Origin of the sequence: uncultured Psychroserpens sp. (assembly GCF_947503375.1) — a bacterium.
In the GTDB taxonomy this organism is placed as follows: domain Bacteria; phylum Bacteroidota; class Bacteroidia; order Flavobacteriales; family Flavobacteriaceae; genus Psychroserpens.
Window position 1 is genome coordinate 57,672 of the sequence record NZ_CANNDQ010000008.1, and the last position, 57,671, is coordinate 115,342.

Consider the following 57,671-nt stretch of genomic DNA (forward strand, 5'->3'; position numbering starts at 1 on the left):
TTTATGATCTCTATACTGGTACAGGAACCATAGCACAATTTATTGCTAAACAAGCAAAACATGTTGTTGGAGTTGAAGCAGTGCCAGATGCTATTGCTGCCGCAAAAGAGAATGCACAATTAAATGGTATAGAAAACGTTGACTTTTATGTTGGTGATATGAAAAATGTATTCAGCATCGATTTTATATCAAAAAACGGGAAACCTGATGTGATCATTACAGATCCACCACGTGACGGCATGCATAAAGATGTAGTACAGCAAATATTAAATATTGCACCAAAAAAAGTGGTATATGTAAGCTGTAATAGTGCCACTCAAGCACGAGATCTAGCACTGATGAAAGATGAATATAGGATTTTGAAAACGCAAGCCGTAGATATGTTTCCACAAACACATCATGTAGAAAATGTTGTACTTTTGGAAAAACGATAATAATTAGAAATCAAAACTGAAAAGTAAACTATTAAATTTGAAACTTAATTTCTTAAAAAAACTTAGCCTTTTCTTCTTGTCTGCATGTATATTATGGACATGCGAACGTGACGATATTTGTGCTGAAAGCACAGCGACAACACCTCGTCTAGTTTTAGAATTCTTTGACATATCTAATCAAACCGAATCTAAAAATGTACCAAACCTTAGAGTGCAAGGTGTAGGCAACAATTTTCCGTTAGCAGATGTCAATATTGAAACTACAAACAGGGTATTGTTACCATTAAAAACTAATGAAAATAGCACCAGTTTTCTATTTCATAGAGATTATGGAATCGATGACAATGGTACACCTGATGACACGACTGATGATACAATAACAGGAAATGAAGATGTAATCACTGTGACTTACACCAGAGAAGATGTTTATGTTTCTAGAGCTTGTGGCTATAAAACCATTTTTAGAAATGTAGCAATAACTATTGAAGACGATGGAGATCGTTGGATATCTCTCATACAATCAGCAACTGATAATCAATCCGTAGAAGATGAAACGACAATACATTTTAACTTTTTTCATTAGTAGTTGCCTGTTTCTATGTAATGCACAATCCAGTGCTCAAGATATAGATGATAACTCTACAGAGAATGACACGCTGGTCTATAAGCAAAAATATGGATTGCGTCTTGGAGGTGATATTGGGAAATTAATTCGTACAGCTATTGATGATGAGTATAAAGGATTTGAAATTAATGGCGATTATCGACTTACGCAAAAATTATTTTTAGCTGGAGAAATAGGTACTGAAGAACGAATTACAACAACAGATTTCTTAGAGGTCACTGCAACTGGTAATTACTTCAAAGCTGGAATAGATTACAATTCATACCAAAATTGGTTAGATATGCAAAATATGATATATTTTGGGTTTCGCGGAGGTGTAAGTAGTTTTAGTCAAACTAGAAACAGTTATACCATATACAATACAGATCAGTATTGGAATCCTCAGTTTACTTCTACTGAACCTGAAGAATTCAAAGGGCTTACTGCTATTTGGGCAGAAATTATTATTGGTATTAAAGCTGAACTATTTAGTAATTTATTTTTAGGTCTTAACGTGCAGCTTAAAAGTATGATAAGCCAAGATCAACCTGGTGATTTTGAAAATCTTTATGTGCCTGGCTTTAACAGAACATATGATAGTGGACGTTTTGGTGTGGGTTTTGGATATAATTTATCGTATCTCATTCCTATTTATAAAAAAGATAAAAAAGTTTTAGTGGAAGAAGACGACTAACATTGGCTTAATTCTGCAAATTCATAATTATTTCTTATCTTTTTCCTAAGTAACACTTTTAAATTAAAAGTAAATTAATTTATGGATAAAGAAGCCATCGTAAATCTTATTGAAGAAAAAAACTCAGCTTTAATAGCTTGGCTTGAGCGCCATGATAATGAGAAGTGGTTAGAAGGTCCAAATAATAAATGGACTACCGGACAACATGCTTTACACCTACTACAGAGTATAAAACCACTTAACAACGCTTTGAGTTTACCCAAAGTATTGTTGCGTTACAAATATGGCACCAACAATAGAGAAGTTCGTGATTACGATACTGTAGTGAAACGTTACAAAGAACGTTTGAGTAATGTAAAAGAAGGTGCTACTTTTAAAGCATCAAGAAATATGAAAGTACCAAGCATAAAAGAAAAGGCATACCTGTTAAACCGTTTACAAGTAGAAAGTAAAAAACTACAATATAAAACGCGAAAAATTTCAGACGAGCAATTAGACCATCTTATCCTTCCTCATCCTTTGATGGGCAAGATGCCAGTACGCGAGATCATCATGTGGACGGCTCATCATATCGAACACCATACTAATACATTAAAAGAAAAATACAAATAATATTTAGGCGTTTTGTTTGCTAGCCTTCTTACTACCTTCATACATTACATATTTAACTAAACGTGATTCTAGCTTAGCATTAAACAATTGTATTTTTCTAGAAGGCCTCAGACCTACATGTTTTAAAGCTTCTAAATTTGAAGTTATTAGCCATGCATCTGTTCCAGGATAGCCTTGCTTTAATGTATCGCCAATAGTTTTATAGAAATTTTCCATCTCAATATTCAAACGCTCACCATATGGCGGATTGAATACCATATGCAATTTAGATTCTCCCGCTTTTTTTGTCTTAAAAAAATCTTCGTGCTGTACATGAATAAATTCCTCTAAATGTGCATTTTTTATATTTTCTTTAGCTTTAGCTACTGCACTTGGAGATTTATCATAACCTATTATTTTATGATGAAAATCTCTAGTTTTGTTGAGAAGTGATTCTTCAATTTTTTCAAACAAATCTACATCCCAATCTTGCCAACGCTCAAAAGCAAACTCCTTTCGCATTAAGTTTGGAGGAATATTACAGGCTATCATAGCAGCTTCAGCCAAAATCGTTCCACTACCACACATAGGATCCATAAAATCACTCTGCCCATCCCAGCCTGAGAGCATGACCAATCCTGCTGCTAACACTTCATTAATTGGTGCAATATTAGTGGCAGTCTTGTAGCCTCTTTTATGGAGTGAATCACCAGAGGTATCTAAAGAAATATTACATGTCTCTCTATCAATATGAACATTTATTTTAACATCAGGGAATTTTAAATCTACATTAGGGCGCTGACCATCAGTTTCTCTGAATTTATCAACAATAGCGTCTTTTGTTTTTTGTGAAATATATAATGAGTGTGTAAATATCTTTGAATTAACAGTTGCATCTACAGCAAGAGATCCTGTAGGCTTTAAATACTGTTCCCAAGACATATTATAAATATTATCATAAAGTTCTTGTTCGCTTCTTACTTTAAATGTATGAATGGGCTTCAAAATTTTTATGGCAGTCCGTAACGCAAGATTTGCCTTATACATAAACCCTTTATCACCAATAAAACTAACGTTTCTAACGCCTTTCTTTACATGCATTGCACCAAGCTGTATAAGCTCACGCTCAAGTAACTCTTCAAAACCAAATAAGGTCTTAGCAACCATTTTGAAATTATTCTCCATATAATACGCCTTATAGATGACAAAAATAAATTATTTTTGTGGCTTAGAAGAAGAATTAAAATAGATTCCCACAACTAAGGGAAATAGACATGACAGAAGACACACAACAATGGTATGCCTCTTGGTTTGACACCCCTTTCTATCACATTCTTTATAAAGATAGAGATTATAGTGAGGCACAACTATTCATGGATAATTTAACAGAATATTTAAATATTCCAGAACACGGAAAAATTTTAGACCTCGCTTGCGGAAAAGGTAGACATTCAATGTATTTAAATTCTTTGGGTTATGATGTAACTGGTGTTGATCTTTCTGAAAATAGCATCACTTATGCTAAACAATTTGAAAACAGCAGTTTACATTTTGATGTGCATGACATGTGCAAGCCGTATGGCGAAACCTTTGATGCAGTTTTTAACCTATTTACCAGTTTTGGATATTTTGAAAATGACGAAGACAACCTCAAGACAATTAAAGCCATCAAAGAGAATTTAAATACATATGGCTTTGGTGTTATTGATTTTATGAACAGTGATTTTGTAGTGAATAATCTAGTAGCCAAAGATGTAAAAACAGTTGAAGGTATAGATTTCAATCAAAAGCGACATCTAGAAAATGGCTATATCATTAAAACAATTACATTTACCGTTAATAGCGAAAATTATCGTTTTCAAGAGCGAGTAAAAGCACTAACACTTGATGATTTTAAACTCCTTTTTAATAAAGCTGGTGTACATTTGTTAGATGTTTTTGGTGATTATAAATTGAATACATTCCACAAGGATAACTCAGAACGCTTGGTAATGATTTTCAAATAACTAAATTGATCTTAAATTCGCTCTGTAGAATATAACACAATTCATGAATAAATACTTGTTTCCAGTATACGCCGTTTTGGTTGGCATTTTTATAGTTGTTATTTTTAAGCAACAACGTAATGCCTATACAAAATTACTACTATCTTTTAGTGGTGCGTTTTTATTAGCACTAACCCTTTTTGATTTATTGCCAGAAGTATACCATCATTTAGATGCCAAACAAACCGGTTTATTTATTATGTTTGGTATTTTGTTGCAAATTACGCTTGAGTTCTTTTCAAAAGGTGCCGAACACGGTCACGTACATATCCACAAAAACGAAACAACTTTTCCTTGGCTACTTTTTATTAGTCTTTGTATCCATAGCTTTTTAGAAGGCTTTCCTATTCATGAGCATAATGATATGGTGTATGGTGTACTTATACATAAAATTCCTATAGCTACCTTACTCACCATGTTCTTATTACAATCAAATTATAGTAAACTGCAAATTATTTTATTCTTATCTGTATTTACTGTAATGACGCCTTTAGGCACAATTGCTTCAAATAATATTAGTGGAATTTCAGATTACATATATAGTATTAATGCTATTGTAATAGGTATCTTTTTTCACATATCTACTGTTATTTTATTTGAAAGTGGTGAAGGTCATAAATTCAATTTATCTAAACTTATTGCTATCATTTTTGGTGTTGGTATTGCTTATTTGATCTAATTATGTTTTCTAAAGAAGAATCAAGACAATTGCGTGAACAATTCTGGACTAGTTTTGGTAAATCGTTTCCAAGAAAATGGATCCTATACAATACTAAGATCAAAGGGCTTTCATTTAAATTCCATTTTGACACAAAATCTGCGCTAGTTGCTCTTGATCTAGAAGATGATCTGGAAAACCGAATTAATTCTTGGGAAAAGTTGCTGAGTTTAAAATCTATTCTGGTTGAAGAATATCTTACTGATGCCACCTTTGAAGAGACGTACTACCTAAATAATGGAAAAGAAATCTCGAGAATTTATGTACCCTTAAATCAAAAGGTTTCTATCCATAACAAAGATACATGGCAGGAAGTAATGGTGTTTTTCAATGCTAAGATGCAGAAGTTTGAGAACTTTTTTATTGAATTTGAAGCTATTCTAAAAGGCTAACGTATTTTAAGGTCAGTCTAGTTTTGGCAATTTAAAACTATTAAGAGCGCTTTTTTCTTTCATTAGCGCTTCTATAGCTTCAGATGTTCTTGGAGCTTCATAAGATAAGTTTACTGGTCCTTCATCAGTGATCAAGATATCATCTTCTATACGTACTGCAATGCCATGCCATTTTGGATCGCAATCACTTCCTTCTGGAATATAGATACCAGGCTCTACAGTAATTACCATATTAGCTTCAAGCAAACCTCTCAAACTTGGGTCATGTACATCTAAGCCAATATGATGAGAAGTACCATGTGGAAAATACTGTCGTGCGTCTTTTTCATTTTTAGCGATACCAAGCGCTATCAATTCTTTATTAATAATTTCTCGTGCTGCGTCATCTGGCGATCTCAATGTATTGCCAATAACAGACGCAGCAATACCAGCTTCTTGAGCTTTGTATACAATATCATATATGATTTTCTGCGCTTCAGAAAATTTACCGCTAGCAGGTATGGTTCTAGTAACATCTGCAGTGTAACCATGGTACTCTGCGCCAAGATCCATAAGTACCAAATCATTATCAATTGTCATTTTAGCATTTTCAATGTAATGAAGTACACAACCGTTATTACCAGCACCAACAATACTAGGATAACCTTCATACTCACTACCATATTTTTTGTACACATACTCATGTATGCCTTGTACTTCAGCCTCAGACATATTAGAATGTATCGCTTTCATGACCTCACGCTGTCCAATTGCTGATATACGAACAGCTTTAATTAATAGTTGCAATTCTTCAGGTGTCTTTGTTTGTCGTAAACCTGCTAATAATCTATACAAAATCCTAGTATCTGTACTGATTGCTTTATTTTGAATGACATTGGCTTCTTTATTTTCAAGTTGGTCATTCTTATTTTCAATGGCTAGAATTTCATTATATGAAATTTGAGTTTTGAAAGCAGTAATCAAATCGAATAAATCGGCTTTTTGCCTTGTATTTCTATAATCATCTTCAAACGCTTGAAACAAAACCTTATCAAACTTAGAAAAATCAATTCCAGAATTTAAAAAAGCTTCTCCATTGAAGACCATTTCAAAACCCAATTTATCTTTTGTACCTTCTACACCTAACCTATAGCCTGTCCACTGCTCTGCTCTTTTATTTCGTTTTTGCACATAAATAATTTCATTGTACGAATTACCTTGATCATTAATCTGGTCCTCTGAGAAAATTACCAAAACCGCATGTGGCTCTCTATAACCTGTGAGATAGTAAAAATTTGGGTCTTGATGGTAAACATAATCAACATCATTGGCGCGATTACGAACAGGATTTGCAAAAAAAATAGCAACACTATTTTTAGGCAATTGTTGGCGTAAGGCATCACGTCTGCTCTTATGAAACTCTGAACTTAAATAATCATTTGGAAGGTCTTTTTGTGCCGAAATTAATAGAGATACAAGAAATAAACAAAACGATATAATATTGGTCTTCATTAAAATATAAATTTGGATACGAAAAATAATCATAAAATTTACACTTAAAAAAAGCTACGCTCATATTAACAAATCTTTAATCTATTATAATACTATTATCAGGTAATAAAAACAGATAATTTTCGATACATTTGCTAAAGAATTTTAAGCAAAACAACTAATCCTATTTTCCGCTATTAACGGAATATCAAATTTATAATTTCATGAAAAATACGGCCTTAACAGAAACACATATTGAACTTGGCGCTAAAATGGTATCTTTTGCTGGATATAATATGCCAGTACAATATGAGGGTGTAAATATTGAACATGAAACTGTTAGAAAATCGGTTGGTGTCTTTGATGTATCTCACATGGGAGAGTTTTTAATTGAAGGACCAAATTCACTAGCCTTAATACAAAAAGTAACTAGTAACGATGCCTCAAAATTAACTATAGGAAAAGCACAATACAGCTGCATTCCAAACGATGATGGAGGTATTGTAGATGACTTGATTGTCTATAGAGTTAAAGATGAAACCTATTTGTTAGTTGTAAATGCAAGTAATATTGAAAAAGATTGGAATTGGATCGTTTCTAAGAATGACGTTGGCGCTGAAATGCGTGATTTAAGTAACGATTATTCATTGTTAGCTATACAAGGGCCTAAAGCAGTTGAAGCAATGCAAAGTCTATCTAGTCATGATCTTTCGAGTATAAAATTTTATAATTTTATTGTTGGTGATTTTGCTGGAATAGAACACGTTATTATTTCTGCCACTGGTTACACAGGCAGTGGTGGCTTTGAAATTTACTGCAAAAACTCAGAAGTCAAACAAGTTTGGGATAAAGTTATGGAAGCAGGCGCATCGTATGGCATCAAGCCAATTGGATTAGCTGCTAGAGATACACTTCGATTAGAAATGGGGTATTGCCTTTATGGTAATGATATAGATGATACCACTTCCCCTTTCGAAGCTGGTTTAGGATGGATCACCAAATTCACTAAAGAATTTACAAATTCTGATGCTTTAGAAGAAGAGAAACGTAGAGGGCCAAAACGTAAGCTTGTAGCATTTGAAATGGATGAACGTGGCATTCCTCGCCAAAGTTATGATATTGTTGATAGCAATGGAAAAAAAATTGGCGAAGTGACTTCTGGAACGATGTCTCCAAGCTTAAATAAAGGTATTGGCTTAGGCTATGTCACACCAATTTTTACAGATTTCGGTAGTAAAATTTATATTCAAGTTCGTAAAAAAGCGATACCAGCAACTGTTATCAAGTTACCATTCTATAAAGGCTAAAATTTATTTTCACGTTTGATTCATGAAAGAGAACGAAAGTAAACATCGCATATTAATTTTAGGAGCGAGTGGCTTTATTGGAACTGCTATCTATAAAGAGCTTTGCTCATATTTCAAAACTTTTGGTACTTATCGCATTCAACATAAAGTATATGAAAATAATCATCATTTCATTCAATACAATGTTGAGGAAGACGATATTTATGAAGTCCTTGAAGCTACTAAGCCATCAATAATTATTTCTTCTTTACGTGGTGATTTTAATGCGCAAACTATTGCACATCAACACATTACTGAGTATTTGCTAGAAAACAATTGTAAAATCATCTTTTTATCTTCAGCAAATGTTTTTGATGCCTACAGTAAATATCCAAGCTATGAACTAGATAAAACCTATAGTGAGAGTATTTATGGTCATTTTAAAATAAAAATTGAGAATATGCTGCTTCGGTTGCCTAAGAAAAAAGTTGCTATTGTACGATTACCTATGGTATTAGGGGCACAATCTCCAAGAGTGAAAGAACTTAAACATCACCTGGAAAACAAAACACCTATTGAGATATTCCCAAATATCATAATGAATGTTACAACAGACTCAAAGGTCACGCAACAAATACATTATATTATAAATAGAAATAAATATGGTGTTTTTCATTTGGGAAGTATTGATCTAGTACACCATGATGAGTATGTAAAAGATATCGTAAATCAAATTAACAAAAAAAATGGTGTCGTTTACAAACATGTTTACACCACAAATCAAGATCGATATCTCGCAGTTTTACCAAAGTTCAATAAACTTCCAAAACATTTACAAATAACTAGTCAGGAAGTTTTAGAAGCACTCAACAAATGATAACATAGTTCTTTCATGTAACTATTATTATCTACATAATACGTTTTGAAGTTTTTTTTTTAACTTTATTAGAAACAAATCGTTACTATGAGTTTATTATCTGAAGATATTATTGAAAAAAAGTTACTACGCTTTCCTGATTGGGAATATCACAATAATGCATTACATGCAGAGTTTGAGTTTGATAATTTTAAAGATTGTTTTAGTGCAATGAGCAGAATTGCTTTTGAGTGTGAAGCGCAAAATCATCATCCCAATTGGAGTAATGTATACAATGTATTGAAGATCTCACTATCTACTCATGATGCCAATGGTGTTACTGATAAAGACTTCAAATTAGCAGGAGCAATTGAGGCTATTGTTGAAGTTCAAGAATAAAATTTTTGTCATAAGTTAATAAATCCGATTACTAAAGTAAACTGGCTGTTGGCTATTCAGTATAAATTCAATAATTTTGAATGCTATTGCCTACATCCATTTTGTAGGCTTCATTTTTAAATAAATCAACTACATAATACTGGAACATAATGGGAAGAGCTTTTGAATTCCGTAAAGCAAGAAAAATGAAACGCTGGTCAGCGATGAGTAAGGCCTTTACTCGTATAGGTAAAGATATAGTAATGGCTGTAAAAGAAGGCGGGCCAGATCCAGATGCAAACTCAAGGTTAAGAGCTGTAATACAAAACGCTAAGGCAATTAATATGCCAAAAGATAATATTGAGCGTGCCATAAAACGAGCCTCAGATAAAAATCAAGGTGATTACAAAGAAGTTGTTTTTGAAGGTTATGCACCTCATGGTATTGCAGTACTAGTTGAAACAGCAACAGATAACAACACACGAACCGTAGCTAATGTACGTAGTTATTTTAATAAATGTGATGGTAGCTTAGGTACTTCTGGTTCAGTAGTTTTTATGTTTGATCACACTTGCAATTTTAGAATTAATGCCGAAGGGTTAGATCCAGAAGAAATAGAACTTGAATTTATTGATTTTGGAGCAGAAGAAGTTTTTGTTGATGATGATGGTATTTTAATTTATGCGCCATTTGAAAGCTTTGGAGCCATTCAAGCTGAATTAGAATCAAGAGGTATTGAGATTTTATCTTCTGGATTTGAACGTATTCCACAAGTAACCAAGAAGCTAACACCTGAACAAACTGAAGAGGTTGAAAAACTTCTAGAAAAGTTGGAAGAAGACGATGATGTACAAAACGTATATCACACAATGGAAGAGTCTACTGAAGCATAATATTGTTATAAATAATAAAATCCTGTCTGAATAAACAGACAGGATTTTACCCCTAACTAAACTAAATTTTAAATCCTAATCACATCCGCTTAACTATATAATTAAGATTACCTACTTATGATTATGAAACTTATGTTTAAGTTTCTATCTAATCTATATACGTTTTAAAGTTTAAGTTTGGATTACGAAACTTAAAAAAAATTATATTTTTTTAGCTTCTTCCCAAAACACATCCATTTCTGCAAGTGTCATTTCAGATAATGGCTTGTTTAAATCTTTAGATTTTTCTTCTAAATACTGAAATCGCTTTATAAATTTTTTATTGGTACGCTCTAAGGCACTTTCTGGGTCAATCTTTAAAAAGCGCGCATAATTAATCATAGAAAACAATACATCTCCAAATTCACTTTCAATACGCTCTTGATTACCATTGTTAATTTCAGATTGTAATTCTCCTAACTCTTCCTCTACCTTTTCAAAAACTTGATTAGGTTCTTCCCAGTCAAATCCAACACCAGCCACTTTATCTTGTATTCTATTGGCTTTTACCATAGCTGGTAAACTCTTTGGAACACCTTGAAGCACACTTGTTTTTCCTTCTTTAAGTTTTAACTGTTCCCAATTGCGTTTAACATCTGCTTCATCTTTAACAGTTACGTCACTGTATATATGTGGATGCCTTTCAACTAATTTATCACAAATGGTATGACATACATCTGCAATATCAAAAGCATTCGTTTCACTCCCTATCTTAGAATAAAAAACGATATGAAGTAGCACATCACCAAGTTCTTTCTTTACTTCATCAAGATCGTTATCTAAAATGGCATCGCCTAATTCATACACTTCTTCAATAGTTAAATGACGAAGAGTTTGTATGGTTTGTTTCTTGTCCCAAGGGCATTTTTCACGCAACTCATCCATAATGGTAAGTAAGCGCTCAAATGCATTTAATTGCGAAGTTTTATCTGTCATATTAGGAATGTAAAATTCAAAAATACGACTATCTCCAATTGTAGTATACTTTTAATAATACTTTATATGAACAATATATTAACTGCCAGACAAACTATTCTTCTTCATCTGAAGTTTCAGCTTCAGTAGCTTCATCTAGTGTATGTAAAAGGTCATGCTTTTGAAGTAAATTATACCATTGTACAATTTTTTTGATATCGCTTGCGTAAACGCGATCTTCATCATAATCTGGTAAGACCTCAAAGAAATACTCTTCTAGTGTGTCTTTAGAATCTTTATGGCTAATGGAAGTAGGTGCTCCGTTTTCTTTCTCCCTCACCTTTTTAAGTACATCTCGCAATGGCAATTCTTCAGTCAAGGTATATACAGCAATTTCGCTAAGTATACTTACATTGCTGTGAATGTTAACATTCACTTTTCGTTTATCAATTAAGGATTCTGCAACAAAACCTGTTCTAGTTTGTGCAATAATTTTATATAAGCCTGGTTTTCCAGAAATGGAAAGAATTTTATCTAAACTCATAATTTAAGTCGCAATTTTTATCGTTGCTTTTATAATTTTTATATTATCGTTTTTTCTTTAAAGCAGGAAAACGCATTCTGTAGTCTACCGTTATTTTTCCTTTTGAGATATTAGAAAGTTTTCCTTTTATCAAACGCTTCTTTAATGACGATAGTTTATCGGTAAATAAAACACCTTCAATATGGTCGTATTCATGTTGAATCACTCTAGCTATTAAACCATCAAACGTTTCTGTGCACGTTTTAAATGTTTCGTCTTGATATTGGATGGTAATCTTTGGTTTTCTAAATACATCCTCTCTTACATCTGGTATACTTAAACAGCCTTCATTAAATGCCCACTCATCTCCAACTTCTTCTAAAATTTGAGCATTAATGAATGTACGTTTGAAATTTTTCAACGCTTCTTGCTCTTCCTTAGTAAAGGCTTCATCTTCTGCAAAAGGCGATGTATCTACTAAAAAGAGGCGAATAGGCAAACCAATTTGTGGTGCTGCTAAACCAACTCCATAAGCACCATACATGGTCTCTTTCATATTTTTTATGAGTACTTCTAATTTTGGATAGTCTTTAGTGATTGGCACAGCTTTCTTTCTTAAAACTGGATCACCATAGGCAACAATTGGTAAAATCATTAGTTCTTGTTTTTCGGATGCAAAAATACAATTCTTATTGTGATTTTATAACTTTTAATCGTTAATTAAGATTGATTATACAGGTAGCTTTGCAAGATAATCGTAGCACTTATCTCATCGATCAACGCTTTGTTTTTTCGTTGATTCTTTTTAAGTCCACTATCTATCATAGTTTGAAATGCCATTTTTGATGTAAAACGTTCATCTACTCGTTTTATTGGAATTTCTGGGCATGCCTTTTTTAACTTATCTAAAAATTTGAGAATTGAAGCTTCACTTTCAGATGCATCATAATTCATTTGTTTTGGTTCTCCTACTAGTATCAATTCTACTGATTCTTCGGTTGTATATACTTTTAAGAAATCTATAATATCTTTAGTTTCTACTGTAGTCAGCCCAGAGGCAATAATCTGTAACTCATCAGTTACAGCTATTCCAGTTCGTTTTGTCCCGTAGTCAATTGCAAGTATTCTTGGCATAGGTTTACAAATTTAGTATAAAAAAACTCTTCTTACTTACATAAGAAGAGTTTTAAAATAATCAACCATTAATAAATATCCATAAACGTGTTTACCCTCTATTTAAACAGTTCATGTTATAACAATATGACACATGGTATTTGAAAAGGTCACATAAAAAAACACCTTTCTCAGGACAAAGAAAGGTGTATCAAAAATTAGCTATTAATTACTAAAGGTTTCATGTGCTATTTAAGGGAAACACATGAATTAATAATAATCACACTTATAAGACACACGATTATTTGTTTGGTCACATATTTTTTCTTTTTAATTTATTTATTAGAAATTATGAGAAGAATTTTATAGACTTATCTTTGTACTTATACATAAAATTAAGATGAAGCAATTACAACAGCATGTTGAGAACGCATGGAATGATCGTTCTCTTCTAAGTAGCAAAACAACTATAGAAAGTATTAGGCGTGTTATAGATCTTTTAGATGAAGGCTCTTTAAGAGTTGCTGAACCATCTGCTAATGGTTGGCAGGTTAATGAGTGGGTAAAAAAAGCTGTAGTACTCTATTTTCCAATACAAAAAATGGAAACACTAGAAGCTGGTATTTTTGAATACCATGACAAAATACCACTAAAAAGAGGTTATGAAAAAAGAGGGATTCGAGTTGTTCCTAATGCCGTAGCACGCCATGGAGCTTACATTTCTGCTGGAACAATTTTAATGCCTAGTTACGTAAATATAGGTGCATATGTTGACGAAGGAACTATGGTTGATACTTGGGCAACTGTTGGTAGTTGTGCACAAATTGGCAAAAATGTTCATCTCTCTGGAGGTGTTGGTATTGGTGGTGTTCTAGAGCCTTTACAAGCAGCTCCTGTAATTATAGAAGATGGTGCTTTTATAGGCTCACGCTGTATTGTTGTAGAAGGTGTTCGGGTTGAAAAGGAAGCTGTTTTAGGCGCTAATGTGGTATTAACAATGAGTACAAAAATTATAGATGTTACTGGTAATGAGCCTATTGAAATGAAAGGTGTTGTGCCAGAACGTTCTGTAGTTATCCCAGGAAGTTATACCAAGACTTTTGCTGCAGGTAATTATAATGTGCCTTGTGCTTTAATTATTGGTAAACGAAAAGAAAGTACCAACAAGAAAACATCTCTTAACGATGCCTTACGTGAATACAATGTAGCCGTTTAACACTTAAGATAATTTGAAAGTATTAATCATACAGCAAAAAATGATTGGTGATGTGCTCACCACAAGTATCTTGTTTGAGGCACTAAAGACCGAACATCCTAATGCCGAACTACATTATGTAATAAACTCGCACACATTTGCTGTTGTAGAACATAACCCATTTATAGATAAGTTTCTAGTTGTTACATCAGAAATTGAACAAAACAAAACTGTTTTTCTCAAGTTTTTAAAGTTTATACAAAAAGAAAAATACGATGTTGTAATTGATGTATACTCAAAGTTTTCTAGTAATTTAATGACAAAATTTTCTGGTGCTGCTGTGAAAATCTCAAAGTACAAATGGTATACGTCTTATTATTACACACATACTTTTAAGGAAGCCAAAATACCTAAAACCAATGCTGGCTTAGCTATAGAAAATAGATTACAGTTGCTACAACCTATTTGTAACTCGATCCCGAAGCCTATTCGGCCAAAGATCTATTTAACGCCTGAGGAAATAAAATCTGCTGAACAATTTCTTTTAGGTAACCACATTAATTTATCAAAACCTTTATATATGATTAGTGTTTTAGGAAGTGGTGATAGCAAAACATATCCCTTAGCACATATGGCTAAGGTTATCGATTTTATAGTTGAACATACGAGCGGACAAATTTTGTTCAATTACATTCCAAAACAAATTCACGAAGCGAAAACAGTCTATAATTTTTGTGCTGAAGAAACAAAAACACATATTTTTTTCGATGTTTTTGGGAAAAGTTTGCGAGAGTTCTTAGCCATCACTAATCATTGTACAGCATTGATCGGGAATGAAGGTGGTGCTGTAAATATGGCTAAGGCATTAGACATTCCTACGTTTACCATATTTTCACCTTGGATACAAAAGGAAGCTTGGAACATGTTTGAAGATGGCACAACACATGTCTCGGTTCACTTAAAAGATTACAACCCAGAAGTTATAGAAAAGTCTAGCTCAAAAGCTTTAAAAGCTAATTATAAATCGCTTTACGAAATGATCAAACCAGACTTGTTCTTTGGAGAATTAAAACAATTTATTAAGGTGTAGTGTCGTACTGTATACGTACTTCTTTTATATATTCTCGTTGTGCCTCAATAGACTGAAGTCTAGATTTTACTAAACGTCTTTCTACCTTTTTTTTCGCAAAGTAACCAAACCAATCTGCTAATGGCAAAAAATCACGATGACCAATACCATCAATAATTACCAATTGAATCGATCCATCTTTTAAAACTTGGCAACATATATTTCTAGCTCTACAATCGCCAACAAAAACACGATGTTTTATCATTTGATGCTTTAAACGTTGTACAGCTTCAAATAGTTGATCGTCACTAAACGGACTATCATCCATCAACAAGTAATCTAATAATGTCTTTGATATCTTTAGCGTGGTTTCATCTTTCACAAGATCATAAACAAAACCTTCACCATAATTGGTATCTACTGTACCATGATACATAGCATAAAACGGATAATCAAACTTATTCTTATCCTTTTTACTTATTTTTTCGTAATATTTTATTTCCTTATAAAGATGTACTTCTTCAACTTCAGGCTTACCAATTTTTATACACAATTGATTATTATCAGGATGAAGATAGCACTTCCTTGCAAAGCCTTCAGCAATATAGTCTTCGTCATTAATGATTATCATTGCGTGATGTGTTTATCAATTCCATGTAGTGTTCGTTTCACCTTATTAGATTTCGTAGTTGCTCTAATAGCCTTATTCTTTTCTATCATTTCTGGTCTCACATAACCGCGTTCATGATCTAGATGCAAACAAATAGCACTATATCGTATTTGTTTGGCTTTCAATCCAGCATTAAATAACCGTTCTCCTAACTCCCGATCTTCACCTCCATATTGCATGCGTTCATCATACCCATTTGCTGCAATAATATCTGCTTTATATCCTGAAGCATTGTGACCATTCCACGTGGCAGTTGTAGGTGTAAAGCTATTCAGTAGTTTTTGTTTGATTCCCTTAGCGGTAATCTTATTATTTTTAAATGATGGTTTTAGCCCATGTTGTTTCAACCAATTGATGTCAAAACAGCGTTGCGATTTAATATCATCTTCTGAAATCAATTCACTAATAGCCATTGGTAACTTAAAATAACCACCAGATAAGAAATACCCATTACTTTTATTTTTAAGATGTACCTGAAGAAAATCTTTTCTGGCTATACAATCGCCATCAGTGTAAACTAAATAATGCCCTTTACTGGCAAGAGTAGCTTTATTGAGTATTATGGTTTTTTGAAATCCGTTATCTTCGTGCCAAATGTGCTGAATAGGATAACGCACCTGCTTTGTCATAGCTTCAATTAACAATTTGGTTGCTTCGCCAGAGCCATCATCAGCAATAACAACTTCAAACCCCTCGACTGTTTGCACATCAAAACTCCACAACACTTTTTGCAACCACTTAGGATTATTATAGGTACTAATTATTACTGATGTATGAATAGATTCCATTGCCTCAAAAATAGTTATTTTTACTAACTCTAACGTATTGTATTTTATTTTGAATCACAAAAATTCTACATTATCGGCTTTGATAATTACCTATAACGAAATCGACCACATTGATGCGGTTATAGAACACTTAAATTTTGCTGATGAGATCATAGTGGTAGATTCTTATAGTACAGATGGTACTTTTGAAAGATTATCAGAGTTAGCTCATGTGAAGGTTATTCTACATGAATTTAAAAACTTTGCTGAGCAGCGTAACTTTGCCATTGAGCAAGCCACTTGTGAATGGATATTATTTATTGATGCCGACGAACGTTTACCAGAAGAATTACAACTTGAAATTATTGAAACAGTTAAAAAAGACACGTCTATTCAAGCTTATAAAATTCCAAGACGTTTTATGTTCAATGATAAAGTAATGCGTTACAGTGGACTACAAACAGATCGTGTATTTAGGCTTTTTAAAAAGGATATTGCCAAATACAGGGCAGATAAATTGGTACATGAACTTTTGGATTTTAAAGGTGATCATCGAATATTGAAACATGCTATGCTGCATTACTCATTTAGTGATTATGAAAGCTATAAGCGAAAAACAGAGCATTATGGACTACTTAAGGCTCAAGAGTTATTTAAAAATGGAAAGCGACCAAATTGGTTTCATTTTTACATAAGACCAGCTTATAAATTCTTAACTAATTATGTCTTTAGATTAGGGTTTTTAGATGGAAAAGAAGGTTATATCATTTGTACACTTAATGCCTACGGCGTATTTTTTAGATATAAAGCATTAGAGCAGTTATTTATTTCTGCGCCAAAATAAAATCTTGTTTTTAAGTTTGCGTTTTCTGTGATATCTATTTTGAAATGCTTCAGTTTCACTCCACATGATATCAAATATTGCATTGTAATCTTCTCCAGAGCATTTGGAATACTCATCACTCATGATCTCTACCATAAATTTATGTGTCGTTAGCTTTGAGAAGTTCTTAATTCGTGTTTCAAAATCTAACGTTTTGAATTCCATCCTATTTAAATCTACTAAAAAAAAGGCATAACTATCACCTTCCGTCTTGATTAACGTATTGCCAGGAGAATGGTCAAGAAAATGCACTTTTTTTTGATGAAGCTTATAAGTAAATCTTGTAAACGCACGTAAAATGGCTTCATGATTTGGATAATTAAAGTCTGTAGTTAACTCTCTGTAAGTTAGGTCACAATCTAGTTGCTGACTTATATAATAACTTTTTTTAAAAAGTAAAGGTGTTTTAAATTCATAATATGCTATAGGCTGAGGTGTACCTATATCCAAACTTTGAAGCCAATTTCCATATTCAAAAGAGCGTTGCGCTTTACTTTTTCTGAAAAAACGATACGCAATTTGATTAATTAAATTTGGAGTGCGAAACGACTTTACATTGATAGTCATTCCGTTAAGATCAAATAACTTGAGTGAATTTCTATCTTGATTACCGAAAGGTTCGCCTTTAGTATCAAAATGAGTGATGCAATCGGTTAATATTTCTGAATCTTTAGAAAAAGACGAATTGACCATATAATTCATATTACAATATTACAACTATATTTTATTTTAATTAAGTGATTAATTAGCAATTGAAATGCTTTTTTGATTAATTTGTAACAAATCCTTTTTGCATGAAAGAAATCCTTTTGGAGTCACATAATATTAGTAATTTATTCTTTGGTTTTGGGCAGTTTAACTATCATCTTATCGATGCGTTAAGTAAGCACGAAGAGCTGCTTAAAAAGAATGGCTTATCATTAACGTTATTGAGTAAAAACCCATCACAACTTGCTCAAGACTTTTCAAATGATTTTATCTATAAAAAATACCATTCTTTACAACGCAAACCACTATTTAGAATTAGAAAAAAATACGATCTCTGGCATTCATTAAATCAAAACACAAAAGTAGAACCTTATCATAGAATTCCTTATTTGTTAACGATTCATGATGTTAATTTTATGGAAGAAGTTACTGGTGATGATTTAGAAAAACGCAAGCAGCTATTTATTGAAAAGCTTAATCGTAGTCATGCTATCACTTATATTTCAAATTATGCGAAGGCAATGACCCATAAATATTTTGATGTTCCTAATGTGGATGAGTTCATTATCTATAATGGGAGCCCAACTAATGCTTTAGATATTCCAGAAAATTATCAACCAAAGATATTGCCAAAACAGCCTTATTTGTTTTCAATAGGTGAATTCCTAGAAAAAAAGAATTTTCACACTCTAGTAGAAATGTTAGTTCATTTACCAAATATTAGTTTGATTTTATCGGGTAAACAAACTACTTCTTATGGCAATACCATTAATAATTTAGTTGTGTCTTTGGGACTAGAAGATCGTGTGTTTGTTACAGGTAAAATAAGTGAACTTGACAAGAATTATTATTACAAGAACTGCTTAGCCTTTACTTTTCCTTCGTTGAGAGAGGGATTTGGCATTCCTCCTATTGAGGCTATGAAATATGGCAAACCTGTCTTTTTATCTAACAAGAGTTCGCTTCCTGAAGTTGGTGGCAAGCATGCATTTTATTGGAATCATTTCGACCCAGAGTATATGGCTAAAATAGTCACTGATGGCTTAGATGCATATTCAAAAGACCAAAACAATTACACCAAAAATTACATAACTCATGCTAACTCTTATGATTGGCAAAAAACAGCATTAGAATATATTTCAGTATATAACAGCTTACTTAAATAAAAATTTGAACCATTGTCCAAAGTTTTTGCCAAAGACGAAAAATTTAGATGGTAAAATATCTTTTCTCTTAAGCAAGTTTGTTTTAAGTTCAGCAATGTTCTGCCCCTTTATGAAGATAAGGTTTTTCCATTTTTCAGGTTCGATATAGAAAAAATTCTGCATACTCTTATAGTTTTCAGAGTTTACAGATTTCCATTTCGTCATGAATGAATCATTAACCTGAGTGTTATGTCCCCAATTTTCAAGTTTTTGTTCAAGTTCAGCTTCAGTTCTAGATAAGCATTCATGCAAAACAACATGCCTAGTATAAATAATTTGCTGCTTAGCTTTTCGTCCAACTCTATAATCTGGCTGATTTGTAGTAACCAAAACTCGTGTTGGCTCTTCAACCAAAAGATAACCATTATCAATTTTTTTGTACATATTGTATAAAAAAGCTGCTATTTGAATAGGTTTTTTGTTAGGCTCAAGCAATTCTTCCCGATCTTTTAGATCTTTGACAAACGATTTGAAATCAACAAAATATTCGTCTGCATCTAATTGAACGCACCAGTTATCTAAACCCATTTCTTGAGATAGCATCATGCGCTCTCTAACTTCGCATTCCATAGTGGTAAGACCTTTTACATAAAAGTTAGCTTTATAAATTACAATTTTATCTTTTATATCTATTTCTTCTATCCATTCAAAAAAACGGTTGTCAATTGAAAAGGTATCGCCTTTCCATGTCTTTAGGTTTTGATCAATAGCCAAAAAGATTTTATCTGCATCATCGTACACAAATGGGATTGCTTTTTTAAGCAATTCATAATCATAAGAAACTAAAAAACCGACATGGATTTTTTTCATAAGTTCAATCTATTGAAGTATTAATATGTTGAATAAAATTATTTTTTTACAAATATAATGTTAAGCTTTATAAATACTTACTTTTGCTATTGAAAACATAATTCTATGGCGCAGTTAACAGTAATCATGCCTGTTTATAATGGAGAAAACTATCTAGAAGAAGCTGTAGATAGTATTCTCAATCAAACCTTTACTGATTTTATATTATTAGTGCTAAATGACAATTCTACAGATAACACTAAATCTATTTTAGATACGTATTCAGAAAAAGATAAACGGTTAAAAGTTATACATAAAACGCAAAATGAAGGTCCGGCAAATTTGCGAAATGAAGGTATTAGTCTTGCAAACACACCTTATATTGCTCTGATGGATGCAGATGATATTGCTTTGCCTACTCGTTTTGAAAAACAATTAGATGTTTTGAAGAACAATACCAATATTGGTGTATGTGGTACATGGTTTACCATTTTTGGAGATAAAAAAGAAAAAACGATAAAACATGCAATCACACATGAGGCCTTAAAAGTTCAATTTTTGAATAGCTGTGGTATTGGTAATCCAACTGTTATGTTTAAAGCTTCTGCCGTTGAAGATTTGAAATTTGAACATCAATATGTTCCAGCTGAAGATTATGGGTTTTGGAGTGAGGCTATTAAAACAACAGAATTCTATAATATTCCTGAGGCTTTGCTACGCTATAGATGGCACCCTAATAACATAAGCCAAACCAAAGAGGAAAACTTAAGAAAAGCAGAAGTGTCAATCAAGAAAAAACAATTGGAATCTTTTGGCGTTGATGATGATGTGATCCATATGGAAAGCTTCTTAAATGCGGTATCATTAAAGCGTAAACTTTCGCCTGATGCCATAATATCTACCATTGAAGCTTCAAAGAAATTAAGAATGAGAAATGCTAAAATCAATTATTATAATCAAGGTGTGTTTGAAGCTCACATAAACAGAACCATTGTTAGAACCATAAGAAATGCAAGTTCCTATAACCTAGAGTTTTTTAAATACTTAAAAAATAAGTCAGGTTATTTTAATCAAATTCCAATCCTTGACAAGATCATTATATTCTTAAAAAGTCTATTTTAATAATTGTCTTTTAAAGTACTTAAACTTTGTTCTCAAGCTCGCATGTTTAAAATAAGTTCTCATAAATTTAAGCTGTGCGTCTGTCAACATCTCCCCTTTATTCTTAAGCTTTAGTGCTCCAAAAGCTGCAGCATTACCTAACGAGTTGAGTACTTTATACATGTTCTTGGTTCTTGCTTTTGGAATAAGCTCAATGATTTCTCTAATATTTAAATAAGAAGAATAATTTTTAAAATAATTAGATTTAAGCGCATAGACGCCTCCTTGGTGTTCACGATAGACAGCAGCAATAAAATTCATGAATATACCATCTCCATTTTGCAATAACATGGCATATAATGTATTGTCTTTAAAATATTCAAAATTATTTATAGCACTTATCATTAATGCAGACTTCTTGAAAACCACTGTTAGTGTGAGCGTGCAATAAGGCGAAAATATAGTATCAAAATTTATGATTCTGTTGGTTTCTTCAAAATTGAATTGATTTTCAACAAAATCAAATCCGTTAAAAGATTTATAATTGGTCCAAGACACTACGCAGCTCTGATTAGCTTCTAAAAAATCAATTTGTTTTTGTAGTTTCAAAGGATCTATCCAATAGTCATCACCTTCACAAAAGGCAATATAAGTTCCTGTTGACTGATAGAGATTGTACAAAAAATTAAAGCGTCCTGTAGGATTACCATGAACTTTGATGTTATTTTCTCTGTGATGAAGAAAGAGCTTTATCTTATCTGGATATTTTTCAGCATAAGTCATGCAGATGGCTCTAGTTTCATCAGTAGAAGCATCTTCTCCAAGTAATATCTCGAACGAAAATGTAGTTTCTTGAGCTAATAAACCATCAAGGCATTCCGCTATATAAGCTTCATGGTTATAAGTTTGAACACATATTGAAACCAAAGGGTTATCTGGTACTGTATTTTTATATGTTCTTACTTCTCTTTTTTGATATGTTTTTAAGAACGAATGAAAGTCCATCGCTAATTCCCTGAAGTTTTTCTATAAAACTTCGCAGGACTACCATACCAGATTTCATTAGCAGGCACATCATGTCTTACTTGTGAACATGCGCCAATTTCAACATTCTCGCCAATGGTTACTGCAGGCATAATGACTACATTCGCACCAAATTTGCTATTTCTTTTTAAAACACCTGTTTTCTTTTTGTCATTCTCATTGAGGTTTGGTGTATCTGTAACAACAAAGCCATACTTCATAATAACATAGTCTTCAACAATTGTATTTGCAGACAAAGTACATCGGCTTCCCATAGAAACATGGCTGCCTAATTTACAATTATCTCTAATTTCACAAAATGAAGTAAAACTACAATGGTCTCCCACTACTGCATTTTTTCCTACTTTAGTATAGGTTCCAACTTTAGTGTTTTCACCAACTTTAGCATGCTCTAAGACCATTGCATAATTTTCGATAGTAGTATTGTCCCCTATTTCGACGTGATCTTCAATAACGCAGAAATGACCAATTTTAACATTCTTACCAATTTTGGCAAGAGGTGATATATGTGATGTTTCCATAATTTAAAATTATATTAGTTGTTAAAGGGCTTTGGAGCGCCTTTCGGTTTGTGTTTATAATTTTCTGTTTTGATTACTTTTGCAGGAATTCCTGCAAGGGTACAATAGGCATCAGTAAAATTCTTATTTACCATTGCGCCAGCACCCACGATTGTATTTTGAGGTATAGTTATATTAGATGATATTATGCAAGCAGAGCCTAAAAAACTACGGTCGCCAATAACGGCATTACCAGCTAAACTTACATTATTAGCCATATGTACATGCGCTCCAATAATGGCTCCATGACCAATTTTTGTGCCATGTGCAATGACTGTTGATTTTCCTATAGTTGTACTTTCAGATAGAGAGCCTCTCACGATGGTAACATCTGTAGCTAAATGGCAATACGCTTCTATGATTACACCTCCCAATTGAGGTTGTCTCACACGTTCACCATTATTATCCCATATCCAAGCTAAACCTGGAGCTCCAATACAACTATGACTATCAATAAAAACATACTTTTTTATAACACTATTATCTTTCACAACGACATGACTTTCTAATATGACATGGTCTTCTATCTTACATTTTCCTATCACACAATAAGGACCAATACTTACATGATCTCCAATCGTTGCTTCTGGATGTATGATAGCAGTTTTATGTATTTCTGGATCGGCCTTAGTTGCAAAAAGCGTACATATCTTGTAATGAACCAATTGCGGATTCTCAACAATTATTAGTGTATTTTGAGTATTAAAAGCAGTATCAGTAATTACTATACTTTGCTCTATATTTGAAGCTAAATTAGTAGCATCTCCAACAATGTAATAAAGTCCATTCTTAATAATATGTTTCAAACTTGCTGGAAAAACATTTACACTATCATTAGCATTTATAACCTCATACTGAATCGTGTCTTTTTCTAAAAAATCTATGATGTGTTTTAATTTGATCATATCTGTTTTTTAACGATTTGGGTAATATGCTTGACTTCTTCTTCGGTTAAATCATAATATAATGGTAAACATAATATACGTTTAGAGATAGACTCTGAAATTTCCATGAGCTCTCCTTTTAAATAGGGTATAGTATTTAGCGACGGATAAAAATAACGTCTTGGAAAAATTTGATTTTCATTTAATGCGTTTTTCACTTTATGCAATTGTTCTTCAGATTTAAAGACCAAAGGAAAATAAGCATAATTGTAAACCGTATTATCAAGTATTTTTTGAAATTGCAAATCTTCGTTTTCTTTTAAAAGATCATAATATAGCCTATATAGCAATTCTCTTCTAGCTATGATCTTATCAAAATATGGAAGCACAGTTAATCCCATAGCAGCTTGAAATTCACTCATCTTTGCGTTTATACCTATTCCGTGAAAATGTTCTGGACCATCATGTCCAAAATTATGATGGTAATAGAGTTTATCATTTAAAGCATTGTCTTTTGTGAACAAAGCACCTCCTTCACCTGTATGAAATATTTTAGTGGCATGAAAACTACATGTACTTACTTCGCCATATTCAAAAATTGAGTTATCCTTATATGTTACACCAAAAGCATGTGCAGCATCATAAATCACTTTTATATTGTATTTCTTTGCTAGTTGGGCAATAGCGTCAATATTACAAGGGTTTCCAAATACATGAGTTGCGATAATAGCAGTAGTTTTATCGTTTATTTTTGCTTCTATCTGTAAAGGATCAATATTAAACGTATCTACTTCAATATCTGCAAAAACTGGTGTACAAGATTCCCAAGCAATGCATGAAGAAGTCGCAATATAACTGAATGGTGTAGTGATAATTTCACCCTTTAGATCTAATGCTTTAATTGCAATTTGTAATGGCAAAGTACCATTAGTTGTAGCAATGATATTAGTAATCTTGAATTTCGTCTTGATTTTCTCTTCTAATTGCTTTACCAATTCCCCTCTATTAGTTACCCAAGCTTTATCCCAAGATAATTTCAAAATGGCATTGTATTCTGCTTGGTCAGGAAGAAATGATTTTGTTACATTTATCATTAAGAAAAAAAACGTTTTTTTTAAATTGTTAAACAAAGATAAATTGTTTACACTTGATGAACAATTAATACTTTAACATAATTTAACAAAATATGAACAATGTGTTAAAAATCTTAAAAAATGGAGGCATAATTCTCTATCCAACAGACACTGTTTGGGGAATTGGTTGTGATGCTACAAATTTTGATGCAGTGCAAAAGATCTTTGAACTCAAAAAAAGAGCAGAAAGCAAAAGCATGATTTGCCTTGTTAATACAATAGAAATGCTTAAAACGCATGTAGAACCTCTACCAGAAGCTGCATTAGATATTATAAATAAAGCTAAAAAACCTACCACTATAATTTACGATAATCCTATTGGAGTAGCCCACAATTTAATAGCAGATGATGATACGCTAGCTATTAGACTTGTAAAGCATGACTTTTGTGAAACACTTATTGAAAAGCTTGGTCATCCATTGGTTTCGACATCTGCAAATATTAGTGGCCAACCTACGCCAACAAGCTTTAAAGAAATTAGCGAAGACATTATAAAAGGTGTTGACTATGTTGTAGATTTGCCAAATGATGAGGTAAAAAACAATAAACCATCATCTATAATCAAATTAAGCAACGATGGTAATATTTTAGTTATAAGAGAATAAACTATAATTTGTATCACTTCTTAAGAAAGGCATTAGGAGTTTCAAAAAATGAATTACAAAGAGGCACTTCAAAACGATATATTCAAAATAATATCAGAATCAGCTGAAGCATTAAATATAGATAGCTATGTAATTGGCGGATTTGTGAGAGACTATCTTTTAAATAGAGGGACTCACAAAGATATTGATATTGTTGCTATAGGTAGTGGCATTACCTTAGCCAAACATGTATCTAAAAAACTACCAAATACACCTAAGGTTCAAGTATTTAAAACATATGGAACCGCTATGCTACCATTCAAGGATATGGACATCGAATTTGTTGGAGCAAGAAAGGAAAGCTACACCAAAGATAGCAGGAATCCTATAGTTGAAAATGGCACACTTGAAGACGACCAAAACCGAAGAGACTTCACTATTAATGCATTAGCTCTTGATTTAAATAAAACTAATTATGGTAATATCCTAGATCCCTTCAATGGCGTTGAAGATTTGAAAAACAAAATCATTCGTACACCATTAGATCCTGACATCACTTACAGTGATGATCCGTTGCGTATGATGAGAGCTATTCGTTTTGCAACCCAACTTAACTTTGAAATTGAACCTAAATCTTTAAAATCTATTTCTAAGAATAAAGAACGAATTAAGATCATTACTAAAGAACGTATCGTTGTAGAATTGAATAAAATTCTAGAAAGTGATACGCCTTCAATTGGGTTTTTACTTTTGGAAAAAACAGGACTACTTGATTACATATTACCTGAACTTACTGCATTAAAAGGAATAGATGAAATTGAAGGTCAGCGTCATAAAGACAATTTTTACCATACACTTGAAGTTGTAGATAACATTGCTAAACACACAGATAATGTTTGGTTACGTTGGGCAGCGCTTCTACATGATATAGGTAAAGCACCAACTAAGAAGTTTAATAAAAAAGTAGGTTGGACCTTCCATGCCCATGAATTTCAAGGCGCCAAAATGGTATACCATTTGTTCAAACGGCTGAAAATGCCTTTAAATGATAAAATGAAATTTGTTCAAAAAATGGTCTTTATGAGTTCAAGACCAATTGTCTTAGCGCAAGATATTGTAACTGATTCTGCAGTAAGACGTTTGATATTTGATGCTGGAGATTATGTTGAGGATCTCATGACACTTTGTGAGGCAGATATAACAACGAAAAATCCAAAGAAATTTCAAAAATACCATAATAATTTTAAGCTAGTTCGTCAAAAAATTGAAGAAGTTGAAGCTCGTGATCATTTGCGTAATTTTCAGCCACCTATTTCTGGTGAAGATATCATGAAAACATTTAATATAAAGCCATCTCGAGAAATAGGACAAATAAAAGAAGCTATAAAAGAAGCCATTTTAGAAGGTGATATTCCTAATGAATACGAAGCTGCATATCAGCTTATGATAAAAGAAGGTAATCGCTTAGGTCTCAACGTAAATTAGTTTACAGCCTTAAGACTTAAATCCATATTATAAACAGAGTGAGTCAATGCGCCTGAAGAAATGTAATCAACACCACATTCAGCATAACGTCTTACGGTTTTTTCGTTGATTCCTCCTGACGATTCAGTTAAGCATTGATCTCCAATACGTTTTACAGCTTCTCGCGTATCTTCATAGTTGAAGTTATCTATCAATATTCTATATATACCATCGGCTTGAAGTATTTCATCAATTTCATCAAGATTTCTTGCTTCAACTATAATTTTCAGATTACGATTGGTCGCTTTCAAATACTGCTTGGTTTTATTGATAGCTTTAGTAATCCCTCCTGAGAAATCTATATGATTGTCTTTAAGCATAATCATGTCATACAATGCAAATCTATGATTCTCTCCTCCTCCAATTTTTACAGCCCATTTCTCAAGAGCTCTAATACCTGGAGTCGTTTTTCTGGTATCTAATATTTTTGTTCCTGTTCCTTCCAACAAATCAACAAATTGTTTGGTCTTAGTGGCTATTGCACTCATACGTTGCATAGCATTAAGCACCAATCGTTCTGCTTTTAAAATAGATTGTGATGCACCTTCTACATAAAAAACTATATCGCCATACTTTACATCACTTCCGTCTTCAATTAAAGTTTCAACAGTCATATTGCTATCCACATAAGCAAATACTTGCTTTGCAAATTCAACACCAGCTATTACACCTTCAGCTTTTACGAGAAGTTTAGCTTTTCCTTTTGCTGATGCAGGAATACATGCTAAAGAACTGTGGTCGCCATCTCCAACATCTTCTCTAATGGCATTAGTAATTATAAGTTCAATTTCTTTGTTAAATTGTTGCTTAGTTATCATAAATAGTTTTAATTTATTAGCATTAAAATTGGCACATGAAAAAAGTATTCGTTTTAATTCTAGTATTGATTATATCTCTTCAGACTTATTCTCAAAACAAAAATAAAGTTAATTTATATTTTAATGAAGATTTCGAGAATATAAACCAATCTGAATTCAATTTAAGAAAGAATTGTTATCTCTTTTATGAAAAAAAAATTGAGACAGACACTACAATTGTTCATCACCTAAAACAGACTATCAAATTTGGCACACTCAATTCAAATGAATACAAACAACTAAGACTTATCTTATCAAAATCATATGGTATAGATGCTTCTTCTAATAAAACTTTAATCTTACAATATAAGGATACGCTGTTTGGTTTTTATGAGCGAAAAATTAAAAGTAAACCTTATATACATACAATACCAAATGGAGACACCTTAAATATATCGCTAACAAAAAGCTTATACATTAAACGTCGCAAGGTATTTGATGATTATCAAAAAAAATGCATCAGAAAAGTTTCTAAAAAAAACATTATCCCAATATACCTATATACTGAAAATGTTGGTTATAATTATGAAAATAAAAATGTTAATTGGAAAAAAGTTAATCGTATTGTTAAAAATATTTTCTTCAATAATGGAGCTACTATGATATATTTGAAATCAAACGGCGATTACTTTAGCTTTACCGAATGGTATAGGGATAAGACTGAATCTCTTTTATATAGTAATGATTGGTCTAAACCCATGAGTGATTATTCAAAAATACTGAATACATTGAGTCAAGTTCCTATTGGTTTCTTCAATCATAAAACTAAGCGTACAAATTCATCATCAACTTATAGATTACCACTAAATTCAAATAAAGAAGATTTTAGAAGAGCACATATAAGCCACCAATTAAATAGCGTAAAAAGTGATTGTTATTTATACTCAGCATATTAATGATATTTAACAGAAACTTAATATAGTTAGTTTTTAAATTAGAGGTAAAAAGAATGACAATAAAACTTCTTGCGATAGGCAAAACTGATAACAAGCAACTACAATCACTAATTGAAGATTATCAAAAGCGGTTGGGTTTTTATGTAAAATTTGAATTTGAAATCATACCAGATCTAAAAAAAGTAAAACACCTTACTGAAAATCAACAAAAACAAAAAGAAGGTGAATTGATCTTAAACAAGTTGAATACTTCTGATGTGATAATTTTATTGGATGAGAATGGCAAACAATTAGACTCTGTTGCGTTTTCGCAATATTTGCAAAAGCATATGAATTCTGGCATTAAGCAATTGGTTTTTATAATTGGTGGTCCATATGGGTTTTCTTCAGAAATCTATCAAAAAGCAAATGGGAAACTATCATTTTCAAAAATGACCTTTTCCCATCAAATGATTCGTTTATTTGTTGTTGAACAGTTGTATAGAGGTTTTACTATATTGCGTAACGAACCTTACCACCATCAGTAATCATTATTCCAACCAAAGGCTTTTAATATAGGCTTCATTGTTCATCAGTCGTCCTAAAATTTTTATACAGCTTCATCTACTGTTTTTTGACTTCCGTTGGCTAAATCAATTCTATAACGAACATATTGTTTAGTGCATAAAAAAAAAGCCCTGTTGAATTCTATAAGGCCTATGTTACAAAAGCATAAAACACTAATAGGTTTTATAAATCTCTTTTCGTTTCTTAAGCTGTCGTTCTAGATCACTTATGGTTTCTCTAACGGCAACTTCATATTGAGCTTCGTCAGAAGTGGCAAATATTCGAGGTCCAGGTAAACTCAACTCAATATCACAGATCTTACCTTTGGTATGATTATTTTCATCTTGTTTGAATCTAACAGTAGCTCCAATCAAAAATTCATACCTATTAAATAATTTGCTCAACTTCTCTTCAGTAAATGTGTTTAATGTTTCACTAATATCTACGTTTATATATCTAATATTCACACTCATAATCGCACTTATTTTTAGGTTAATTTCGTTATACTAATTTACGAAATATTGATGAATTTTTAAGATAAAAAACTCTTAAAGATTTGGTAATTTATTAGCTAATTATAGAAGGCATTTTCATCAACTACAATAGTGGTCAATTCAACAGTATGCCCATCAGGATCTTTAGTATATATTGAATGAAAATAATGATGGTCTTGAACATTGAAGTCTAATCCTAGTTTTGAATAATGCTGCTTAGCATTCTCAAAATTTTCATTGGTAACATTAAAAGCAAAATGATCAATTTTTACCTGTTTAGAATTTAGGTCTATAGCTTTATCATCCAATTTAGCTGGAAAAATGGCGATACCTGTTTTTCCTGAAAGCATGAAAACCGGAAACGCACCCCATTCTGAAAGTTGATACTTCTTAAGTCCGAGTACTGTTTCATACCATAAAACAGAAGCATCAATATCTTTTACTCGAATTGCGACGTGGTCTAAAAAGTTAAGCGCTATCTTAGATGTATACATAACATGTTTGTTTTTAATTTAGTGAATTTAGTTTTTATTTTTGGCAAATTCAATATTAAACTATCTTCGTAGTCAAATTCTATATATGCAACTTGTATTCGCAACCAATAATCAGAACAAATTAAAAGAAGTACAATCGTTGATGCCAAAACACATCAAACTCTTAAGCCTAAAAGACATTGGTTGTTTTGAAGATATACCAGAAACCCAATTAACTATTGAAGGGAATGCCATTCAAAAGGCAGAATACGTTAAGCAACAGTATGGCTACGATTGCTTTGCAGATGATACAGGCTTAGAAGTTGAAGCCCTCAATGGTGAACCTGGCGTTTATAGTGCGCGATATGCAGGTAAGCAACGTGATGCTAATGCAAATATGAACATGTTACTAGCTAATTTAAAGGGCAACACCAATAGAAAAGCACAATTTAAAACGGTAATTGCTTTACACCTCAATAACAAAACAGAAACGTTCACAGGTATTTGTAAAGGTGAGATCACAACTGTTAAGTATGGCGACAAGGGCTTTGGTTACGACCCAATATTTAAAGCTGAAGGTTATATCAAAACCTTTGCAGAAATTTCTTTAGAAGAAAAAAACAAAATAGGACATCGAGGTATGGCTGTAAGATTTTTAGTAAACAAATTGTTTGAACATAATGTTTAAGTGGGAAGTCATATCCAAATCAAGAACTAACCTTTTAATTTGTTATCCTTAGGTAATATTCTTAAGGAATAAATTCCAATATATAAGAATAAATTCCATTGAATAACCGTAGCTAACTGCCCTTTGAAAAGAAATGGTATAAGAAGAAAAATGAATAGTTTATTTTTTTTCAACACAGTTGTAAAAATCCATAACCCGTAAATTATCAGATGCAGCCTGAATGAAATATTCAAAACTAAGGTGTTTATCAAATGAAAAAGTATAGCAATCACCAAATAAATTCGCCATGATTTACGACTATATAAAAGAAAGAATATACCACACATTTCAAATATTACAGCACTATAATCCATCAATTCTTTAATCCATATTGGTATATTAAAAAAATATGGCGCAAGTAATTTATTTCTTCCCAAATTAAAATAACCACTGTAAAACCAACTCAAAATACCACTAGTACCAAAATTGAAATCAAACCAATTAATTAGTTTTTCATATCCTGCAGTAAAAAAAGCAAATACAATCAGTAAAGAGTAGATAGTAACATACCAATCACAATTTTTATTGGGTTCATCTTTTAGTATTGCCCTTCTAGTACCTAAGTTTAAAAAAGCACATAAATACAAGAACAATATAAATAGAAACGTGTGATCAATTTTTCCAAACCCATATGCGAAAGCATTATTTATAATCAATAATGTTGCTAAAAGAATAAAAGAAACTCTTGTTTTAACTCCAAGAATAATTAGACTTATTAAACCAAGTATTAAATAATCTGTTATAATAAAAAAATTATCATTTGGCAATTCATTGAATAAATTTCCAATACTCAAGACATGTGGTCTAAAAAAGCCACTTGGAATCTCTGCTAGCCATGAGTATTGAGGTCGAAAAACTAACAACAAAAATAATCCAACAAATATTCTATATCCATAAATTTTCTAAATCAATTTTAGTGTTAACTTTGAGCCTAAAATAGATTTTTCTTAAAAAATCATTAATGTAGACCATAAAGCTTTTCTTTAATCAATTCTTTGTTTATGATTTTTTTTTGGCTAATACTATATTTTATAGTAAAATGTTTAATTGCGAAGCTATCTTTTTTGTAGCCTAAAATAGCCAAACGCTCTTTAATCCAATCCTTACTTTCACTAACAGATGCATCATTATATGTATTTTTCCAGATAAGCTTTTGGTTAATTAGTGGAAGATTAACTTTTTTATTGAATTTCTTTAAGCCAAAATGTGTTTGTGATATAGCACCAAAATACCAATGAGGTATAGTACCCATAAACTTTCTTGTTTCAATTTTCTGCCAACCATTCTTTATTGCCCATACTTCAATATTACGCGTAGTAACAGTATCATTACTTGTTTCGACAATAGTTGCACCTGATGGAAAAATTATAGCTGGATAAATTTCTAATTTGTCAGCCTTTAACCTCAAAGCAAAGGGAACAAACGTAATAATAAACAGGAATATACTTATAAAAATATAATTGTATTTACGCATTAAATCTGTAATAACTCTTTAAGTAAATATATTAAAAAGATTTTCCTTAAACAGGCAATTATGCCTATTAATACACAAAACATTGATTATCCAAATAATAGTCTATCTTTGCACCTTGAAAAAATCTTTAGTAGAGATTTTATAAATTCCTCAGCGTGAGGATGTGTTACCAAGAAGTTTGGTTTTTAAGTATGTCGATTCGCTTCTTATGTAACACTATAGCACATAATCGAATACTTATTACAAGAAAGAATGAGCACATTCAAAGAACTCGGTCTTAATGAAGACCTATTGCATGCTATTAACGATCTAGGATTTGAAACACCTAGTGATGTTCAAGCAAAAGCCATCCCACTTTTATTAGAAAAAGAATCAGATCTTGTAGCCTTAGCGCAAACAGGTACTGGTAAAACAGCTGCTTTTGGTTTTCCAATGCTACAGAAAATAAATGTAGATAGCAGAACCACTCAAGGTCTTATACTCTCACCTACGCGTGAACTATGCTTACAAATTACCAATGAGCTTAAGCTTTATGGAAAATATTATAAAGGTCTCAATGTTACAGCCATTTATGGAGGTGCAAGCATTACCGACCAAGCACGACAAGTAAAGCGTGGCGCACAAATTATTGTTGCCACTCCTGGTCGTATGAAAGACATGATCAGTAGAAATATGGTTGATATTTCTAAAATTGAATATTCCGTTTTAGATGAAGCCGACGAAATGCTGAATATGGGATTTTATGAAGATATTACTGAAATCTTATCGCATACGCCTAATGATAAGAATACATGGCTATTTTCAGCAACAATGCCAAAAGAAGTTGCAAGAATTGCAAGAGATTTCATGCACGATCCAATAGAGATCACTGTAGGTAATAAAAATGAAAGCACCAATCAAGTATCTCATGAGTATTATTTAGTGAATGCTCGCGATCGCTATCAAGCTCTAAAACGCTTAGCTGATGCAAATCCAGATATCTTTTCTGTAATCTTTTGTCGTACCAAACGTGATACACAAAAAGTAGCTGAAAACTTAATAGAAGATGGTTACAGCGCTGGTGCGTTACATGGCGATTTAAGTCAGAATCAACGAGACTTGGTAATGAAATCGTTTAGAAACAAACAGATACAAATGCTTGTAGCTACAGATGTGGCTGCTCGTGGTATTGATGTCGACGATATTACACACGTGATTAATTATCAATTACCAGACGAGATAGAAACCTATACACATCGTTCTGGACGAACAGGTAGAGCTGGTAAAACTGGTGTTTCAATGGTTATTGTTTCTAAAAGTGAAGTTCGAAAGATTAAAAGCATTGAACGCATTATAAAGAAACAGTTTGAGAAAAAGGAAATTCCTAGTGGAATAGAAATTTGTGAAGTGCAACTGATGTCGCTTGCCAATAAGATCCACAATACAGAAATCAATCACGAAATTGACAAATATCTAGATAGCATCAATGCGCTTTTTGCAGATGCTGACAAAGATGAATTGATTAAAAAGTTCTTTTCTGTAGAATTCACACGATTCTTTAATTACTATCAAAAGACTAAAGATCTTAATGTAAGTGATTCTTCTCGCGGAAGTGAACGCGAAAGTAGTAGCGGAAATGAAACACGTTATTTCATTAATGTAGGTCGCAAAGACGGTTATGACTGGATGAAGCTTAAAGATTTCTTGAAAGAAGTATTAGAGTTAGGGCGTGATGATGTCTTTAAAGTGGATGTAAAGGATAGTTTTTCATTCTTTAATACTGAGAAAGAGAATCAAGAAAAGGTATTAGCCTTTTTTACAGATTTTAAATATAACGGAAGGTTTGTCAACGTAGAAGTGAGTGAAGACAGAGGAAGAAGTCGTGGCGGACGTTCAGGTGGTAAACGCCATGATGGTGGAAATCGCAGACGAAATGATGATAGACCAAGAAGCGAAAGACGTTCTTCAGGAAGACGAAGTGATTCTGGGAGCAGAAATGACAGAAGAAATTCAAGTTACTCTGAAAGTTCAGGCAATAGAAAGGACAGACGTAGTTCTAGCGAATCTAGACCAAGACGATCTGATGGTAAACCACTATCAGACAGACCAAGACGTTCTAGACGTCGTGATTAATAAAAAAGCCTCAAAACTAAATTTGAGGCTTTTTTATTAACTATTTATTTTCTATCGCTTAAGTGCAAAATGGCCTTTGTAAGTTCTACCATTACTTGGCCGTTTTACAACAAACCAATAATCTGAAGCTGGCATATTTTGCCCACTGTAAGTACCATCCCAACCTATAGACGAACCACTAAACTCAGCAATTAACTTTCCGTAACGATCAAACACCAAGACCTCGAGATCACGTTCAGATGATGCATTTATAATTTGCCATGTTGGGTTATATGTGTCTCCATTTGGTGTAAAGAATTTTGGATAATAAAGCAAAAACACTTCTTCTGTAACCACACCACAATCGTTCTTGTCTCTTACGTAAACGGTATACGTATCAGGTGACAATCCTAAAAACACATTGCTATCTTGATAAATTACACCATCTAAAGAGTATTCATAATCACCTAAGCCTTCAACAAAAACTGTAATCGTATTATCATTTTGAGACCAATCATCAATTTCAATATTTGTAATTACTGCAACACCTGATTCTATAATAGTATATGTTTTTAGTCTAGAACAACTAATTGCAGGATCGGTTTGATAATCGTCTATAATTTCAACAGTATAGGTACCAGCTTGATTTATATCTATTGCTCTTGTTGTTTGACCCGTAGACCAATTGTAATAATCAAACCCTTCTTCTGCTTCCAGTTCCATAGTATCGCCAGTACATAAATAATAGGTTTCTTGGGTTACAATATCTGGCAATGATAATACGTTGAGCTCAAATGAGGTAATATCATAGCAAAAGGCATTGTCTTCATTTTCAATTCGTGCATAAACAGTTTGAGGGTTGCTTGCATTTTGATAACTATTTGGCAATGGATTTGTATCTCCAATAGCATCCTCTTCAGATACGTGATAGGTAATTTCAAAAGGAACAGCTTGCCCATTAACAATTTGGGCATTTTGATCTGTAAGTAAAAATGTTTCTATGCCATCTTCACTTACATCATCACATACATTCATGTTATCTGGTCTGAAGGCTATCAATTGTCCATCAACAATAATATTTATCGGTGTTGTATCAAAACAATCTGTATTGATACTATTCTCAATACGAACATAAATGGTTTGAGGGTTAGATATAGTTTGATACGGTATATCTAATGGCGCTTCATCATCATTTGCATCATCTTGATTGAGATGATAAGTTATGGTAAATTCAGATTCAGGCTGATTAGCAAGAACTGTTGCATTTAGTAATGTCAAATCTACTAGCTCCAGACCATCATTAACCTCATCATCACATAAAATCAAATCAGGAACTGGATTTGCTACAGCTTGTTTGCTAACAATTAATTCAAAACTAGTAATAGCTGAACAAGCATTGTTTTGCGCATTAAACACTTTTACAAATACTTCTTCCGGATTAGTTACATTGTTATAGTCTATTGGCAACGCATCCATATTAGCCTCAGCGTCCTCCATACTTGAATAAAATGCAATATCAAACGTTGTATCAGATTGACCATTCAGGACCTCACTTATTTTAGTACTTAAATCAAAACTTTCGGTTTCGTCATTTGATGCATCATCACAAAGTGTAAAATTTGCAACTGAGTTTGCTATTGGAACTTCGTAAACTTCTATTGTTTTTGATAATGTTCTTGTTTCTATTGCTGTGACCACTTCAACATTTACATCGTAAGTTCCAGTAGATGCATAAATATGAGTTGGGTTTTCTTCAGTAGAAGATGTCCCATCTCCAAAATCCCATGTAATGGATAAAATTTCCTCGTTAGAATTGACCAAGAATTGGGTTTCATCTCCAAAACAAGTATCTGCTATTTGAATACCTACATTAAAAAATGATTGAATAAATGGTGGTAACCCAAAATTACATGATCTGCCACCTAAATCAACTCCAGCTTCCACGTAATTGGCACCAGTACCTAAAACGTTTGGATCCTCAATAACATCTAAAAACGTATTGCCTAAATTTGACAAATAAATCTTTTCATCTATTGCTAATTGCATAGCACCTATAACATTAGGACCATCATATAAAATTGTGTCTGAGTTTATAATTGTAGTTTGATCATTAGAGGTTAAGTCGAATTGATGAACTCTACTTCTAAGTGCTGATGAGAATACCACATCAGAAACATAGAGAATACTACTATCGGGCGAAAACTCTATACCATAGGTTCCATCTAAACCATTAGGACCAAAAAATACACCATCAATAGTGATAGTATTTGAAACTATACCTGTACTCGTATCAAAATCGAAAACTTCAGCTATACTATCTCCAGAGTATTTAGCTAAGGCAATCTTAGTTCCATCTGGTGATATTTTCATATAACCTATAGACGTCGTTGCATCACCACTATGATCACTTCCTACAGAAGATATTACAGGAGTTGTATTTATTCCAGCATCAGTCACTTCGAATGCTACAAAATTGTTTGAGCCCCATTCATGAGCGACAACCCAATAGTCTAGACCATTGCTATGTTCAATAGCAGAAATCTTTTCAGAAGCCAATGGGATAAGCTGAACATTTTTAACTGAATTTACAGCACCATTTCCTCCATTCAATGTCATATCTACCTCAGAGTATGTCAATCCATCAGATCCTGCTTCTCTATCTACTGCAAATACATAATAAATATTAGTATCTGAAGGCTTTGGTACAATAATACCAGATTGAGTACTTGAAGGATCACCAGCAAGACCAGTACCATTTGGCATTACATCATGATTTCTATCCCAAACTGTAATTCCATCGGTGTAAAACAAAAGTTGCCCATTACTATCAGCAATAGATGCGCAACCTTCACTAGTATTTAATTCACCATCAAATAAAGCAACTGGAACTCCAGAATTGAAATCCAATCCTGCATTAGATCCAAAATACCATATGGCAGCTTCATTTTGTGCTGATAATAAACACGTTGATACTAGAAAAAAAACAAAAACAGTAAGCTTATGTATAGACATAAGTGTAGAAAATTAAGTTTAGGTTAACTAAAATAAGAAATTTACTACCCATTTCGTTATTACTATCCATTAAGCAAACTAAAATTAGTCAAATGGCAAGATTTTCCGACAAATACCGTTTTATTTGAGTAAAGGCTTGTTAATTTTTAGTCAAAATTTTAGTATTAAACCTCAAATTTAGTTTTGTTTAGTACTTTTATGTCGTAATTTTAATACATGAAGCATCTTCAACTTATCGTCTTATTGCTTTTTATTTCGTTATCAAGCTATGCTCAAGAACCTACTACTGTTTTAGGTACTGTAATCGATGTTTCTACGGATTTGCCTATTGATCGCGTGAACATTGTTAATCTGAACCAAGTTATTGGAACCTCAACAGATGATGAAGGTAAGTTTGAAATAAGAGCCAATGTTAACGATACACTACATTTTTCGTACTTGGGATATAAATCTATAAAAGTTAGGGTCACCAATGATTGGCTTAAGTTTGGTAGTACCAAAATAGGAATGACAGAGCTAGCATTAGCCTTAGAAGAAGTGGTCGTTAATCAATTAAAGCTTACGGGTTATTTAGCTGTAGATATCAAACAAGTCCCTATTAAATCAAATTACAGGTATAGTATTTCTGGGCTTTCAAATAAAGGCTATGAGGCTGGAGATCGAAGACCAAATGCTGTAAGCAAAGTTTTAGGTGCTATATTTAATCCTGCAGATTTTTTACATAATATGTTTGGGAAAAAGCCAAATGAATTACGTAAACTTAAAAAAATGAAACAAGATGATGAGATCAGAAATCAATTAGCATCACGTTTTGACAGAGAAATGCTTATGGTTTTACTTCAGGTTGACAAATATGATCTTGATGAAATCATCAATCAATGTAACTATTCTAAAGACTTTATACAAACAGCTAATGATCTTCAGATTTTAGATGCCATAAGTGAGTGTTATGAAGAATATAAAGTATTAAGTCGAAACTCATCACAACGCTTCTAATTTAATTCGTTAGGCTTTTTTTGCAATATAAACTGTTGGCTTATTCTAATGTAATAAACCAACCAAGCTATAATACCAATAAACTTGGCACCATCTTCTAATAACTTCGAAATGTAAGGTGAGGCATTATACATAAAATTATCTACAAATAACGATAAGGCAAAACATGAAAGCGCAAAGGCTAGCATCACAAAATCTGTTTTTAAAATTAATCTTAAAAACCTAATAAGATACCACAACATGAGCAATCCATAACTTAAGAACACTATTTTTTGATGTATTCCCAAAGCTGGGAAAACCAACTCATGAAACATAAAAACGTCATCTAAACCTAGTAATAGAGTAATGAGCGCAGAAGTAACTAAAAATGTTTTTGGTAGCTTCTCTTTTACAAATTGTGAGCTAAATAAACAAATTGTAGCAGCAGCAGACCATATAAAAATACCTGTTTGAGACAAAATTCCAGTATATACGGGAAGTTCAGCAATAGCAGCTAAGTCATTAGTTAGTGCTTCAAGAGGTACATTATTATATAAATGAAGACCAAAAATAAACCCGATCACAACTAAGCTTACAAGTAAAATTAACAAAAAAGAAGGGAGTAAAGATTTAAATTGATTGATTAAAACATTCACTTGATTTAATTTAATAGCTAATTGCCACTAAGCTAATATTAGAGTATTTAAGTACAAATTATTTCTTTTTAACTACGCAAATATCGGTTTAGCAGCAGATAATCTTACGCATTAGAATGCAATGCTACTCTATTTCCTTCAGTATCTATAAAAACTGCCATAAATCCGTGTTCAGGAGATATCTGCGTTTTATGCTGATAAATTTTTCCTCCAGCAACTACCACTCTATCTAATTCATTCTTAACGTCCTTAGAATTAAAATAGATTAAAGTGCCTTCTTGGCTAGGAATGTAAGATTCTTGTTTAATGAGTGTTCCTGTAGCTCCCGAACTTCCATCGTGATAAGGAAACCAACCCATAAGTAATCCTCCTAAATCATGAATAGATATCTCAATTTCAAATACCGTTTCATAAAACAATTTCGCTCGATCCATATCGTGCACTGGGATTTCAAACCAACTTACCATTTCTCTACTTATTTTGATTCTAAAATTTCTTTTAGGCTTGTTAACCCTTCTTCAAAGTCTTTGCCTACATGCTTATCAACATTATACATCATCATGAAAATATTTGCTGGAACTTTATTTGTTCCCGAAAAACCCCAAGTAACCTTAGTCTTTCCATCTCCTAAATCTTTTACTCTAGTGACTGCATCAGACTCAGATTTCCATGGTTTAAAAAAGCGAAGTCGTGCTTCTACTCTATCATTTTCAACAATATTTATGATTTCTTGTTCACCAGTACCAACCGCTTTATTACCATCCCATTTTGCAATAAAACCAACTGTTCCGTCAGTACCAACAAATTCTTGTTTCATTTGTGGATCTTTCTTCTTCCAAGGTGACCAATGCTCTTGATTTTTAATATGTTTTAAGTAATTGAAAACTTCAACTAGAGGTCTATCTATAGTAATACTTCGGTTAACTTCATACTCCTTTGGAGCAATAAGCGCAAGCATTATAAAGAGAAGCAATATTGCGCCTAATATATATAACACTATCATTGATTAAAGGTTTTGGTTGCTGTATTAAAAGTACAAAATTATTAGGTTTGATAAAAACGCTCAACGATCTCATCATAGCTTTTAATTGTTTTTTTACACCAATCTAATCGTTTTTCTAATTTTTCCATTCTAGTTAATTGCCAATTTACCTTAGACTGCCTAAGTTTTGTGGTCACATGCTGAAGTATAATAGCTGCAGATACTGAAATATTTAAACTCTCTGTGAATCCTACCATAGGTATTTTTAGAAATTCATCGGCATTGTCAATTACCTCCTGTGATAAGCCTTCGGTTTCTCTTCCAAAGAAAAAACAGGATTTTTTCATTACATCGAAATGTTGAAGTTCAGCATCGTCACGATGAGGTGTAGTTGCCACAATTTGATAGCCGTTTTGCTTTAGATCTGAAATAGCATCTTTTATTGAATGGTATCTATTAAGGTCTACCCATTTCTGGGCTCCCATAGCTATTTCTCGATCTATCCGTTTGCTATTTCGCTCTTCAATTATATTAACTTCCTGTATACCAAATACATCACAACTACGTATCACAGCACTCGTATTATGCAATTGATAAACATCTTCTGTTGCTACAGTAAAATGCTTTGTGCGTTGAGATAAGACTTCAGTAAATCGTTCTAGTCTGTGATTGGTTAAGTACGATTCCAAATGCTCAAGAAGTTTTAGGTCTATCATGATATAAAAATAAGGAATTTACTATTTTTATTCTATGGAAAAACACATCGTTGTATTAACTGGTGCAGGAATGAGTGCTGAAAGCGGATTAAAAACTTTTAGAGATGCTAATGGGCTTTGGGAAGGTCATGATGTCATGGAGGTTGCCACTCCAGAAGGCTTTAGCAAAAACCCAGAATTGGTGTTAGAATTTTACAATCAAAGACGTAGGCAATTGCTAGAGGTAAAACCCAATTCTGCACACCACAGGTTGGCCGAATTAGAAGAGAATTATAAGGTTAGTATCATAACACAAAATGTTGACGACCTTCATGAGCGTGCTGGAAGCAGCCATGTGATTCATTTACATGGTGAGCTTTTAAAAGTAAGGAGTACTGGTAATTTGCTTAATGTGAAATCATGGACTAAAGACTTAATTCTAGGAGATCTTTGCGAAGAAGGACACCAGCTTAGGCCACACATTGTATGGTTTGGAGAAGCTGTACCTATGATAGATAAAGCTATTGACATCTGCACCAAAGCAGATATATTGGTTATTATTGGTACTTCAATGCAAGTGTATCCTGCAGCGAGTTTGATGCACTATGTCTCAGCAGGCACACCAATCTATTTCATAGATCCAAAACCAGCTGTAGAAAGCAAAACTAATTTAACCGTTATTGCAGATACTGCAACAAATGGCGTTGAAGTCTTGAAAGAATTGTTGCAATAATATATTTCTTCCGAGACTTATAAAAACTAACATTAATATTAATTGATCTTAAAAGTTAGATCAATTACTTTTCTGCCCAACAAATTGTTGCGTCTTCAATTTGAATAACACATTAAAAGTCGTTAAACTGCCATAGCTTCTAGTAATGTATTGCTGTAAATCAATTTTTTCTTGCTCATCCAGATTTTTGCTAGAATTAATTTTTTGTTCCATAACACGCAAACGATCTCTAACCATAGTGATTTTGTGAAAAAAGCTATCAATTGGCAACTCTTTTCCTTGTAAGTTGGTATCTCTAGGTTCCATAATTAGCTTGCCGCCTTTCCATTTTTCAGCTATAGGTACGATCTCTGTAATATCACTCCAGCGCTTTAAAATATGCACAAGGCTACTTTCCACTTCAGAAAAACTTATAGTATCTACATCATCTTCACAAACTTCTATAACATCAAAATCACTATCTATATCTATGGTTTCTAAACCAGTTTCAATAAAAGTGACCCAATAATGCTTAGAAGTAACATTAGTTACAACACCTTTCCCAAATTCATTATGATTAATTCTTGATCCAATTCCTAGTAATTGCATTGCCATATATATTTATAATTTCTATTACAAGTATAACAAATCCACAATTAAAGTTCACAAGAATTTAACAACTAAAATTGTACCTTTGCAACTTTGCTGACCAGACAAGCAATTTCTTTATATTTATGACCAAATTTGACGAAGCTATTGAAGTAAAAGGTGCCAGAGTGCACAATTTAAAAAATATTGATGTTACCATTCCAAGAGAACAACTCGTAGTTATTACTGGGTTATCTGGAAGTGGAAAATCATCTTTAGCATTTGATACCATCTATGCAGAAGGGCAACGTCGCTATATCGAAACATTTTCTGCCTATGCACGACAGTTCCTAGGAGGATTAGAACGTCCAGATGTAGATAAAATAGATGGCTTATCTCCAGTTATTGCCATTGAACAAAAAACAACAAGCAAATCGCCGCGCTCAACTGTTGGTACTATCACAGAAATTTACGATTTCTTGCGACTACTTTATGCTCGTGCTAGTGATGCCTACAGCTATAATACTGGTGAAAAAATGGTTAGCTATAATGATGAGCAAATTAAAGAGCTTATAAAAGCAAGCTATAAAGGTAAAAAAATCAATATCCTCTCTCCCATCATTCGCTCACGAAAAGGACATTATCGCGAATTATTTGAACAAATTGCCAAGCAAGGTTTTGTTAAAGTAAGAACTGACAGCGAAGTTAGAGACCTTGTTAAAGGAATGAAACTTGATCGATACAAAACGCATGATATTGAAATCGTTATTGACCGACTTAAAATTGACCATACTGATGATAACGATAAAAGACTTACCGAAACCATCAATACTGCTATGTATCATGGAGATGATGTACTTATGGTGCTTGATCATGACACAAACGAAACACGTTATTTTAGCCGAAATTTAATGTGTCCATCTTCGGGAATATCGTATCCAAATCCAGAACCAAATAATTTTTCATTCAATTCTCCTAAAGGTGCCTGTCCGACTTGCAATGGTATTGGTACGTTGTATCAAGTGAATGAAAATAAGATCATTCCTGATGACAGTTTGTCTATAAATGCGGGAGCATTAGTACCTCATGGCCCACAAAAAAACAGTTGGATCTTTAAGCAGTTTGAAACCATTGCACAACGCTATGACTTTAGCCTAAGTGATCCCTTTAAAACTATTCCTGAAGAAGCTAAACAAATGATCATGTATGGTGGGAATGATAAGTTTTCTGTTGAAAGCAAAACTTTAGGCGTTACTCGTGAATATAAAATAGATTTTGAAGGTGTTGCAAACTTTATTGAAAGTCAATATAAAAACGCTGAAACAACATCTTTGAAGCGTTGGGCTAAAGACTATATGGACAAAGTAGATTGTCCAACTTGTGAAGGCTCACGCTTAAGAAAAGAATCGTTATATTTTAAAGTTAATGGTTTAAATATTGCTGAATTAGCTCATAAAGATATTATTGATCTTGCCGAATGGTTTGGAAACCTTGAGCAAGGCTTAAATGATAAACAATTTAAAATTGCAGAAGAGATCATCAAAGAAATTAGAGCCAGACTTAAATTCTTGCTTGACGTAGGATTGAATTATCTTTCATTGAATAGAAGTTCGAAATCTCTTTCTGGTGGCGAAGCACAACGTATTAGGCTAGCCACGCAAATTGGTTCACAGTTAGTTGGTGTTTTATACATTCTTGACGAGCCAAGTATTGGGTTACATCAACGAGATAACGAAAAATTGATCAATTCTTTAATTTCACTTCGTGATATTGGAAATTCAGTGATTGTAGTAGAGCATGACAAAGACATGATTGAACGTGCAGATTATGTAATAGATATAGGTCCGAAAGCTGGTAAATATGGTGGAGATATCATTAGCATTGGCACTCCTAAAGAGTTATTAACTCACAATACTTTGACAGCAGATTATCTAAATGGTAATAAAGAAATTCCAATACCAAAAAAAAGACGTAAAGGGAATGGCAAGACCATTGAACTTAAAGGATGTACTGGAAATAATTTAAAAAATGTCTCAGTAACATTTCCGCTAGGAAAAATGATAGGCGTTACTGGTGTTTCAGGTAGTGGCAAATCTACACTAATCAACGAAACACTTTACCCAATAATGAATGCACATTACTTCAATGGTGTAAAGAAACCGATGCCCTATAAAAGTATAAAAGGATTAGAGCATATAGACAAAGTTATTGATATTAATCAATCACCTATAGGCAGAACACCTCGTAGTAATCCTGCAACATATACAGGAACATTTAGTGAAATCCGCAGTTTGTTTGCTAAAATTCCTGAAGCGATGATTAGAGGTTATAAACCAGGTCGCTTTAGTTTTAATGTTAAAGGCGGTCGTTGCGAAACTTGTCAAGGAGGTGGGTTGCGGGTTATAGAAATGAATTTTCTTCCTGATGTTTATGTTGAATGTGAAACCTGCCAAGGAAAGCGTTTCAATAGAGAAACTTTAGAGATCAGATATAAGGGCAAATCGATTAGTGATGTGCTCGATATGACAATTTCTGAAGCTGTAGATTTCTTCGAACACATACCAAAAATTCATAAAAAACTCGAAACTATAAAAGATGTTGGTTTGGGTTATATAACATTAGGGCAGCAAAGCACTACACTTTCTGGAGGTGAAGCACAACGTATCAAGCTAGCAACAGAACTTAGCAAAAGAGACACAGGGAATACATTCTACATTCTTGATGAACCAACTACTGGATTGCACTTTGAAGATATTAGAGTGCTAATGCTAGTATTAAACAAACTCGCAGATAAAGGTAATACAGTTTTAATTATAGAACATAACTTAGATGTCATCAAAATGTGTGATTATATCATAGATATTGGTTACGAAGGTGGCCAAGGAGGTGGTAAAGTTGTTGCGAAAGGTACACCAGAAGAAATTATAAAAGATAAAAAGAGCTACACAGCCAAATTTTTAAAGAAGGAATTAACGTAACACAATTTTCTGCCTAAATTTTTAATTGTGTCCTTTATTGAGATTTTTATTGATCGTATCGATTATAATGTTTCTTATTCGTCGTAACTTTTCATATATTTAGATATAACATAAAAACTAACTATTATGAAAAATATTCTTTGGCTAGTAGCAGTAATTTGTATAATCGCTTGGTTACTAGGGTTATTAGGCATTATTCCAGGATTAGGCACAAGCAGCTTGATTCATGTACTATTAGTAATTGCAATCATTGTGATTTTATACAATATTATCACTGGTCGTAAACCACTGTAGATCAAAAGACATAATAATATTAAGGCAACCCAAATTGGGTTGCCTTTTTGTTTATAAGTCTACTAACTTAATGCACAGATATTAACGATTTTTAGTTCTATTTACATTATTTTTGTGACTTTGACAAGATTAAAAATTTTAATATATATATGAGAAAAGAACAACATCACAAAGGTTGGAATGAAATTAAAACAAATGATTCTTGGGCTATTTTTAAAATCATGGGCGAATTCGTAAGTGGATACGAAAAACTTAGTAAAATTGGTCCTTGTGTTTCTATTTTTGGTTCTGCTAGAACAAAGCCTGATCATAAATACTATAGACTTGCAGAAGAAGTTGCAACAAAAATTGTAAATCATGGTTATGGTGTAATTACAGGTGGTGGGCCGGGTATTATGGAAGCTGGTAATAAAGGTGCACATATTGCTGGTGGAACCTCAGTTGGTCTTAATATTGAATTACCTTTTGAACAACATGACAACCCATATATTGACAATGATAAAAGTTTAGATTTTGACTATTTCTTTGTTAGAAAAGTCATGTTTGTAAAATACTCTCAAGGTTTTGTAGTCATGCCAGGCGGCTTTGGTACTTTAGATGAACTCTTTGAAGCCATTACACTTATTCAAACTAATAAAATTGAAAAGTTTCCTATAATCCTTGTTGGTACAGAATTTTGGGATGGTTTAATTGATTGGGTTAAAAAAACTTTACTTGAAGCCAATAACAATATTAGTGCAAAAGACCTAGATTTAATACATGTTGTTGACACAGCTGATGATGTTATCAATATTTTAGATAAGTTCTATAAAGAATATGGATTAAGTCCTAATTTCTAAAGCTACAAAACAAGGTTTCAAGATTGCTGCTATGATTAAGAAATTATATTTTTTTGTTTTTGCTTTTACGTTATTACTACAATCGCTATCAGCTCAAGAGAATTTTAAGCTCATGTTTTATAACGTGCTTAACTTTCCATTAGAAGATGCTGTTCCTGGAAGATTACAATACTTAGAATTGATATTAGATGACTACAGACCAGATTTATTTATGGTCTGTGAATTGAATAACGAAAGTGGTGCAAATACAATATTAAATTCACTACAGTTTTTAAATTCAAATTACCAAAGTGCTGTATTTGAACTTAATACTTCTGATGACAACATTAGTGATCAAAATGATTTACAGAACTTGATATATTATGACAGCTCAAAATTTACTCTAGAAAGTCAGGAAATAATCACAACTATATTCAGAGATTTTAATCATTACAGATTAAAGCTTAATACGATCAATGCAAATACAAATCCAATTTTTGTTGACGTGTTTGTATGTCACTTAAAAGCATCAAGTGGTACAGAAAATCAAGCATCACGTTTAGAAATGGTTCAAGATTTTATAACCTATTTAGAAACTTTACCTTCAGATAGCAATGTTGTTTTAGCTGGTGATTTCAACGTCTATACTCAATCTGAACCAGCATTTCAAGAACTCATAGATGCAGATAACAATAACGCTATTGATTTTGTTGATCCTGCTAATCGTATCGGCAGCTGGCACAACAACTCAAACTATGTTGATGTAATGACGCAATCTACAAGAACGCAAACAGGATTAGGTGGCTCAATTGGTGGATTTGATGATCGTTTTGATTTTATTATGACTTCATCAAATATGACAACAAACCCTGAACTGTCTTTTATTCCCAACAGTTACCAAGTATATGGAAATAATGCAAACCCATTTTGTTATAATCAAGAAATAAACTCAAGTGATTGTGATGGAAGTCATTTTTCATTCATAATTAGAGATGCATTGTACAATTTTAGTGATCATTTACCCGTTACATTAGAACTACAGACTAATCAATCGTTATCAGTTGCAGAATTTGAGACTAAAAATGCTATCCAGTTTATTGGCTCAAATATAATTGACGCCCAACTCAAATTAGCGTTAAATGCAGAATCAACTATTAAATCACTAGTTATATATAATAGCTTGGGACAAATCGTAAAAACCATTATCGTAGAAAATACGTTATATATTAATGAGAATACCTCACAATTGGCAAATGGTATATATTATATCACATCATTAGAGCTAAATAGGAACCCTTTAAAATTCATTATTGCACATTGAAATTAATCCAGATTTTATTATTTCTCTTAGGCACAGGTTTATATTCTGAGAGCTTTGGTCAAAACAAAATTGATATCAAAGCTCATTTTGATATAGAAAATAAAACAATACATATTAATCAAGAAGTCACTTATTTGAATACAAGTGATACCGCATTAAATGAAATATATCTTAACGATTGGAATAATGCCTACTCTACAAAAAAAACACCTTTAGCAAAGCGCTTTGAAGAAGAGTTCAGCATTAAATTTCATCTGGCGAAAAGCAAAGAGCGTGGTTATACTGTAATCACATCTTTAAAAAATGATAGTGAAGAGGAATTGCAACACAGTTACCATGAACAGCATCCAGATATCGTAAAAATTGAATTAAATACTCCGCTTCTACCTAATCAAGAAGTTAAACTCTTACTTCAATACAATGTAGTCTTACCAGATGATAAATTTACGGGTTATGGCATTAGTGAGGATAAAACCCTGAATTTAAAATATTGGTATTTGACACCATCGGTTTATGATGGCAAATGGCATTTATACAGTAATAAAAATCTTGATGATCTATATACACTAAAAGCAGAGATAAAATTAGAAATGAATTTTCCTCTGGGTTATACATTCATTTCAGAACTCAACACACTAGACATTAGGCAAACTCAAACATCGCAAACCGTATTTTTACATGGAAAAGATAGAATTAATACCAACCTCATCTTAGTTAAGTCATCAGAATTTCAGTTTGTACAAACAGATGATTTCAGTATCGTTTCTGATATTAGTAGTAAGGATCTTCCATCACAAGAAAAGGCAATCATTACAGACAAGATCACAAATTTTATCACTACAAATTTAGGAGAATACCCGCACGAACGTTTATTGATTACTAAAAGCGACTACAAAAAAGATCCGCTTTATGGTTTAAATCAATTGCCAGATTTTATTAGACCATTTCCAGATAATTTTCAATACGAATTAAAGCTTCTAAAAACAGCATTAAAAAACTATTTAGACAACACATTATTAGTTAATCCAAGAAAAGATTATTGGTTAAAAGAAGGGGTTCAAGTCTATTATTTAATGAAATATGTTGAGGAAAATTATCCTGACACTAAAATGCTTGGAACTTTAGCAAACATTTGGGGCATAAGAGCATTTCATGCTTCTGATTTGTACTATAATGATCAATATAGCTTGTTTTACATGCAAATGGCTAGAACCAACAGAGATCAACCATTAACAACCTCAAAAGACTCTCTGCTTAAATTCAACGCAAATATTGCTGGAAAATATAAAGCTGGTGTTGGACTAAGGTATTTAGATAGTTACATCAATGCTTCTATACTCGAGACAACAATCTCAGAATACCTTATCAAAAACAAATTACAATTGACATCTTCAAACGATTTTGAAAACCTACTGAAACAAAAGACCACCAAAGACATCGATTGGTTCTTTAAAGATTATGTCAATACACGCGAAAAAATTGATTTTAAAATAAAGTCTATTGAAAAAACAGAAGACTCAATAACACTTACCGTAAAGAATAAACGAAATAATGATATGCCTGTTTCATTATTTACTTTAGATAAAGATTCAATACTAACCAAATCATGGATAGAGCATATTGATGGCGAAAAAACAATCACTATCCCTAGGAATGAGACCAATAAACTAGCGCTGAATCATGACAATATTATTCCAGAGTTCAACCTAAGAGATAATTACCGCTCGTTAAATGGTTCATTTTTAAACAATAAGCCTTTACAATTTAGACTTATACAAGATATTGAAGATCCATATTACAATCAAATCTTTATGATGCCTTTGGTCGAGTTTCAAAACATTTATGATGGATTAACATTAGGTGCAAAATTTTATAATAAAACACTTTTAAGGCGTCGACTTAATTATAGGATTTCACCGCAATATGCTACCAAATCAAAATCTATTACAGGTAGTGCATCTATAGGTTACACACATAATCTAGAAAATAGTGATCTATATAGTATTAGTTATGGCATACGAACCAGCTATTCTTCTTTTGCAGAAGATGCTTTCGTAACTAGAATTTCACCTAGTCTATCATTTAGCTTTAGAGATGATAATGATTTTAGATCTGACAATTTCAAAAATCTGAATTTTAGGTTTTTAAGTATTAATAGAGATGTTGGAGAAAATGCTGTAGTAGAAGTAGACAACGAAGCTTTCAATGAACCAGATTATAGCGTCTTTAATATTAGATACGTTGAAGGAAGCCCAGGAATTATAAGCTTTTCAAGATGGTATTACGATTTACAGTTTGCTCAAAAATTTGGAAAATTTGCCGTGAACTACGAATATAGAAAACTATCTCAAAGTAACAGACAATTTAATATTAGACTATTTGCAGGTACATTTTTATATAATAACACCGATCCTACATCTGACTATTTCAGTTTTGCATTAGATAGACCTACAGATTACTTATTTGATTATAACTACCTGGGACGTTCAGAATCATCAGGTATTTTTAGTCAACAAATCATAATTGCCGAAGGCGGTTTCAAATCAAAATTAGATACTCCTTTTGCCAACAGATGGATGACAACCGTTAATACAAGTACGACCATCTGGAAATATGTTGAAGCTTATGGAGATATTGGATTGGTAAAGAACAGAGGTGATAATCCTAGGTTTTTATATGATTCAGGAATCCGTTTAAACCTTATTACAGACTATTTTGAACTCTATTTCCCTATCTATTCAAGTATTGGCTGGGAAATTGGACAACCTAATTACGATCAAAGAATTCGTATCCTATTCACATTAGATCCAGGTCGTCTTTTAGGTTTGTTTAGACGAAAATGGTATTAAGGTATTCTTAACTAAAACCCTTTATTTTAGCTTAAAATAAGAATTTAGCAAATTTATCTTGGTTTTTTTGTTATATTCTTAATATTATAACAAAGCTCAACGTTGTAAAACATAGAAACTTTAGCTAAATTTGCAACATATAAACTAAGACCATGCAAACGGATTCCAATACTAAAACCGACTTAACTTTTGAAGACTTCAAAGCACAAGTTCTAAACGATTATGAAATTGCTGTAACTAGTAGAGAGTGTAGTTTATTAGGACGTCGTGAAGTCTTAACAGGAAAAGCCAAGTTTGGTATTTTTGGAGATGGCAAAGAGGTACCGCAATTAGCTTGGGCTAAAGTGTTTAAAAATGGAGACTTTAGATCTGGTTATTATAGAGATCAAACATTTATGATGGCAATTGGTCATCTTACCATTGAACAGTTTTTTGCTGGTCTGTATGCCAATACCGATTTGTCTCAAGAACCTATGTCTGGTGGACGACAGATGGGTGGACATTTTGGTACGCATAGTTTGGATGCTGATGGCAACTGGAAGAATTTAACTGAGCAAAAGAACTCAAGTGCAGACATCTCTCCTACCGCTGGACAAATGCCAAGACTTCTTGGTTTAGCACAAGCTTCAAAAATTTACAGACACGTTGAAGGTATTACAGCAGATAAATTTTCTAATAAAGGTAATGAAATTGCTTGGGGAACTATAGGAAATGCAAGTACAAGCGAAGGCCTTTTCTTTGAAACAATAAATGCTGCAGGTGTATTACAAGTTCCAATGGTCATAAATATTTGGGATGACGAATATGGGATTTCAGTACATGCAAAACATCAAACAACAAAAGAGAATATTTCAGAAATATTAAAAGGACTTCAGAGAGATGACTCAAATGAAGGTTACGAAATACTAAGAGTTAATGGCTGGGATTATGCTGCTCTGATTGAGACATATCAAGCTGCTGAAAAAATAGCTAGAGAAGCACATGTACCAGTTATGATTCATGTTCAAGAATTAACTCAACCACAAGGACACTCAACATCTGGATCTCATGAGCGCTACAAAAGCAAAGAGCGACTTGAATGGGAAGCAGAATATGATTGTATCGTACAAATGCGAAATTGGATGCTTAGCAACAATATTGCTACACAAGACGAATTAGACACTTTAGATAAGGCTATCAAGAAAAATGTGAGAGATGGTAAAAAGGCTGCTTGGAAATCATATCTAGAACCAATTTTAACTGAACAAAAAGAAGCCTTAAAACTCATATCTAATCTAGCTAACTCAAGTAGTAATAAAGTATTTATTAATAAAATTGTCAACGACCTACAACATATTGACGAACCTATACGTAAAGATATAATGGCTTCTGCCAGAAGAGCATTACGCTATGTGGTTTCAGAAACCTCTTCTGAAAAAGAAGAACTGCAACGTTGGATAAATAACTATAGTAATACTGTACAGTCTAAATACAGTTCCCATCTGTATAGCGCTTCAAAGCTAGCCGCTAAGCATGTAAATGAAGTATTACCAACTTATGATGTAAATGCTGAAGAAGTAGATGGTAGAGTCATACTAAGAGATAATTTTGATGCCATCTTCAGTACCTATCCTGAAGCACTTGTATTTGGAGAAGATGCAGGAAATATTGGAGATGTTAATCAAGGTCTTGAAGGACTTCAAGAGAAATATGGTGAACTCAGGGTTGCTGATGCAGGCATTCGTGAGGCTACAATTCTTGGTCAAGGTATAGGTATGGCAATGCGTGGATTAAGACCTATTGCTGAGATTCAGTATTTAGATTATATCTTGTATGCATTACAAATTATGAGTGATGATCTTGCCACGCTCCAATACAGAACCAAAGGCAGACAAAAAGCACCATTGATTGTAAGAACTCGAGGTCACAGGCTAGAAGGTATTTGGCATTCAGGATCACAATTAGGAGGTATCATCAACTTAATTAGAGGTATTCATGTGCTTGTTCCTAGAAACATGACCAAAGCTGCTGGTTTTTATAATACGCTTTTAGAAAGTGATGAACCAGCCCTAATCATTGAATGTTTAAATGGGTATCGTCTAAAAGAAAAGATGCCAAATAATATTGGACAATTTAAAACACCAATTGGTGTTGTTGAAACGGTTAAAGAAGGATCAGATATTACACTTGTTTCTTATGGTTCTACACTAAGAATTGTTGAACAAACTGCAAAAGAATTACTTGAAGTAGGTATTGATGCAGAAGTGATAGATGTGCAATCATTATTACCATTTGATATCAATCATGACATTGTAAAAAGTGTTGCTAAGACCAATCGTTTGATGGTCATTGATGAAGATGTTCCTGGAGGTGCATCTGCCTATATTTTAAATGAAATTTTAAATACACAAAATGCTTTCCAATATTTAGATAGTCAACCAAAAACACTAGCTGCTCAAGCACACAGGCCAGCTTATGGAACTGATGGTGATTATTTTTCCAAACCTTCAGCTGAAGATATTTTTGAAGCTGTTTATGAAGTGATGCATGAAGTAAATCCTTCTTATTATCCTAAATTGAGGTAAATCCATTAGAAATTTCATAGTATATCGTATTTATTTTAGGATTTAGATTAAACCTTTTTAATAGTTACTGGTCTAAAGAGAAAACCTAATGTTACATGCGAATTCTTTTTCTAGTACTTTTAAGTATTGCTCTTTTTTCTTGTAGTGGTAATGACGATTTTGTTGCAGTAAGTGATAACGAATTGTTAGACTTTTCAAATCTATTAACCATTAACTTTGAAAATTTGCCCAATTACAGTAATCAAAACATCCCAAATTATATCACAAAAGACAATACAACTACTGGTAATATTATTACCAATGAAGGCGCAACATTAGGACGTGTGTTGTTCTATGATAAGCAACTATCTTCAACAAATACAATTGCTTGTGCAAGTTGCCATAAGCAAGAAGTCGCATTTGGAGATGATGTACAGGTAAGTCTAGGAGTTAATGGTGTTACTGGTAGGCACTCTATGCGTTTAGTTAATTCAAGATTCTCAAATGAAAATCGCTTCTTTTGGGATGAACGTGCTTCAACATTAGAAGAGCAAACTACGATGCCAATACAAGATCATATAGAAATGGGCTTTAGTGGCGAAGATGGTGATCTAAATTTTGATGATCTAATCTCTAGATTAGAAAGTACAGCACACTATCCTGCTCTATTTAATTTTGCTTTTGGAAGTGAAATCATAACTGAGACTAGAATTCAAAACGCTTTAGCACAGTTTATAAGAAGTATTCAATCGTTTGATAGTAAATATGATCAAGGGAGAGCAATGGCTAATAACGACGTACAGCCATTTGATAATTTTACACCAGAAGAAAACCTAGGCAAACAATTATTTTTACAACCTCCCGTTTTCAATAATCAAGGCATTAGAACCAATGGTGGTATTGGTTGTGCAGGATGTCATCAGGCACCTGAATTTAGTATAGACCCAAATTCTTTAAACAATGGTGTTATCGGCTCTGCCGACGGTTTAGGCTCAGATCTAATCGTGACCCGTTCTCCTAGTCTTAGAGATGTTGTTAAAGCAGATGGTACAGCAAATGGACAGTTTATGCACATTGGTGTTAGTAGTAATTTAATTACTGTAATGAATCATTATAATGCTATTAGCTTAGCTGGCAATAACAATTTAGACCCAAGACTAAGACCAAATGGATTCGGACAGCAATTGAATTTAACTCAAGATGAACGTGATGCCGTCATTGCTTTCATACAAACTTTAGCCGGAAATGACATTTACACTAATGAAAAATGGAGCAACCCATTTGTAGAATAAGGCTATAAGACAAATTGAGTCCTATTGATTTTCAAAAACTGATATAATTCTATTATTTTTAGGTTTTAAACCTAAATTAATGTTTCCAGATTTTAATCGTTGGAGTTTACCCTTATTAATACTTGTATTGCAAGGCTTGATATTTGTAGGGCTTCTACTTTCAAGATATAAACGAAAAAAGAATATATCAGATCTGTTTTTAGGATTGATTCTTTTATTTACCTGTTATAGTCAAACCTGCTATACTGTTGGCTTTATGGGTTGGTATAACGAATTTAGAACTACGAAAATAAATTACTTTTTATTAGATACAACCTTTGCTATAGGTCCGTTGATTTTCTTCTATGTAAAATCGATAACCACATCAAACTTCAAATTCCTAAAAAAAGATTGGTGGCATTTTGTTCCTGCATTTGCTTTTATAGCATACCGATTTAGCATTTACACTTATGATACATTACAGCCAGAATTCAATAGCGTACAAAATGGCATATTAAAGTTAAGTTTAGATGAGCCAATAGTACTAACAGTACTAAATTATGTGAATCCTCCATATATGCTATTATATCTAGCATTCACATTTCAGTTATTCTATAACTATCGAAAAAAGATCATGCAATTCTTCTCAAATACTTATAAATTAGAATTAAATTGGATACTGAGTTTTTTGATACTCTTTACATTGGCCTTTCTTTACAGTACCATACAATCTATCGTTGGTCTTTACATTGATTTAGGTTACCAACAACGTTGGTGGCTTAATCTATTTGTTGCTATCATCACGCTATATGTTGGTATCAAAGGGTATTATACAGATACGACAAAGCTTAAAAAACTTAGCTTTTCATTTTCGCCTAATCTCGATGCTATACCTCAAAAAGCAATATTTAACGAGCAGAAAACGATTTCAGAATCTGATATGAATATCGTGATCAATTTAATGGAAATTCAAAAAGCCTTTTTGAATCCCGAACTCAACCTATCTGACTTGGCAGATCAAGCCAATATGTCTCGCGCTCAATTATCTGAAATAATCAATTCTGGGTTTAATAAAAACTTTAATAATTTTGTAAATCAATATCGTGTTGACGCATTTAAGAGTATGCTCAAAGAAGACAAACAAAAACAACTCTCTTTATTAGGTATTGCGCAAGAATGTGGTTTCAACAGTAAAGCTACTTTTAATCGTGTTTTTAAAAAATTAACGAGCTACTCACCTACCGAATACCTCAAATCTCAGTTAAATTAAGACGTCTCAAATCGTATTTAAGTCGTTCAAATACCTTATAAGTCGTTCAATAAAATTCCTTATTGCAAATTTGTACCATCAAACACTTAAATACAATTTCGATGGTACAACTAAAATCTTTTTTAAAATTTATAACGCTACCAATAGTTCAAAAACATAGGTTAATGGATCTTATGTTTACAATTCCAAGAGTTATATGCGGACTCTTATTAACTGCTATGTTTGGAGCCGATAAATTTGGAATGCCATGGACAGCTAGTACACAAAATTTAAATCTCTTTGAAGTAGCAGCTTGGTTCCCACAAGATGTAGCTGAATATGGTGGCATTTTTGCAATTGCACCTGTTTTCTTTGCTTGGATGGGCGCTTTTAGTGAAGCTGTTGGTGGCTTACTGTTGTTGCTAGGTCTTCAAACAAGAATTGCTTCTTTTCTAATTATGTGTACGATGCTTGTAGCCATCTTTATGCAAAAATGGAATCAAGGCGTTTGGGGAATGCTACCAGCAATGGGTTTCCTTTGGGTAACTGTCTATCACTTATTCCTTGGATCTGGACGCTTTGGCTTAGATCACCTTATCAGTAAAAAAATAAAATCATAAACTTAAAACTATGAAACATTTTAATATTAAAAAATTAAACAAAACTGTATTGACTGTAGTAATGCTATACTTTTCAATTAATGCAATGTCACAAACCGAAATAAGAATTACAACCGAAGAATTGCTAGTACTTCACAACACATCATGGACTGGAGAACTCATATACGTTAACTATAGTGATGGAAAAGAGGTAACATTGCAAACAAAAATGCAAATAGAGATAAAAAATGATAAAATCATAATGCACACACAATATGACAACGAACCTTCGGCCAATTCAAAAAGTACTATCAAATTAAAGAACAATGGCACGCATTTCGGAAAGGAAAAAATAGTAAAAAAAGACATTTCAAAAAGTGGTACAGTTACGCTAAAAACCAAATTTGAAGGCAAAGACGATAACAAGCCTGCCACCATAATGAAAACGTATGTATATGACGGAAATCATTTTTCTGTTACTAAAGAAGTGCGTTTTAAAGGCAGTACTGAAAGTCTTGTTAGAAACCGTTACACCTACTCAAAACTATAAGACAATGAAACCATTAATTTACATAGTACTAGCCATAATGACGCTCAATTGTGTACAGCAAACACATGAAAAAACTATAACCGTAATGGTAAACATGAACGGTGCAAAAAAATTTTCTGAAGTAGGTATAAGAGGTACTTATCCTTTGTCATGGAATAAAACCACTTTTTTGTCAGACACAAATAATGATGGTATCTATGAGGGTGCTTTCAACATCAATACAGCAAGTCATGATATTGAATTCAAATTTGTAACTAACAACAATGAATTTGAATTAGAAAATCAAAGTAATAGAAGCATTGCATTTGAATATCGACCAGAAACTATAGTATACGAAGCGGTTTTCAACGATAAAAATGGAAAACAAACTTCAGTGAAATAAAAAGCCATACAATTCGTCGTTAAAATCCATCGCACTTGTGATGGATTTTTTATATTTATAAAAAACAGACCAACCTATGCTTTCAAAACAAGATAAAGAACAATTAAGAGGTACAATTTTTAGACACCTTGATGGCATTGCTACTGCAACTTCGGCCTATGCGCTACATAAAAAGGGAGTCCTCGATTATCTATTAGAACATAAAAATGTGCCACTAGAAGTATTAACAGACCATTTTAAAGCCAATGAAGGTTATCTCAATGTTGCATTGCGAGTGCTTTCTTCACAAGGTTGGTTAGAGCAGCATCTCGACAATAAGAGCAATAAGGTTTCTTATGAGGTTAATGCCCTTAGTGAGAATGCTTTCAAGCAGGTTCATTTATACGAAGACGCTGTGAATCTGCTCAATTACTCAGTTCGTTTTCCTGAAGAGCGAATTGGTCCAGATGCGTTTAGTGTTTTAGAAAAGATATTCAAATCGTTTGAATCGCGTTTCGGTTTAGATGACTCTTATCCTACGTCTATAGAACATCAAGTCTTAAAGCATATTGAAGGCTGTATTGTTGGTCCTA

At 32.7% G+C, this 57,671-nt stretch carries 61 protein-coding genes (2 of these 61 cut by a window edge); 36 read left to right on the top strand and 25 right to left on the bottom strand.

Annotation, left to right across the window (positions count from 1 at the left end):
- The 4 genes from rlmD to Q0876_RS13645 form a co-directional block, all read left to right on the top strand.
- Positions 1–434, top strand: the 3' portion of a protein-coding gene (gene rlmD, locus Q0876_RS13630; protein ID WP_299228781.1) for a 23S rRNA (uracil(1939)-C(5))-methyltransferase RlmD. It extends 979 nt beyond the left edge of the window; the window shows 434 of its 1,413 coding nt (coding positions 980–1,413); its start codon lies off the left edge, out of view; it ends in the stop codon at positions 432–434.
- Between the two features lie 37 nt (positions 435–471).
- A complete protein-coding gene (locus Q0876_RS13635) occupies positions 472–1,017 on the top strand; it encodes a DUF6452 family protein (protein ID WP_299228783.1) in 546 nt (181 codons plus the stop codon).
- On the top strand, positions 983–1,732 hold the full coding sequence (locus tag Q0876_RS13640; RefSeq protein ID WP_299228785.1) for a DUF6048 family protein: 750 nt from the start codon (positions 983–985) through the stop codon (positions 1,730–1,732). Before Q0876_RS13635 ends, Q0876_RS13640 begins: the two co-directional genes overlap by 35 nt.
- A gap of 81 nt (positions 1,733–1,813) precedes the next feature.
- Positions 1,814–2,344, top strand: coding sequence for a DinB family protein (locus Q0876_RS13645; protein WP_299228787.1), 531 nt, complete (start codon positions 1,814–1,816; stop codon positions 2,342–2,344).
- A gap of 3 nt (positions 2,345–2,347) precedes the next feature.
- Here the strand turns inward: Q0876_RS13645 and Q0876_RS13650 are convergent, their stop codons facing one another.
- The gene (locus Q0876_RS13650; RefSeq protein WP_299228789.1) at positions 2,348–3,508 is read right to left on the bottom strand and encodes a THUMP domain-containing protein; all 1,161 of its coding nucleotides are present in this window, start codon (positions 3,506–3,508) and stop codon (positions 2,348–2,350) included.
- Between the two features lie 89 nt (positions 3,509–3,597).
- Between Q0876_RS13650 and Q0876_RS13655 the strand changes: the two genes are divergently transcribed.
- From Q0876_RS13655 to Q0876_RS13665, 3 genes are read left to right on the top strand one after another with little or no spacing between them, the layout of a single operon-like run.
- Complete coding sequence (locus tag Q0876_RS13655; protein ID WP_299228791.1) at positions 3,598–4,329, top strand: bifunctional 2-polyprenyl-6-hydroxyphenol methylase/3-demethylubiquinol 3-O-methyltransferase UbiG; 732 nt, start codon at positions 3,598–3,600, stop codon at positions 4,327–4,329.
- A 43-nt stretch (positions 4,330–4,372) separates the two neighbouring features.
- Positions 4,373–5,047 carry a ZIP family metal transporter gene (locus tag Q0876_RS13660; protein WP_299228793.1) on the top strand — a complete coding sequence of 225 codons (675 nt, stop codon included), beginning with the start codon at positions 4,373–4,375 and terminating at the stop codon, positions 5,045–5,047.
- 2 nt (positions 5,048–5,049) lie between these two features.
- Positions 5,050–5,478, top strand: a complete 429-nt coding sequence (locus Q0876_RS13665; RefSeq protein WP_299228795.1) for a DUF4268 domain-containing protein — start codon at positions 5,050–5,052, stop codon at positions 5,476–5,478.
- A 12-nt stretch (positions 5,479–5,490) separates the two neighbouring features.
- On the opposite strand, the gene Q0876_RS13670 is transcribed toward Q0876_RS13665, so the two are convergent.
- Positions 5,491–6,969: an aminopeptidase P N-terminal domain-containing protein gene (locus Q0876_RS13670; RefSeq protein WP_299228797.1), complete on the bottom strand. Its 1,479-nt coding sequence runs from the start codon at positions 6,967–6,969 to the stop codon at positions 5,491–5,493.
- A gap of 203 nt (positions 6,970–7,172) precedes the next feature.
- Between Q0876_RS13670 and gcvT the strand changes: the two genes are divergently transcribed.
- The 4 genes from gcvT to Q0876_RS13690 all read left to right on the top strand — a co-directional run bounded on the left by gcvT (position 7,173) and on the right by Q0876_RS13690 (position 10,361).
- On the top strand, positions 7,173–8,255 hold the full coding sequence (gcvT, locus tag Q0876_RS13675) for a glycine cleavage system aminomethyltransferase GcvT (protein WP_299228799.1): 1,083 nt from the start codon (positions 7,173–7,175) through the stop codon (positions 8,253–8,255).
- 22 nt (positions 8,256–8,277) lie between these two features.
- A complete protein-coding gene (locus Q0876_RS13680) occupies positions 8,278–9,111 on the top strand; it encodes a sugar nucleotide-binding protein (protein WP_299228801.1) in 834 nt (277 codons plus the stop codon).
- 87 nt (positions 9,112–9,198) lie between these two features.
- Positions 9,199–9,489, top strand: coding sequence for a 4a-hydroxytetrahydrobiopterin dehydratase (locus Q0876_RS13685; RefSeq protein WP_299228803.1), 291 nt, complete (start codon positions 9,199–9,201; stop codon positions 9,487–9,489).
- A gap of 149 nt (positions 9,490–9,638) precedes the next feature.
- Positions 9,639–10,361, top strand: a complete 723-nt coding sequence (locus tag Q0876_RS13690) for a YebC/PmpR family DNA-binding transcriptional regulator (RefSeq protein ID WP_299228805.1) — start codon at positions 9,639–9,641, stop codon at positions 10,359–10,361.
- A 201-nt stretch (positions 10,362–10,562) separates the two neighbouring features.
- Here the strand turns inward: Q0876_RS13690 and mazG are convergent, their stop codons facing one another.
- The 4 genes from mazG to ruvX form a co-directional block, all read right to left on the bottom strand.
- A complete protein-coding gene (gene mazG / locus Q0876_RS13695) occupies positions 10,563–11,336 on the bottom strand; it encodes a nucleoside triphosphate pyrophosphohydrolase (protein ID WP_299228807.1) in 774 nt (257 codons plus the stop codon).
- A gap of 94 nt (positions 11,337–11,430) precedes the next feature.
- Complete coding sequence (locus Q0876_RS13700; protein ID WP_299228809.1) at positions 11,431–11,859, bottom strand: DUF5606 domain-containing protein; 429 nt, start codon at positions 11,857–11,859, stop codon at positions 11,431–11,433.
- Positions 11,860–11,902: 43 nt separating this feature from the next.
- Entirely contained in the window at positions 11,903–12,493 is a 591-nt protein-coding gene (gene def, locus Q0876_RS13705; RefSeq protein WP_299228811.1) for a peptide deformylase, read from the bottom strand.
- A 65-nt stretch (positions 12,494–12,558) separates the two neighbouring features.
- Positions 12,559–12,972, bottom strand: a complete 414-nt coding sequence (gene ruvX / locus Q0876_RS13710) for a Holliday junction resolvase RuvX (RefSeq protein WP_299228813.1) — start codon at positions 12,970–12,972, stop codon at positions 12,559–12,561.
- A gap of 379 nt (positions 12,973–13,351) precedes the next feature.
- Between ruvX and Q0876_RS13715 the strand changes: the two genes are divergently transcribed.
- A complete protein-coding gene (locus tag Q0876_RS13715; RefSeq protein ID WP_299228814.1) occupies positions 13,352–14,167 on the top strand; it encodes a 2,3,4,5-tetrahydropyridine-2,6-dicarboxylate N-succinyltransferase in 816 nt (271 codons plus the stop codon).
- Positions 14,168–14,180: 13 nt separating this feature from the next.
- A complete protein-coding gene (locus Q0876_RS13720; protein ID WP_299228815.1) occupies positions 14,181–15,236 on the top strand; it encodes a glycosyltransferase family 9 protein in 1,056 nt (351 codons plus the stop codon).
- Here the strand turns inward: Q0876_RS13720 and Q0876_RS13725 are convergent.
- The gene (locus Q0876_RS13725; protein WP_299228817.1) at positions 15,226–15,846 is read right to left on the bottom strand and encodes a YrbL family protein; all 621 of its coding nucleotides are present in this window, start codon (positions 15,844–15,846) and stop codon (positions 15,226–15,228) included. The genes Q0876_RS13720 and Q0876_RS13725 overlap by 11 nt on opposite strands.
- Positions 15,843–16,673, bottom strand: a complete 831-nt coding sequence (locus Q0876_RS13730; protein WP_299228819.1) for a glycosyltransferase family 2 protein — start codon at positions 16,671–16,673, stop codon at positions 15,843–15,845. Before Q0876_RS13730 ends, Q0876_RS13725 begins: the two co-directional genes overlap by 4 nt.
- 49 nt (positions 16,674–16,722) lie before the next feature.
- Between Q0876_RS13730 and Q0876_RS13735 the strand changes: the two genes are divergently transcribed.
- Positions 16,723–17,496, top strand: coding sequence for a glycosyltransferase family 2 protein (locus tag Q0876_RS13735; RefSeq protein WP_299228821.1), 774 nt, complete (start codon positions 16,723–16,725; stop codon positions 17,494–17,496).
- On the opposite strand, the gene Q0876_RS13740 is transcribed toward Q0876_RS13735, so the two are convergent.
- A complete protein-coding gene (locus Q0876_RS13740; protein WP_367276654.1) occupies positions 17,473–18,228 on the bottom strand; it encodes a lipopolysaccharide kinase InaA family protein in 756 nt (251 codons plus the stop codon). The two genes, Q0876_RS13735 and Q0876_RS13740, sit on opposite strands and share 24 nt — an antisense overlap.
- 101 nt (positions 18,229–18,329) lie before the next feature.
- On the opposite strand from Q0876_RS13740, the gene Q0876_RS13745 reads away from it, so the two are divergent.
- Complete coding sequence (locus Q0876_RS13745) at positions 18,330–19,409, top strand: glycosyltransferase family 1 protein (RefSeq protein WP_299228825.1); 1,080 nt, start codon at positions 18,330–18,332, stop codon at positions 19,407–19,409.
- Here Q0876_RS13745 and Q0876_RS13750 read toward each other — a convergent pair.
- A complete protein-coding gene (locus tag Q0876_RS13750; RefSeq protein WP_299228827.1) occupies positions 19,398–20,258 on the bottom strand; it encodes a hypothetical protein in 861 nt (286 codons plus the stop codon). The two genes, Q0876_RS13745 and Q0876_RS13750, sit on opposite strands and share 12 nt — an antisense overlap.
- Positions 20,259–20,363: 105 nt before the next feature.
- Here Q0876_RS13750 and Q0876_RS13755 point away from each other — a divergent pair, with 105 nt between their 5' ends.
- The gene (locus tag Q0876_RS13755) at positions 20,364–21,359 is read left to right on the top strand and encodes a glycosyltransferase family 2 protein (protein ID WP_299228829.1); all 996 of its coding nucleotides are present in this window, start codon (positions 20,364–20,366) and stop codon (positions 21,357–21,359) included.
- On the opposite strand, the gene Q0876_RS13760 is transcribed toward Q0876_RS13755, so the two are convergent.
- The 4 genes from Q0876_RS13760 to Q0876_RS13775 are packed head-to-tail and all read right to left on the bottom strand — an operon-like array spanning position 21,351 to position 24,920.
- Entirely contained in the window at positions 21,351–22,343 is a 993-nt protein-coding gene (locus Q0876_RS13760; RefSeq protein WP_299228831.1) for a glycosyltransferase, read from the bottom strand. The genes Q0876_RS13755 and Q0876_RS13760 overlap by 9 nt on opposite strands.
- A 2-nt stretch (positions 22,344–22,345) precedes the next feature.
- A complete protein-coding gene (locus tag Q0876_RS13765; protein WP_299228833.1) occupies positions 22,346–22,903 on the bottom strand; it encodes a DapH/DapD/GlmU-related protein in 558 nt (185 codons plus the stop codon).
- A gap of 14 nt (positions 22,904–22,917) precedes the next feature.
- Positions 22,918–23,847 carry a hypothetical protein gene (locus tag Q0876_RS13770; protein WP_299228835.1) on the bottom strand — a complete coding sequence of 310 codons (930 nt, stop codon included), beginning with the start codon at positions 23,845–23,847 and terminating at the stop codon, positions 22,918–22,920.
- Positions 23,844–24,920, bottom strand: a complete 1,077-nt coding sequence (locus tag Q0876_RS13775; protein WP_299228836.1) for a DegT/DnrJ/EryC1/StrS aminotransferase family protein — start codon at positions 24,918–24,920, stop codon at positions 23,844–23,846. The genes Q0876_RS13770 and Q0876_RS13775 overlap by 4 nt, the downstream gene beginning before the upstream one ends.
- A 92-nt stretch (positions 24,921–25,012) precedes the next feature.
- On the opposite strand from Q0876_RS13775, the gene Q0876_RS13780 reads away from it, so the two are divergent.
- Entirely contained in the window at positions 25,013–25,564 is a 552-nt protein-coding gene (locus tag Q0876_RS13780) for an L-threonylcarbamoyladenylate synthase (RefSeq protein WP_299228837.1), read from the top strand.
- 48 nt (positions 25,565–25,612) lie between these two features.
- Positions 25,613–27,028, top strand: a complete 1,416-nt coding sequence (locus tag Q0876_RS13785; RefSeq protein WP_299228838.1) for an HD domain-containing protein — start codon at positions 25,613–25,615, stop codon at positions 27,026–27,028.
- Here Q0876_RS13785 and nadC read toward each other — a convergent pair.
- Positions 27,025–27,885, bottom strand: coding sequence for a carboxylating nicotinate-nucleotide diphosphorylase (nadC, locus tag Q0876_RS13790; protein ID WP_299228840.1), 861 nt, complete (start codon positions 27,883–27,885; stop codon positions 27,025–27,027). The genes Q0876_RS13785 and nadC overlap by 4 nt on opposite strands.
- Positions 27,886–27,920: 35 nt before the next feature.
- Between nadC and Q0876_RS13795 the strand changes: the two genes are divergently transcribed.
- Together Q0876_RS13795 and rlmH are read left to right on the top strand one after the other, a co-directional pair.
- The gene (locus Q0876_RS13795; RefSeq protein ID WP_299228842.1) at positions 27,921–28,820 is read left to right on the top strand and encodes a hypothetical protein; all 900 of its coding nucleotides are present in this window, start codon (positions 27,921–27,923) and stop codon (positions 28,818–28,820) included.
- 53 nt (positions 28,821–28,873) lie between these two features.
- Positions 28,874–29,347: a 23S rRNA (pseudouridine(1915)-N(3))-methyltransferase RlmH gene (gene rlmH / locus Q0876_RS13800; RefSeq protein WP_299228844.1), complete on the top strand. Its 474-nt coding sequence runs from the start codon at positions 28,874–28,876 to the stop codon at positions 29,345–29,347.
- A gap of 192 nt (positions 29,348–29,539) precedes the next feature.
- Here rlmH and raiA read toward each other — a convergent pair whose 3' ends face one another.
- Both raiA and Q0876_RS13810 read right to left on the bottom strand, forming a co-directional pair.
- The gene (gene raiA, locus Q0876_RS13805) at positions 29,540–29,839 is read right to left on the bottom strand and encodes a ribosome-associated translation inhibitor RaiA (RefSeq protein ID WP_299228846.1); all 300 of its coding nucleotides are present in this window, start codon (positions 29,837–29,839) and stop codon (positions 29,540–29,542) included.
- Positions 29,840–29,937: 98 nt separating this feature from the next.
- The gene (locus Q0876_RS13810; RefSeq protein ID WP_299228848.1) at positions 29,938–30,354 is read right to left on the bottom strand and encodes a VOC family protein; all 417 of its coding nucleotides are present in this window, start codon (positions 30,352–30,354) and stop codon (positions 29,938–29,940) included.
- 85 nt (positions 30,355–30,439) lie between these two features.
- Here Q0876_RS13810 and Q0876_RS13815 point away from each other — a divergent pair, with 85 nt between their 5' ends.
- Positions 30,440–31,021: a non-canonical purine NTP diphosphatase gene (locus Q0876_RS13815; RefSeq protein WP_299228851.1), complete on the top strand. Its 582-nt coding sequence runs from the start codon at positions 30,440–30,442 to the stop codon at positions 31,019–31,021.
- A gap of 26 nt (positions 31,022–31,047) precedes the next feature.
- Here Q0876_RS13815 and Q0876_RS13820 read toward each other — a convergent pair whose 3' ends face one another.
- Together Q0876_RS13820 and Q0876_RS13825 are read right to left on the bottom strand one after the other, a co-directional pair.
- The gene (locus Q0876_RS13820) at positions 31,048–31,854 is read right to left on the bottom strand and encodes a hypothetical protein (protein WP_299228852.1); all 807 of its coding nucleotides are present in this window, start codon (positions 31,852–31,854) and stop codon (positions 31,048–31,050) included.
- A 164-nt stretch (positions 31,855–32,018) separates the two neighbouring features.
- A complete protein-coding gene (locus Q0876_RS13825; RefSeq protein WP_299228854.1) occupies positions 32,019–32,468 on the bottom strand; it encodes a hypothetical protein in 450 nt (149 codons plus the stop codon).
- A gap of 318 nt (positions 32,469–32,786) precedes the next feature.
- Between Q0876_RS13825 and Q0876_RS13830 the strand changes: the two genes are divergently transcribed.
- Entirely contained in the window at positions 32,787–34,646 is a 1,860-nt protein-coding gene (locus Q0876_RS13830; RefSeq protein WP_299228856.1) for a DEAD/DEAH box helicase, read from the top strand.
- Positions 34,647–34,697: 51 nt separating this feature from the next.
- Here Q0876_RS13830 and Q0876_RS13835 read toward each other — a convergent pair whose 3' ends face one another.
- On the bottom strand, positions 34,698–37,637 hold the full coding sequence (locus Q0876_RS13835; protein WP_299228858.1) for a T9SS type B sorting domain-containing protein: 2,940 nt from the start codon (positions 37,635–37,637) through the stop codon (positions 34,698–34,700).
- Positions 37,638–37,853: 216 nt separating this feature from the next.
- On the opposite strand from Q0876_RS13835, the gene Q0876_RS13840 reads away from it, so the two are divergent.
- Positions 37,854–38,633, top strand: coding sequence for a carboxypeptidase-like regulatory domain-containing protein (locus tag Q0876_RS13840; RefSeq protein WP_299228860.1), 780 nt, complete (start codon positions 37,854–37,856; stop codon positions 38,631–38,633).
- Here Q0876_RS13840 and Q0876_RS13845 read toward each other — a convergent pair.
- From Q0876_RS13845 to Q0876_RS13860, 4 genes are all read right to left on the bottom strand, one after another.
- Positions 38,630–39,268 (bottom strand): hypothetical protein, encoded by a 639-nt coding sequence (locus tag Q0876_RS13845; protein ID WP_299228862.1) that lies wholly within the window; start codon positions 39,266–39,268, stop codon positions 38,630–38,632. The genes Q0876_RS13840 and Q0876_RS13845 overlap by 4 nt on opposite strands.
- A 104-nt stretch (positions 39,269–39,372) precedes the next feature.
- Positions 39,373–39,735, bottom strand: a complete 363-nt coding sequence (locus tag Q0876_RS13850; RefSeq protein WP_299228864.1) for a VOC family protein — start codon at positions 39,733–39,735, stop codon at positions 39,373–39,375.
- 8 nt (positions 39,736–39,743) lie between these two features.
- The gene (locus Q0876_RS13855; RefSeq protein ID WP_299228866.1) at positions 39,744–40,271 is read right to left on the bottom strand and encodes an SRPBCC family protein; all 528 of its coding nucleotides are present in this window, start codon (positions 40,269–40,271) and stop codon (positions 39,744–39,746) included.
- Between the two features lie 41 nt (positions 40,272–40,312).
- On the bottom strand, positions 40,313–40,966 hold the full coding sequence (locus tag Q0876_RS13860; RefSeq protein WP_299228868.1) for an RNA methyltransferase: 654 nt from the start codon (positions 40,964–40,966) through the stop codon (positions 40,313–40,315).
- Between the two features lie 34 nt (positions 40,967–41,000).
- Between Q0876_RS13860 and Q0876_RS13865 the strand changes: the two genes are divergently transcribed.
- Positions 41,001–41,678 (top strand): NAD-dependent deacylase, encoded by a 678-nt coding sequence (locus tag Q0876_RS13865; RefSeq protein WP_299228870.1) that lies wholly within the window; start codon positions 41,001–41,003, stop codon positions 41,676–41,678.
- A 60-nt stretch (positions 41,679–41,738) separates the two neighbouring features.
- On the opposite strand, the gene Q0876_RS13870 is transcribed toward Q0876_RS13865, so the two are convergent.
- A complete protein-coding gene (locus tag Q0876_RS13870; RefSeq protein WP_299228872.1) occupies positions 41,739–42,266 on the bottom strand; it encodes a hypothetical protein in 528 nt (175 codons plus the stop codon).
- Between the two features lie 125 nt (positions 42,267–42,391).
- On the opposite strand from Q0876_RS13870, the gene uvrA reads away from it, so the two are divergent.
- The 12 genes from uvrA to Q0876_RS13930 all read left to right on the top strand — a co-directional run.
- A complete protein-coding gene (gene uvrA, locus Q0876_RS13875; protein ID WP_299228874.1) occupies positions 42,392–45,223 on the top strand; it encodes an excinuclease ABC subunit UvrA in 2,832 nt (943 codons plus the stop codon).
- 126 nt (positions 45,224–45,349) lie between these two features.
- Positions 45,350–45,517, top strand: a complete 168-nt coding sequence (locus Q0876_RS13880; protein ID WP_299228876.1) for a lmo0937 family membrane protein — start codon at positions 45,350–45,352, stop codon at positions 45,515–45,517.
- A gap of 149 nt (positions 45,518–45,666) precedes the next feature.
- Entirely contained in the window at positions 45,667–46,356 is a 690-nt protein-coding gene (locus tag Q0876_RS13885; protein ID WP_299228878.1) for a TIGR00730 family Rossman fold protein, read from the top strand.
- Positions 46,357–46,387: 31 nt separating this feature from the next.
- Positions 46,388–47,656, top strand: coding sequence for an endonuclease/exonuclease/phosphatase family protein (locus Q0876_RS13890; protein ID WP_299228880.1), 1,269 nt, complete (start codon positions 46,388–46,390; stop codon positions 47,654–47,656).
- Positions 47,653–50,505 (top strand): metalloprotease, encoded by a 2,853-nt coding sequence (locus tag Q0876_RS13895; RefSeq protein WP_299228881.1) that lies wholly within the window; start codon positions 47,653–47,655, stop codon positions 50,503–50,505. Before Q0876_RS13890 ends, Q0876_RS13895 begins: the two co-directional genes overlap by 4 nt.
- A 152-nt stretch (positions 50,506–50,657) precedes the next feature.
- Positions 50,658–53,069, top strand: coding sequence for a thiamine pyrophosphate-dependent enzyme (locus Q0876_RS13900; protein ID WP_299228883.1), 2,412 nt, complete (start codon positions 50,658–50,660; stop codon positions 53,067–53,069).
- A gap of 95 nt (positions 53,070–53,164) precedes the next feature.
- Positions 53,165–54,340, top strand: coding sequence for a cytochrome-c peroxidase (locus tag Q0876_RS13905; protein ID WP_299228886.1), 1,176 nt, complete (start codon positions 53,165–53,167; stop codon positions 54,338–54,340).
- 79 nt (positions 54,341–54,419) lie between these two features.
- Positions 54,420–55,589 carry an AraC family transcriptional regulator gene (locus Q0876_RS13910; RefSeq protein ID WP_299228888.1) on the top strand — a complete coding sequence of 390 codons (1,170 nt, stop codon included), beginning with the start codon at positions 54,420–54,422 and terminating at the stop codon, positions 55,587–55,589.
- A gap of 164 nt (positions 55,590–55,753) precedes the next feature.
- Entirely contained in the window at positions 55,754–56,188 is a 435-nt protein-coding gene (locus Q0876_RS13915) for a DoxX family protein (protein ID WP_299228890.1), read from the top strand.
- A 10-nt stretch (positions 56,189–56,198) separates the two neighbouring features.
- Positions 56,199–56,717 (top strand): hypothetical protein, encoded by a 519-nt coding sequence (locus tag Q0876_RS13920; RefSeq protein ID WP_299228892.1) that lies wholly within the window; start codon positions 56,199–56,201, stop codon positions 56,715–56,717.
- Positions 56,718–56,721: 4 nt separating this feature from the next.
- Complete coding sequence (locus tag Q0876_RS13925) at positions 56,722–57,099, top strand: hypothetical protein (protein ID WP_299228894.1); 378 nt, start codon at positions 56,722–56,724, stop codon at positions 57,097–57,099.
- 76 nt (positions 57,100–57,175) lie between these two features.
- Positions 57,176–57,671, top strand: the 5' end (the start) of a protein-coding gene (locus Q0876_RS13930) for a class I SAM-dependent methyltransferase (RefSeq protein ID WP_299228896.1). 1,109 nt of this gene lie beyond the right edge of the window; only the first 496 of its 1,605 coding nucleotides appear in the window; its start codon is at positions 57,176–57,178; its stop codon lies beyond the right edge, outside the window.

What these genes read in the sequence shown, in the direction of transcription:
- Q0876_RS13640 (WP_299228785.1), top strand. Translation starts at nt 983, where the DNA reads ATGAAACGACAATACATTTTAACTTTTTTCATTAGTAGTTGCCTGTTT.
- Q0876_RS13645 (WP_299228787.1), top strand. Translation starts at nt 1,814, where the DNA reads ATGGATAAAGAAGCCATCGTAAATCTTATTGAAGAAAAAAACTCAGCT.
- Q0876_RS13650 (WP_299228789.1), bottom strand. Translation starts at nt 3,508, where the DNA reads ATGGAGAATAATTTCAAAATGGTTGCTAAGACCTTATTTGGTTTTGAA.
- Q0876_RS13655 (WP_299228791.1), top strand. Translation starts at nt 3,598, where the DNA reads ATGACAGAAGACACACAACAATGGTATGCCTCTTGGTTTGACACCCCT.
- Q0876_RS13660 (WP_299228793.1), top strand. Translation starts at nt 4,373, where the DNA reads ATGAATAAATACTTGTTTCCAGTATACGCCGTTTTGGTTGGCATTTTT.
- Q0876_RS13665 (WP_299228795.1), top strand. Translation starts at nt 5,050, where the DNA reads ATGTTTTCTAAAGAAGAATCAAGACAATTGCGTGAACAATTCTGGACT.
- Q0876_RS13670 (WP_299228797.1), bottom strand. Translation starts at nt 6,969, where the DNA reads ATGAAGACCAATATTATATCGTTTTGTTTATTTCTTGTATCTCTATTA.
- gcvT (WP_299228799.1), top strand. Translation starts at nt 7,173, where the DNA reads ATGAAAAATACGGCCTTAACAGAAACACATATTGAACTTGGCGCTAAA.
- Q0876_RS13680 (WP_299228801.1), top strand. Translation starts at nt 8,278, where the DNA reads ATGAAAGAGAACGAAAGTAAACATCGCATATTAATTTTAGGAGCGAGT.
- Q0876_RS13685 (WP_299228803.1), top strand. Translation starts at nt 9,199, where the DNA reads ATGAGTTTATTATCTGAAGATATTATTGAAAAAAAGTTACTACGCTTT.
- Q0876_RS13690 (WP_299228805.1), top strand. Translation starts at nt 9,639, where the DNA reads ATGGGAAGAGCTTTTGAATTCCGTAAAGCAAGAAAAATGAAACGCTGG.
- mazG (WP_299228807.1), bottom strand. Translation starts at nt 11,336, where the DNA reads ATGACAGATAAAACTTCGCAATTAAATGCATTTGAGCGCTTACTTACC.
- Q0876_RS13700 (WP_299228809.1), bottom strand. Translation starts at nt 11,859, where the DNA reads ATGAGTTTAGATAAAATTCTTTCCATTTCTGGAAAACCAGGCTTATAT.
- def (WP_299228811.1), bottom strand. Translation starts at nt 12,493, where the DNA reads ATGATTTTACCAATTGTTGCCTATGGTGATCCAGTTTTAAGAAAGAAA.
- ruvX (WP_299228813.1), bottom strand. Translation starts at nt 12,972, where the DNA reads ATGCCAAGAATACTTGCAATTGACTACGGGACAAAACGAACTGGAATA.
- Q0876_RS13715 (WP_299228814.1), top strand. Translation starts at nt 13,352, where the DNA reads ATGAAGCAATTACAACAGCATGTTGAGAACGCATGGAATGATCGTTCT.
- Q0876_RS13725 (WP_299228817.1), bottom strand. Translation starts at nt 15,846, where the DNA reads ATGATAATCATTAATGACGAAGACTATATTGCTGAAGGCTTTGCAAGG.
- Q0876_RS13730 (WP_299228819.1), bottom strand. Translation starts at nt 16,673, where the DNA reads ATGGAATCTATTCATACATCAGTAATAATTAGTACCTATAATAATCCT.
- Q0876_RS13740 (WP_367276654.1), bottom strand. Translation starts at nt 18,228, where the DNA reads ATGGTCAATTCGTCTTTTTCTAAAGATTCAGAAATATTAACCGATTGC.
- Q0876_RS13745 (WP_299228825.1), top strand. Translation starts at nt 18,330, where the DNA reads ATGAAAGAAATCCTTTTGGAGTCACATAATATTAGTAATTTATTCTTT.
- Q0876_RS13750 (WP_299228827.1), bottom strand. Translation starts at nt 20,258, where the DNA reads ATGAAAAAAATCCATGTCGGTTTTTTAGTTTCTTATGATTATGAATTG.
- Q0876_RS13755 (WP_299228829.1), top strand. Translation starts at nt 20,364, where the DNA reads ATGGCGCAGTTAACAGTAATCATGCCTGTTTATAATGGAGAAAACTAT.
- Q0876_RS13760 (WP_299228831.1), bottom strand. Translation starts at nt 22,343, where the DNA reads ATGGACTTTCATTCGTTCTTAAAAACATATCAAAAAAGAGAAGTAAGA.
- Q0876_RS13765 (WP_299228833.1), bottom strand. Translation starts at nt 22,903, where the DNA reads ATGGAAACATCACATATATCACCTCTTGCCAAAATTGGTAAGAATGTT.
- Q0876_RS13770 (WP_299228835.1), bottom strand. Translation starts at nt 23,847, where the DNA reads ATGATCAAATTAAAACACATCATAGATTTTTTAGAAAAAGACACGATT.
- Q0876_RS13775 (WP_299228836.1), bottom strand. Translation starts at nt 24,920, where the DNA reads ATGATAAATGTAACAAAATCATTTCTTCCTGACCAAGCAGAATACAAT.
- Q0876_RS13780 (WP_299228837.1), top strand. Translation starts at nt 25,013, where the DNA reads ATGAACAATGTGTTAAAAATCTTAAAAAATGGAGGCATAATTCTCTAT.
- Q0876_RS13785 (WP_299228838.1), top strand. Translation starts at nt 25,613, where the DNA reads ATGAATTACAAAGAGGCACTTCAAAACGATATATTCAAAATAATATCA.
- nadC (WP_299228840.1), bottom strand. Translation starts at nt 27,885, where the DNA reads ATGATAACTAAGCAACAATTTAACAAAGAAATTGAACTTATAATTACT.
- Q0876_RS13795 (WP_299228842.1), top strand. Translation starts at nt 27,921, where the DNA reads ATGAAAAAAGTATTCGTTTTAATTCTAGTATTGATTATATCTCTTCAG.
- rlmH (WP_299228844.1), top strand. Translation starts at nt 28,874, where the DNA reads ATGACAATAAAACTTCTTGCGATAGGCAAAACTGATAACAAGCAACTA.
- raiA (WP_299228846.1), bottom strand. Translation starts at nt 29,839, where the DNA reads ATGAGTGTGAATATTAGATATATAAACGTAGATATTAGTGAAACATTA.
- Q0876_RS13810 (WP_299228848.1), bottom strand. Translation starts at nt 30,354, where the DNA reads ATGTATACATCTAAGATAGCGCTTAACTTTTTAGACCACGTCGCAATT.
- Q0876_RS13815 (WP_299228851.1), top strand. Translation starts at nt 30,440, where the DNA reads ATGCAACTTGTATTCGCAACCAATAATCAGAACAAATTAAAAGAAGTA.
- Q0876_RS13830 (WP_299228856.1), top strand. Translation starts at nt 32,787, where the DNA reads ATGAGCACATTCAAAGAACTCGGTCTTAATGAAGACCTATTGCATGCT.
- Q0876_RS13835 (WP_299228858.1), bottom strand. Translation starts at nt 37,637, where the DNA reads ATGTCTATACATAAGCTTACTGTTTTTGTTTTTTTTCTAGTATCAACG.
- Q0876_RS13840 (WP_299228860.1), top strand. Translation starts at nt 37,854, where the DNA reads ATGAAGCATCTTCAACTTATCGTCTTATTGCTTTTTATTTCGTTATCA.
- Q0876_RS13850 (WP_299228864.1), bottom strand. Translation starts at nt 39,735, where the DNA reads ATGGTAAGTTGGTTTGAAATCCCAGTGCACGATATGGATCGAGCGAAA.
- Q0876_RS13855 (WP_299228866.1), bottom strand. Translation starts at nt 40,271, where the DNA reads ATGATAGTGTTATATATATTAGGCGCAATATTGCTTCTCTTTATAATG.
- Q0876_RS13860 (WP_299228868.1), bottom strand. Translation starts at nt 40,966, where the DNA reads ATGATAGACCTAAAACTTCTTGAGCATTTGGAATCGTACTTAACCAAT.
- Q0876_RS13865 (WP_299228870.1), top strand. Translation starts at nt 41,001, where the DNA reads ATGGAAAAACACATCGTTGTATTAACTGGTGCAGGAATGAGTGCTGAA.
- Q0876_RS13870 (WP_299228872.1), bottom strand. Translation starts at nt 42,266, where the DNA reads ATGCAATTACTAGGAATTGGATCAAGAATTAATCATAATGAATTTGGG.
- uvrA (WP_299228874.1), top strand. Translation starts at nt 42,392, where the DNA reads ATGACCAAATTTGACGAAGCTATTGAAGTAAAAGGTGCCAGAGTGCAC.
- Q0876_RS13880 (WP_299228876.1), top strand. Translation starts at nt 45,350, where the DNA reads ATGAAAAATATTCTTTGGCTAGTAGCAGTAATTTGTATAATCGCTTGG.
- Q0876_RS13885 (WP_299228878.1), top strand. Translation starts at nt 45,667, where the DNA reads ATGAGAAAAGAACAACATCACAAAGGTTGGAATGAAATTAAAACAAAT.
- Q0876_RS13890 (WP_299228880.1), top strand. Translation starts at nt 46,388, where the DNA reads ATGATTAAGAAATTATATTTTTTTGTTTTTGCTTTTACGTTATTACTA.
- Q0876_RS13900 (WP_299228883.1), top strand. Translation starts at nt 50,658, where the DNA reads ATGCAAACGGATTCCAATACTAAAACCGACTTAACTTTTGAAGACTTC.
- Q0876_RS13905 (WP_299228886.1), top strand. Translation starts at nt 53,165, where the DNA reads ATGCGAATTCTTTTTCTAGTACTTTTAAGTATTGCTCTTTTTTCTTGT.
- Q0876_RS13910 (WP_299228888.1), top strand. Translation starts at nt 54,420, where the DNA reads ATGTTTCCAGATTTTAATCGTTGGAGTTTACCCTTATTAATACTTGTA.
- Q0876_RS13915 (WP_299228890.1), top strand. Translation starts at nt 55,754, where the DNA reads ATGGATCTTATGTTTACAATTCCAAGAGTTATATGCGGACTCTTATTA.
- Q0876_RS13920 (WP_299228892.1), top strand. Translation starts at nt 56,199, where the DNA reads ATGAAACATTTTAATATTAAAAAATTAAACAAAACTGTATTGACTGTA.
- Q0876_RS13925 (WP_299228894.1), top strand. Translation starts at nt 56,722, where the DNA reads ATGAAACCATTAATTTACATAGTACTAGCCATAATGACGCTCAATTGT.